Source organism: Gordonia sp. NPDC003429 (genome assembly GCF_053588575.1).
The window spans coordinates 1-46,561 of record NZ_JBSFQF010000022.1 but is presented as its reverse complement, the minus strand read 5'-3'; the positions used below and the strand labels follow the sequence as shown (position 1 = coordinate 46,561).

43 protein-coding genes and 3 pseudogenes are annotated in these 46,561 nt (G+C 65.0%); 23 read left to right on the top strand and 23 right to left on the bottom strand.

What is annotated here, in order from left to right; all coding sequences use genetic code 11:
- Positions 1-232: 232 nt before the first annotated feature.
- Genes ACWDSI_RS18950 through ACWDSI_RS18940 form a run of 3 tightly spaced genes read right to left on the bottom strand, consistent with a single transcriptional unit; the run spans position 233 to position 2,399 of the window.
- Positions 233-736 (bottom strand): flavin reductase family protein, encoded by a 504-nt coding sequence (locus ACWDSI_RS18950; protein WP_449748626.1) that lies wholly within the window; start codon positions 734-736, stop codon positions 233-235.
- Entirely contained in the window at positions 733-1,230 is a 498-nt protein-coding gene (locus tag ACWDSI_RS18945; protein WP_449757458.1) for an NADPH-dependent FMN reductase, read from the bottom strand. The genes ACWDSI_RS18950 and ACWDSI_RS18945 overlap by 4 nt, the downstream gene beginning before the upstream one ends.
- Positions 1,227-2,399: an LLM class flavin-dependent oxidoreductase gene (locus ACWDSI_RS18940; protein WP_449757457.1), complete on the bottom strand. Its 1,173-nt coding sequence runs from the start codon at positions 2,397-2,399 to the stop codon at positions 1,227-1,229. The genes ACWDSI_RS18945 and ACWDSI_RS18940 overlap by 4 nt, the downstream gene beginning before the upstream one ends.
- A 200-nt stretch (positions 2,400-2,599) precedes the next feature.
- Here ACWDSI_RS18940 and ACWDSI_RS18935 point away from each other — a divergent pair, with 200 nt between their 5' ends.
- A complete protein-coding gene (locus tag ACWDSI_RS18935) occupies positions 2,600-4,309 on the top strand; it encodes an AMP-binding protein (RefSeq protein ID WP_449757456.1) in 1,710 nt (569 codons plus the stop codon).
- A gap of 50 nt (positions 4,310-4,359) precedes the next feature.
- Here ACWDSI_RS18935 and ACWDSI_RS18930 read toward each other — a convergent pair whose 3' ends face one another.
- The 3 genes from ACWDSI_RS18930 to ACWDSI_RS18920 all read right to left on the bottom strand — a co-directional run bounded on the left by ACWDSI_RS18930 (position 4,360) and on the right by ACWDSI_RS18920 (position 7,497).
- Positions 4,360-5,427, bottom strand: a complete 1,068-nt coding sequence (locus tag ACWDSI_RS18930) for an LLM class flavin-dependent oxidoreductase (protein WP_449757455.1) — start codon at positions 5,425-5,427, stop codon at positions 4,360-4,362.
- Positions 5,428-5,528: 101 nt separating this feature from the next.
- Positions 5,529-6,557, bottom strand: coding sequence for a zinc-binding metallopeptidase family protein (locus tag ACWDSI_RS18925; protein WP_449748631.1), 1,029 nt, complete (start codon positions 6,555-6,557; stop codon positions 5,529-5,531).
- 103 nt (positions 6,558-6,660) lie between these two features.
- Entirely contained in the window at positions 6,661-7,497 is an 837-nt protein-coding gene (locus tag ACWDSI_RS18920) for a sulfurtransferase (protein ID WP_449757454.1), read from the bottom strand.
- A 141-nt stretch (positions 7,498-7,638) separates the two neighbouring features.
- On the opposite strand from ACWDSI_RS18920, the gene ACWDSI_RS18915 reads away from it, so the two are divergent.
- Positions 7,639-7,929 carry a hypothetical protein gene (locus tag ACWDSI_RS18915; protein ID WP_449748633.1) on the top strand — a complete coding sequence of 97 codons (291 nt, stop codon included), beginning with the start codon at positions 7,639-7,641 and terminating at the stop codon, positions 7,927-7,929.
- Here ACWDSI_RS18915 and ACWDSI_RS18910 read toward each other — a convergent pair.
- Entirely contained in the window at positions 7,920-8,501 is a 582-nt protein-coding gene (locus tag ACWDSI_RS18910) for a MarR family transcriptional regulator (protein ID WP_449757453.1), read from the bottom strand. The two genes, ACWDSI_RS18915 and ACWDSI_RS18910, sit on opposite strands and share 10 nt — an antisense overlap.
- Here ACWDSI_RS18910 and ACWDSI_RS18905 point away from each other — a divergent pair.
- The gene (locus ACWDSI_RS18905) at positions 8,441-9,124 is read left to right on the top strand and encodes a TetR family transcriptional regulator (RefSeq protein WP_449748953.1); all 684 of its coding nucleotides are present in this window, start codon (positions 8,441-8,443) and stop codon (positions 9,122-9,124) included. The genes ACWDSI_RS18910 and ACWDSI_RS18905 overlap by 61 nt on opposite strands.
- A gap of 85 nt (positions 9,125-9,209) precedes the next feature.
- On the opposite strand, the gene ACWDSI_RS18900 is transcribed toward ACWDSI_RS18905, so the two are convergent.
- Both ACWDSI_RS18900 and ACWDSI_RS18895 read right to left on the bottom strand, forming a co-directional pair.
- Positions 9,210-10,394 carry a thiolase family protein gene (locus tag ACWDSI_RS18900; protein ID WP_449757452.1) on the bottom strand — a complete coding sequence of 395 codons (1,185 nt, stop codon included), beginning with the start codon at positions 10,392-10,394 and terminating at the stop codon, positions 9,210-9,212.
- A 61-nt stretch (positions 10,395-10,455) separates the two neighbouring features.
- The gene (locus tag ACWDSI_RS18895; RefSeq protein WP_449757451.1) at positions 10,456-12,039 is read right to left on the bottom strand and encodes a class I adenylate-forming enzyme family protein; all 1,584 of its coding nucleotides are present in this window, start codon (positions 12,037-12,039) and stop codon (positions 10,456-10,458) included.
- A gap of 112 nt (positions 12,040-12,151) precedes the next feature.
- Here ACWDSI_RS18895 and ACWDSI_RS18890 point away from each other — a divergent pair, with 112 nt between their 5' ends.
- Positions 12,152-13,312, top strand: coding sequence for an acyl-CoA dehydrogenase family protein (locus ACWDSI_RS18890; protein ID WP_449757450.1), 1,161 nt, complete (start codon positions 12,152-12,154; stop codon positions 13,310-13,312).
- A gap of 5 nt (positions 13,313-13,317) precedes the next feature.
- Positions 13,318-14,355, top strand: a complete 1,038-nt coding sequence (locus ACWDSI_RS18885) for an acyl-CoA dehydrogenase family protein (protein WP_449757449.1) — start codon at positions 13,318-13,320, stop codon at positions 14,353-14,355.
- A 51-nt stretch (positions 14,356-14,406) separates the two neighbouring features.
- Here the strand turns inward: ACWDSI_RS18885 and ACWDSI_RS18880 are convergent, their stop codons facing one another.
- Positions 14,407-15,102 (bottom strand): FadR/GntR family transcriptional regulator, encoded by a 696-nt coding sequence (locus tag ACWDSI_RS18880; RefSeq protein WP_449748936.1) that lies wholly within the window; start codon positions 15,100-15,102, stop codon positions 14,407-14,409.
- 202 nt (positions 15,103-15,304) lie between these two features.
- Between ACWDSI_RS18880 and ACWDSI_RS18875 the strand changes: the two genes are divergently transcribed.
- Positions 15,305-16,453, top strand: a complete 1,149-nt coding sequence (locus tag ACWDSI_RS18875; protein WP_449748933.1) for an acyl-CoA dehydrogenase family protein — start codon at positions 15,305-15,307, stop codon at positions 16,451-16,453.
- Between the two features lie 82 nt (positions 16,454-16,535).
- Here the strand turns inward: ACWDSI_RS18875 and ACWDSI_RS18870 are convergent, their stop codons facing one another.
- From ACWDSI_RS18870 to ACWDSI_RS18855, 4 genes are all read right to left on the bottom strand, one after another.
- Entirely contained in the window at positions 16,536-17,336 is an 801-nt protein-coding gene (locus tag ACWDSI_RS18870) for an enoyl-CoA hydratase/isomerase family protein (protein WP_449748934.1), read from the bottom strand.
- The gene (locus tag ACWDSI_RS18865; protein ID WP_449757448.1) at positions 17,333-18,322 is read right to left on the bottom strand and encodes a hypothetical protein; all 990 of its coding nucleotides are present in this window, start codon (positions 18,320-18,322) and stop codon (positions 17,333-17,335) included. Before ACWDSI_RS18865 ends, ACWDSI_RS18870 begins: the two co-directional genes overlap by 4 nt.
- A 196-nt stretch (positions 18,323-18,518) precedes the next feature.
- A complete protein-coding gene (locus tag ACWDSI_RS18860; RefSeq protein ID WP_449748160.1) occupies positions 18,519-19,982 on the bottom strand; it encodes an aldehyde dehydrogenase family protein in 1,464 nt (487 codons plus the stop codon).
- A 63-nt stretch (positions 19,983-20,045) separates the two neighbouring features.
- Complete coding sequence (locus tag ACWDSI_RS18855; RefSeq protein ID WP_449757447.1) at positions 20,046-20,927, bottom strand: acyl-CoA thioesterase; 882 nt, start codon at positions 20,925-20,927, stop codon at positions 20,046-20,048.
- Positions 20,928-21,094: 167 nt separating this feature from the next.
- On the opposite strand from ACWDSI_RS18855, the gene ACWDSI_RS18850 reads away from it, so the two are divergent.
- From ACWDSI_RS18850 to ACWDSI_RS18840, 3 genes are read left to right on the top strand one after another with little or no spacing between them, the layout of a single operon-like run.
- Positions 21,095-21,655, top strand: a complete 561-nt coding sequence (locus ACWDSI_RS18850; protein WP_449757446.1) for a Rieske 2Fe-2S domain-containing protein — start codon at positions 21,095-21,097, stop codon at positions 21,653-21,655.
- A complete protein-coding gene (locus tag ACWDSI_RS18845) occupies positions 21,639-22,163 on the top strand; it encodes a hypothetical protein (RefSeq protein WP_449757445.1) in 525 nt (174 codons plus the stop codon). The genes ACWDSI_RS18850 and ACWDSI_RS18845 overlap by 17 nt, the downstream gene beginning before the upstream one ends.
- A gap of 42 nt (positions 22,164-22,205) precedes the next feature.
- Complete coding sequence (locus ACWDSI_RS18840) at positions 22,206-23,267, top strand: 2Fe-2S iron-sulfur cluster-binding protein (protein ID WP_449757444.1); 1,062 nt, start codon at positions 22,206-22,208, stop codon at positions 23,265-23,267.
- Positions 23,268-23,324: 57 nt separating this feature from the next.
- Here the strand turns inward: ACWDSI_RS18840 and ACWDSI_RS18835 are convergent, their stop codons facing one another.
- Positions 23,325-23,474: a hypothetical protein gene (locus tag ACWDSI_RS18835; RefSeq protein ID WP_449757443.1), complete on the bottom strand. Its 150-nt coding sequence runs from the start codon at positions 23,472-23,474 to the stop codon at positions 23,325-23,327.
- Between the two features lie 83 nt (positions 23,475-23,557).
- On the opposite strand from ACWDSI_RS18835, the pseudogene ACWDSI_RS18830 reads away from it, so the two are divergent.
- Positions 23,558-24,241: pseudogene (locus ACWDSI_RS18830) on the top strand (alpha/beta fold hydrolase); the annotation flags it as partial.
- Here the strand turns inward: ACWDSI_RS18830 and ACWDSI_RS18825 are convergent.
- The gene (locus tag ACWDSI_RS18825) at positions 24,230-25,000 is read right to left on the bottom strand and encodes a FadR/GntR family transcriptional regulator (protein ID WP_449757442.1); all 771 of its coding nucleotides are present in this window, start codon (positions 24,998-25,000) and stop codon (positions 24,230-24,232) included. The pseudogene ACWDSI_RS18830 and the gene ACWDSI_RS18825 sit on opposite strands and share 12 nt — an antisense overlap.
- 117 nt (positions 25,001-25,117) lie before the next feature.
- Here ACWDSI_RS18825 and ACWDSI_RS18820 point away from each other — a divergent pair, with 117 nt between their 5' ends.
- Both ACWDSI_RS18820 and ACWDSI_RS18815 read left to right on the top strand, forming a co-directional pair.
- A complete protein-coding gene (locus ACWDSI_RS18820; RefSeq protein WP_449757441.1) occupies positions 25,118-26,377 on the top strand; it encodes an acetyl-CoA C-acetyltransferase in 1,260 nt (419 codons plus the stop codon).
- Between the two features lie 39 nt (positions 26,378-26,416).
- Positions 26,417-28,087 carry an FAD-dependent oxidoreductase gene (locus tag ACWDSI_RS18815; RefSeq protein ID WP_449757440.1) on the top strand — a complete coding sequence of 557 codons (1,671 nt, stop codon included), beginning with the start codon at positions 26,417-26,419 and terminating at the stop codon, positions 28,085-28,087.
- Positions 28,088-28,136: 49 nt separating this feature from the next.
- On the opposite strand, the gene ACWDSI_RS18810 is transcribed toward ACWDSI_RS18815, so the two are convergent.
- A complete protein-coding gene (locus ACWDSI_RS18810; protein WP_449757439.1) occupies positions 28,137-29,732 on the bottom strand; it encodes a GMC family oxidoreductase in 1,596 nt (531 codons plus the stop codon).
- A 119-nt stretch (positions 29,733-29,851) separates the two neighbouring features.
- Between ACWDSI_RS18810 and ACWDSI_RS18805 the strand changes: the two genes are divergently transcribed.
- Positions 29,852-30,439 (top strand): TetR/AcrR family transcriptional regulator, encoded by a 588-nt coding sequence (locus ACWDSI_RS18805; protein WP_449757438.1) that lies wholly within the window; start codon positions 29,852-29,854, stop codon positions 30,437-30,439.
- 125 nt (positions 30,440-30,564) lie between these two features.
- Here ACWDSI_RS18805 and ACWDSI_RS18800 read toward each other — a convergent pair whose 3' ends face one another.
- The gene (locus ACWDSI_RS18800; protein WP_449757437.1) at positions 30,565-32,361 is read right to left on the bottom strand and encodes a TIM barrel protein; all 1,797 of its coding nucleotides are present in this window, start codon (positions 32,359-32,361) and stop codon (positions 30,565-30,567) included.
- 100 nt (positions 32,362-32,461) lie between these two features.
- Here ACWDSI_RS18800 and ACWDSI_RS18795 point away from each other — a divergent pair, with 100 nt between their 5' ends.
- The 7 genes from ACWDSI_RS18795 (at position 32,462) to pcaC (ending at position 38,661) form a co-directional block, all read left to right on the top strand.
- A complete protein-coding gene (locus ACWDSI_RS18795; RefSeq protein ID WP_449757436.1) occupies positions 32,462-33,106 on the top strand; it encodes a TetR/AcrR family transcriptional regulator in 645 nt (214 codons plus the stop codon).
- Between the two features lie 313 nt (positions 33,107-33,419).
- On the top strand, positions 33,420-34,292 hold the full coding sequence (locus ACWDSI_RS18790; RefSeq protein ID WP_449757435.1) for a shikimate dehydrogenase: 873 nt from the start codon (positions 33,420-33,422) through the stop codon (positions 34,290-34,292).
- 44 nt (positions 34,293-34,336) lie between these two features.
- Positions 34,337-35,680 carry an MFS transporter gene (locus tag ACWDSI_RS18785; RefSeq protein ID WP_449757434.1) on the top strand — a complete coding sequence of 448 codons (1,344 nt, stop codon included), beginning with the start codon at positions 34,337-34,339 and terminating at the stop codon, positions 35,678-35,680.
- Positions 35,681-35,740: 60 nt separating this feature from the next.
- A complete protein-coding gene (gene pcaH, locus ACWDSI_RS18780; RefSeq protein WP_449757433.1) occupies positions 35,741-36,520 on the top strand; it encodes a protocatechuate 3,4-dioxygenase subunit beta in 780 nt (259 codons plus the stop codon).
- A gap of 10 nt (positions 36,521-36,530) precedes the next feature.
- On the top strand, positions 36,531-37,085 hold the full coding sequence (gene pcaG, locus ACWDSI_RS18775) for a protocatechuate 3,4-dioxygenase subunit alpha (RefSeq protein ID WP_449757432.1): 555 nt from the start codon (positions 36,531-36,533) through the stop codon (positions 37,083-37,085).
- Positions 37,082-38,284, top strand: coding sequence for a 3-carboxy-cis,cis-muconate cycloisomerase (pcaB, locus tag ACWDSI_RS18770; protein ID WP_449757431.1), 1,203 nt, complete (start codon positions 37,082-37,084; stop codon positions 38,282-38,284). The genes pcaG and pcaB overlap by 4 nt, the downstream gene beginning before the upstream one ends.
- Positions 38,281-38,661, top strand: coding sequence for a 4-carboxymuconolactone decarboxylase (gene pcaC / locus ACWDSI_RS18765; RefSeq protein WP_449748178.1), 381 nt, complete (start codon positions 38,281-38,283; stop codon positions 38,659-38,661). The genes pcaB and pcaC overlap by 4 nt, the downstream gene beginning before the upstream one ends.
- 23 nt (positions 38,662-38,684) lie before the next feature.
- On the opposite strand, the gene ACWDSI_RS18760 is transcribed toward pcaC, so the two are convergent.
- Together ACWDSI_RS18760 and ACWDSI_RS18755 are read right to left on the bottom strand one after the other, a co-directional pair.
- Positions 38,685-38,945, bottom strand: coding sequence for a dienelactone hydrolase family protein (locus ACWDSI_RS18760; RefSeq protein ID WP_449748179.1), 261 nt, complete (start codon positions 38,943-38,945; stop codon positions 38,685-38,687).
- A gap of 303 nt (positions 38,946-39,248) precedes the next feature.
- Entirely contained in the window at positions 39,249-40,112 is an 864-nt protein-coding gene (locus ACWDSI_RS18755) for an LLM class F420-dependent oxidoreductase (RefSeq protein ID WP_449748180.1), read from the bottom strand.
- 431 nt (positions 40,113-40,543) lie between these two features.
- Here ACWDSI_RS18755 and ACWDSI_RS18750 point away from each other — a divergent pair.
- A pseudogene (locus ACWDSI_RS18750) lies at positions 40,544-40,684 on the top strand (RpiB/LacA/LacB family sugar-phosphate isomerase); the annotation flags it as partial.
- A gap of 87 nt (positions 40,685-40,771) precedes the next feature.
- Here ACWDSI_RS18750 and ACWDSI_RS18745 read toward each other — a convergent pair.
- Positions 40,772-41,032: a hypothetical protein gene (locus tag ACWDSI_RS18745; protein WP_449748181.1), complete on the bottom strand. Its 261-nt coding sequence runs from the start codon at positions 41,030-41,032 to the stop codon at positions 40,772-40,774.
- A 289-nt stretch (positions 41,033-41,321) separates the two neighbouring features.
- Between ACWDSI_RS18745 and ACWDSI_RS18740 the strand changes: the two are divergent.
- Both ACWDSI_RS18740 and ACWDSI_RS18735 read left to right on the top strand, forming a co-directional pair.
- Positions 41,322-41,948, top strand: a pseudogene (locus ACWDSI_RS18740) (TetR/AcrR family transcriptional regulator C-terminal domain-containing protein); the annotation flags it as partial.
- Between the two features lie 329 nt (positions 41,949-42,277).
- Complete coding sequence (locus ACWDSI_RS18735) at positions 42,278-43,960, top strand: acyl-CoA dehydrogenase family protein (protein WP_449757430.1); 1,683 nt, start codon at positions 42,278-42,280, stop codon at positions 43,958-43,960.
- Here the strand turns inward: ACWDSI_RS18735 and ACWDSI_RS18730 are convergent.
- Entirely contained in the window at positions 43,935-44,858 is a 924-nt protein-coding gene (locus ACWDSI_RS18730; protein ID WP_449748183.1) for a LysR family transcriptional regulator, read from the bottom strand. The two genes, ACWDSI_RS18735 and ACWDSI_RS18730, sit on opposite strands and share 26 nt — an antisense overlap.
- Positions 44,859-45,090: 232 nt before the next feature.
- Positions 45,091-46,458: an FAD-binding oxidoreductase gene (locus ACWDSI_RS18725; protein ID WP_449757429.1), complete on the bottom strand. Its 1,368-nt coding sequence runs from the start codon at positions 46,456-46,458 to the stop codon at positions 45,091-45,093.
- Positions 46,459-46,561: the final 103 nt, after the last annotated feature.

Genomic DNA, 46,561 nt, shown 5'->3' with positions numbered 1-46,561 from the left:
CATCACGCAGGCCAAGAGCCGGGGCCGCAGAATTCGCCATAGCCAATTCTCTCAAACCACGAACCATAAACTAATTAACGACACGCGACACTAGGTGTGCACTCCTCGCCCAGAAACAACAAGGGGAAAGGTCGAAAAGTGGGGGAAGGACATCGTTCCCCTACTTTCGTGCCAGTGCCGGTGCCGGTGCCCGCCGCCCCCGCCGGACCCGGCGCTGAGCGACGAACGAACGTCACACGGGCTCGACGAGCCTGCCGAATGTGCTGCGGTGGAAGATGAGTGGATCGCCGGTCTCGGGATGGTCGACGCCATGGAGTTCGAGTAGGACGATGATGTGGTCGCCGGCCTCCACCTCCCGGTAGATCGTGCAGTCGAAGTGCGCCAGGCCCTCGTCGAGCGTCACCGCGCCGTCGTCGGACGCCTTCACGCCGATCCCGTCGAAGCGACGGGCCACCGGCCCGGCGAGCTGCCGGCACGCGGCGCCCTGGTGGTCGGCGAGGATGGTGACCCCCAAATGCGCGGCGCGGCGCAGGTCGGGCCATGTCTTGGAGGCCGCGGCCACCGACACGGACACCAGCGGCGGGTCGAGGCTCACGCTGGTGAATGAGCTCGCGGCGAGCCCGGTGAGAGTGCCGTCGACCTCGGCGGCAACGGCCACGACGCCGGTCGGGAAGATGCCGAATGCCTTGCGCAGTCGTGTGGGGTCGAGATCCTGATTGGTACGCAGTGCGCTCATGAGCCCGCTTTCAGCAGTGTGGCGACGATCGGCCTGGTGGTCGCAAGAAACTCGGCGTAGGCCTGCGGATCGTCGTGCTGCGCGTCCACCACGAACAGCCCCCGGCTCGGCACGGTTCCGCCGATCTCGGTGAGCACCGGACGCAGGATGAGTTCCGGTGCCAGGGAATGCGCCGGACTGCCGCCCAGCATCAGTGGCACTGCGATACCGGAAAGCCCTGTACCACCGGCGAATCGGTCGAGGAACAGTTTCAGCAGCCCGGTATAGGCGCCCTTGTAGGTGGGGCTGGCGAACACCACCAGATCGGACTTGCCCACCTGGGCCACCAGGTCGGCGACGGTCTGATCGGACCAATCGAGCAGTGCGGCACCCAAGGTCGCCAGATCAACGGTGAGATCCGGTGCCGCACCGGTCAATTCGGTCGAAAGGTAGGTTGCCGCAGCCAACGTGCGGCTGGCGGGTTTGGGATTGCCGACGACGACGGCGGTGGTCACGACGCCGACACCCGCTTGAGTGGCGTCGAACCCTGCGCACCGAAGGGCACCGACGCCGTTGCCGTGACCGGTGCCGGGTGCGCCCAGAGCCCGCGGCGGGTCAATTCGGGGAGGACACCTTCACCGAACCAGTACGACTCCTCGAGGTGCGGGTAGCCCGACAGCACGAACTCCTCGATGCCCACCGCGTGGTACGCCTCGATGAGGTCGGCGATCTCGCTGTAGGACCCCACCATGGCCGTGCCTGCCCCGCCGCGCACCAATCCGACACCTGCCCACAGATTGGGATAGATCTCCAACTTGTCCTTGGTGCCCTTGTTGAGGGCGAGCATCCGTTGCTGCCCTTCGGATGCCGATCGCTTCAGACCGGACTGGATGCGTGCGATGTCGTCGTCGGAGATGTGGGCGAGCAGTCTGTCGGCCTCGGCCCACGCCGCCGCGGACGTGTCGCGTGCGATGGTGTGCAGGCGGATTCCGTATGTCAGTTCGCGGCCCGCCTCGGCGGCGGCGCGGCGCACCCGGGCGATCTTCTCGGCGACGGCCTCGGGCGGCTCGCCCCAGGTGAGGTACACGTCGGCATGCCGGGCCGCCACGGCGATCCCCTCGGGCGACGAACCGCCGAAATAGATCTTGGGCAGCGGATCGGGTATCTGATGCAGCACCGCGTCCTCGACGGCGAGGTAGTGCCCGTCGAAGGTCACGGGTTGACCGGTCCACAGCCGTCGCACGATTTCCAGGAACTCGTCGGCACGGGCGTAGCGCTCGGCCTTGTCGAGGAAGTCGCCGAACATGCGCTGTTCGGCGTCCTCACCGCCGGTGACGACGTTGAGCAGCAACCGCCCGCCGGACAGGTTCTGGAAGCTGCCCGCCATCTGCGCCGCGAGAAAGGGTGCGGTGACGCCGGGCCGAAAGGCCACCAGGAACTTCAGTCGCTCGGAGACGCTGCTGATCATCGACGTGGTGATCCACGCGTCCTCACACCACGCTCCGGTCGGGGTGAGCGCGGCCTCGAAACCGAGTTGTTCGGCGCTGCGCGCTATCTGTCCGAGGTACTGGACCGACGCCGGACGGCCGGCCGCTTCGGCGGCCACCCCGTGACCCCCGCCGACGACGTTGCGGCTGTCACCGCCGTTGGTGGGCAGGAACCAGTGGAACTTCAGAGAGCTCACGTTCACTTTCTCCTCAATCGACAACCTCGCCGTCGGCAACACAGGTGTGCGCGCGTGGCGCGTAACCATTCGATTGCAGTCGAGCCGTTCGGGGTTTCCAAGGGTTTCGGTCGCAGTGATCTGATGCAACGGTCGTTCGTCATCCCGCGGTCGGTTCCGCGGTGTATGTTCTCCGTGCCTTGGCTGCAGAAGGGACCCCCATGTTCGAGAACAAACCCTGGATTTCGCACTATGCACCCGGGGTCCCCGCCGACGTCGACATCCCCGATCGGACCGTGTCAGACCTTCTTGTCGACGCCGCCGTCCGGTGGCCGTCGCGCGACGCGGTCGACTTCTTCGGCGCGACCCTGACCTACGCCGACCTGGCCGACGAGGTGGCCCGCGGCGCAGCGGTTCTGCGCAGTCTCGGGGTGCAACCCGGTGATCGCGTCTCACTGGTCCTGCCCAACTGCACCACCCACGTGGTGGCGTTTCACGCCGTACTCCGCCTCGGCGCCATCGCCGTGGAACACAATCCCACCTACACCGTCGCCGAGCTACGCGAACAGTTTGCCCTCACCGGTTCGACCCATGCCATCGTGTGGCGCAATCGGGTGTCGGACGTGCGCGATGCCGCGGGCAGTGACCTGCGCACGGTGATCCGCGTGGACGTCGACCACGACCTGCCGAGGCTGGCGCGGCTGGCGCTGCGCCTGCCGGTGTCCTCGGCCCGCCGAACCCGCACCGCCCTCGCATCGGGTGACCCGGGTGACGCCCCGGTCTGGCACGAGTTGCTCGCCGATGCGGTGCCCGAAACCGCCCGGCCGGTTGCCCGCCCGGACGATACCGCCCTCCTACTGTTCACCGGCGGCACCACGGGCGTTCCCAAATGCGCCGAGATCACCCACCGCAACCTGGTCACCAACGCGACTCAAGGTGCGGCCTGGGCACAGTTCACACCCGGCGCCGAAACGGTGTTCGGCATGCTGCCGTTCTTCCACGCGTTCGGCATGATCTTCTGCCTGGTGCTGCCGCCGCTGATCGGGGCAACCACCGTGGCCTTCCCGAACTTCGACCCTGCCGCGGTGATGAAGGCGCAACGGCGGCGCCCGGCGACCTTCGTGCCCGGGGTGGCGCCAATGTTCCCGCGTCTCCTCGACGCCGCCGGGACGTCGACGTCGTTGACGACCATCCGGGTCGCATTCTCCGGGGCGATGCCGCTGGATCCGGAGGTCTCCCGCCGCTGGGAAACGGCCACCGGGGGCTTGCTCATCGAAGGTTATGGCATGAGCGAGTGCTCGCCCATCGCGCTGGGGAATCCGTGCACCGCCGACCGGCGGCCCGGCACCCTCGGCCTGCCGTTCCCCAACACCGACATCCGGCTCATCAACCCGGGGGACCCCACCGGACCCGGGCCGCTGCCGGACGAAAGTGGCACGGTGGAAGGCGAATTGCTGGTTCGGGGTCCGCAGGTGTTTCGCGGGTACTGGAACGATCCCACCGAGACCGCGCACGTGTTGCGTGACGGATGGCTGCGAACCGGCGACATCGTCCGGGTGGACGCCGTCGGCCACGCCACCATGGAGGACCGCGTCAAGGAGATGATCAACGTCGGCGGGTTCAAGGTGTTCCCCAGCCAGGTGGAGGCCCATCTCCGCGAGATGCCGGGGGTGGCCGACGTCGCGGTGGTCGGCATCCCGCGCGACTCGAACGCCGGCGGCGAATCGGTCGTTGCGGTGATTGTGCCCGACGGGTCGGACCCACCCGAACTCGAGCACGTGCGGGAGTTCGCAAGCCGCAAACTCCCGCCATATGCGATCCCCCGTCGCATCTTTGTGGTCGAAGCGCTGCCGGTGTCGATGATCGGAAAGATTCAGCGCCGAGTGGTGCGCGAGAACATCGTCGCAACCGACTCGTCTCATAGTGCTTGAGAGACAATCCAACTGATCGACGTGGAGCCGAGCCCGGCAGTGACCGGCGGCTATGGTCGCGGCACCCACCCCAGCGCCGGCGCGATCTCACGGGCGAAGAGTTCGAGCCGCCGGATGTCGAGGTCGGCGCCCGGTGTGCCGTCGCCGGCGGCGGGGTAGAGCCCGACGGTGGGTAGGAAGTGCGTCACTTGGCCGAGCAGCGCCGGATCCGCGCGCAGGTCCCCGATCACGTCGGTCACTGTTCCGTAGCGCGTCACCCGCCGCAGGTACTGCGGGGTGTCCAGCGGTGCGAGGTCGGGCTTGTAGGTGTCGGCAAACTCTCGGAACGTGGCCAGTTCGTCCTCGACCTGGCGTTCGATTCTCTCGCGACTGTCCCCGACGTAGGTGAAACGCATGGCGGCGATGCGGGGGCTGCGCGCCGAACCTGCTTGCGCGCGTGCCCATTCCGCGCGGTAGGCGTCGATCTTGGGACGTTGGTCGAACAGCGCGTGGTCCGAAAACGTCCCGAGCAGCAGTCCGTCGCCCGACGCCGCCGCGGCTGCGGCACGCTCGGGTGAACCGACCGACTGCCAGAGCCGCTCGCGCAGCCCCACCGCCGGTGGATACAGCCGGCGGGCGGCCTCGCCATCGCCGACCGATCCTCCGTCGAGGAGGGTGTGCAGAATCTCGACATGGGAGTCGAACAATGCTCGCCGGTCTTCGATGTCGTGGCCGAACGCCGCAAACGACTCGGCGTCCCCGCCACCGCTGCCGATGCCGAGATTGATTCGCCCACCAGAAATCTCGTAGAGCGTGGCGGCGTCTTCGGCGAGCCTCACCGGATCTTCGAGCGGCAGCACCACCACCGCGGTACCCAGTTCGATCCGCGAGGTCCGCTCGGCGAGCGCGGCCAACAGCACGAGGGGGGAGGCCAGCCGGTCCTTCCCGAAATGATGCTGGCCCACCCAGACGCTCTCGTAGCCGAGTTCCTCGGCCGCAACCACCGTGTCGATCAGTTCGGCGTACGTATCCCGCGCACTCTGCCCCGCTCGCCCGTGGACCTGGGTGAAGAATCCGAGCCGGAACGCCGACTCGGGCAGTGTCGCGGTGTCCTCATCCTGGGTGATGGTCTGGGTCATCGCATTTCACTCCACACTGTGCCGGCCGGTCGATTCCAGAGCACCGTATGTCCGCTAGTGCGATTGTCACAGACTTCGATTCATGCCGATCCTGAGGCGGTTCAGGCCGCGGCTCCCGCTTCCCGCTCCGCGGTGATCAGTTCGTGGATGAACTCCATCTTCTCGAGCACCTTGGGCGGTAGCACGAACGGGTAGAGGTCCTGGTGCCCCATCGACCGGTTGATCTGGTTCAACGCCCACGTGAGCGGCAGCCACCAGTCGATGATGCGATCGAACCCGACCTGGCCGGGCAGGTCCGCATCGAGGATGGCGCCGGCCGGTGCAACAGCGAATGCCGCTGCGGTGTCGAGGGTGTCGCGGATGTGGAGATAGTGCGCGAACGTCTCGGCCCAATCCTCCATCGGGTGCATCGTCGCGTACGAGGACACGTAGTCCTGTTCCCATCCTTCCGGCGGGCCCTGGTTGTAGTGGCGGTCGAGCGCGTCCTGGTAGCTCGTGTTGGGATCGCCGAAGAGTTCCTCGTAACGCGCGAGGCGGGGACCGTCGCCCACCAGCACCATCTGGTAGAAGTGTCCGATCTCGTGCCGGAAGTGACCGATCAGGGTGCGGTACGGCTCGTCCATCGACACCCGCAGTTCCTCGCGGTGCACGTCGTTGCCCTCGGCGAGGTCGAGGGTGATCACACCGTCCGCGTGCCCGGTGGTGACCGGCTCGTGCGCGCTGGAGAGCAAATCGAACGCAAGTCCGTTCTGCGGGTCAACATCCTTGCCGAAGATCGGCAGATTCAGATTGTCGAGTTCGAAAATCACTCTGCGCTTGGCCATTTCGGCCTCGGCGAAGTCCTGCATGGCTTGCGTCTCGGATTCGGGTGGCCGCGTACGGGTCAGCCGGCACGATTCACACAACGTGGGCAGTCCGCCACCCTGCTCCACCAGCCAGTTGCACGCGGCCGGAAGGTTGTTGGCGCAACGGATCACGGCGGTGCCGTCGACAGCCCCCACCTCGTTCTCGTCGAGGACCTGCATGGTGCGGCTGGGCAGGTGGAAGCCCAGCGATTTGCCGCAGTTGAGGCAGACGGTGTTCTCGAACGACAGTTGCTGACCGCAGTTGCGGCAATGAAAGTCACGCATGTTTTCACTCTTCTCTCTTCGGGTTGTGGACGGGTCGGAATGGAAGTCTTCGCGAAGTACTAGTCGGACCACGACGCTCAACGGCGCGCGACTGTGCGGCTTGTCACACCTCGCCGGTGTCGATGGGCCGTTGCGGGTCGGCGGACCACTGCGACCACGATCCCGGAAAGAGTGTGCCGCTGCGTCCGGCGATCTCGAGCGCCGCGATCTCGTGGGTCGCATTGACCCCGGACCCGCAGTAGGCGATCACCTCGGCCGCGTCATCGATGCCCGCGCGCGCGAAACGCTCGCGGAGTGCGGCAGCGGGAAGGAAATGGCCGTCGGCGTCGACGTTGGCCGCGGTGGGCACACTCACCGCCCCGGGTATGTGGCCGGCGCGCGGGTCCACCGGTTCCACTTCACCCCGGTAGCGTTCGACGGCCCGGGCGTCCACGAGCACTGTGGCCGGCGCGGGCACGGCCACTTCTTCGATGGTGGCGACCGGCAGGTGCCCGGGGCTCAGGGTGACGGTGCCCGCACGTGGCGTCACGTCTCCGGCGGATATTCGCAATCCGGCGGTACGCCACGCACCGAGTCCGCCGTCGAGCAGCCGAACGTCGCGGTGACCACCCCACCGCAGCAACCACCACGCGCGGGCGGCGGCGAGATTGCCGATGTCGTCGTAGACCACCACGGGCGAACGATCGTCGACGCCCCAGCGCCGTGCCGCCGTTTGGAGGTCGGCGAGGTCGGGAAGCGGATGGCGACCCCGCTCGGGTGACGCCGGTGCGGCCAGTTCGGCGTCGAGGTCGACGTAGATCGCGCCCAGAATGTGTCCGGCACGGTAGTGGTCGCGCCCGTGCGGGTCGCCGAGTTGCCAGCGCACGTCCAGGATCACCGGCGGATTGTCCGACACCATCGCCTCGGTGAGTTCGTCGACAGTGATCAGCACCTGCGACACGACACCTCCTCGGATCGCGCGACAGGGTCAGATGGGTGACTCCCGTCGCAGCCGCGCTGACACCATCGTGCCCTGTTTGCATCGGGCATGAAAATCACCACCACACACCGGGCATGTTCGCGGCTCCGTAGGATCGAACACATGAAGCAGGCAGACGGCGAGTACTACGTCACCGCGGACGAGCTCAAGGCGTTCTGGGATTCGGGCAAGAAGTACTGGTACATGCGTGAGGACGGGTCGACTGATCTGTACTCCGATGAGCTCGACATCACGCACGGCTGGCCGATCCACCTGATGAATCGCGATGAGCAGTGGTACGCGAAGTGGAACGGCGATCTCGAGAAGGCTGTCGAGACCGACCTCAACCCGCATCTGATCAAGAACTTCGAGGAGCTACTCCTGCAGGGCAACTGGCCGCACGATCAGGACTGACGCTTCCTACGCACGCCCCGAACGAGCCGCGCGGGCGTCGCGGAGGTCCCCCTCGCGGAAGGCCCTGTCGCGGAGGTTCCTGTCGCGGAGGTTCCTGCCGGCTCGTCGAGGCGGTCGTAGGCCTCGTTGAACGCATGCAGTTCCCGCAAGAGTGCCTCCGGCGTGCCCGGCGCCATGTCGGAGAGCACCCGCTCCAGCCGCCGCGCCCGCAGCAGACCATCGTGTTCGAATGCCTCGACCCCCCTCTGCGTGGGCCGGATACGTCTGCTCGTCGATCCGGCCACGTCGAAGCGTTCGAGGTAGCCGTGGGTGATGGCGGCATTGACCTGCCGGTTGATGGTTGATTGTTCGAGGTGGGTCAGCTCGCTGAGCTCACGAAGAGTGCGCGGTCGACCGTCCGTGAACCCGCCGACTTCTACACACGCGTCGAAGGCCCCGGTGAGGAGAATCGCAAGAAGTTCCTCCGTGACAACGGTCTTGATTTGATCAACGGGACGTAGATGGTCCCCGAGTGGAAGCGGGTCGCGTGGCGAAACAGACGGCGCGTAGCGGTCGCGTTGGTCGCCCGCCATCCAACTCCACTCGTGGCTCCACCAACCTCACACAAGATGAGATCGTCGATGCCGCGCTGAAGATCATTGCAGACGTCGGTGTCGACAAGCTGTCGATGCGGCGCCTATCGGAGGAACTGGGAGTTTCTCCGATGGCGTCGTATCACTATGTCTCGGGCAAAGATGCACTGCTCGACGTCGTCGCCCGCACAGCTCTCGCCGATGTCCGTATCCCGGACCGGTTCGAGGGGCGATGGTATGAGCGGTTGCGGATGATCGTCGATCAAGTCGAGACTCGACTTCATTCCTATCCGGGGATCGGCGAAGTCATCCTCGACCAGGTTCTTCGCGGTCAAACACGCATCGTTGACGGCGTCATGGCCACGCTCTATGAGGCCGGATTCGGTGACGCGGATGTGCTGGCCGGTTACTCGATGATCCACAGCTATCTGTTCGGACGTAACCGCGCCTCCCGGCAGGATCTGGAGGTCCCCCGCGAACGCGAGTTGCCTCCACGGATCTCCCGGGCGATCGAGGCTCTCGACAGCATGCGCGGGCACGACTTCTATGAGTTCGGAATCGACACGCTGATACTCGGCCTGCGCGCGCGGGCCGACGCCCTCGACCATCGGCCCGCCGACTGAACGGCGACCGTCATCGCGCCCGGATCGGACGAACGCACCGCGGAAAGGTGGCCAGGTCCGCGGAGCGTTCGCCGGGGTGATGCGGTCAGAGGATTTCGTAGATCGTTGCGTTCGCGGTACCGCCGCCTTCACACATCGTCTGCAGACCGTACCGTCCCCCGTTTCGACGGAGATGGTGAATCAACGTCACCGCAAGGCGTGCGCCGGAAGCTCCGAGCGGATGCCCCAGTGCGATCGCTCCGCCGACAGGATTGAGCTTCTCGTCGGACGCTCCGGTCTCGGCCTGCCAGGCAAGTGGAACGGGTGCGAATGCCTCGTTCACCTCGAAGGCGTCGATGTCGTCGATCGACAGGTTGGAGCGCTTGAGTGCCAGTTGTGTCGCCGGGATCGGACCGGTCAACATCTTCACCGGATCGTCGCCGGTCACCACTGCGGTGTGGACCCGTGCGAGCGGGGTCAGGCCGAGCCGTTCGGCCACCTCCGACGTGGTGATCAACACGCCGGCGGCGCCGTCGGAAATCTGCGAGGCGTTGCCCGCGGTGATGACCCCGTCCTCGAGAAACGGTGTCTTCAGCCCGGCGAGTTTTTCGACCGTGGACCCTCGCCGGATCCCCTCGTCGCTGGTGACGCTGCCATCGGCTGTGCTCACCGGCACGATCTCGTCAGCGAATGCACCGTCGTCCTGCGCCTTCGCGGCGCGTTCGTGTGAACGCACCGAGTACTCGTCCACCTGCGAACGGGAGAGTCCCCACTGACGTGCGATCAGCTCGGCGCCGGCACCCTGGTTGAAGCGTCCGTTGAAGCCAGGCGCAGTCAACTCCCGGTCGTAACGGCTCACCGCGGGTCCTCCCATCTCGCCCGCGCCTTCCACAGTCGCCGCCCCCATGGACACCGACGACATCATCTCGACCCCGCCGGCGACCACCGCATCGGCATAGCCCGCGATCACGGTGGCCGCAGCGGTGGAGATCGCCTGCTGCGACGAACCGCACTGCCGGTCGACGGTGAAGCCCGGAATCGTCTCGGGCCACCCCGCCCCGAGCACGGCCATGCGTCCGACGTTCCCCGACTGCATCCCGACACTGATGACGTTGCCCCAGTGGACGTCGTCGATCAATCCCGGGTCGATGCCGGACCGGTCTGCGAGCGCCCGAAGCACTTGCGCCGAGGCGTCGACCGCGTGCACGTGAGACAGACCGCCTCCGCGTTTGCCGATCGGTGTACGCGCTGTTGCAACTATTACTGCGTCTATTACTGCGTCCCTCGTCATGTGAGCTCCATTCGCCTGCCATATAGATAAATCAGTTAACTATAAACGCAGGGATCAACCCTCAGTCAACGCGCGGGAATCGCTCTGCGAGCACGATCTTCCTGATCTTGCCGGTATTCGTGCGCGGAAAGTCGTCGACGATGTGCCAGTACACCGGGCGGTGGGAACGTGGCAGGTTCTCGCCCGACCACGCGTCGAGCTTCTCGGCATCCACGTCATGGCTGTCGTCGAGCCTCACCGCCGCAACCGGGACCTCGCCGAGCCGTTCGTCGCGAACTCCGAACACGGCCGCTTCCACAACGCCGGGCATCGCCGTGATCACACTCTCCACGTGCGCCGGGTAGATGTTCTCGCCTCCCCGGATGATCACTTCGCGTTTACGTGCCCTGAAGTGCAGGAGTCCTGCCGCGTCGAGAACGCACACGTCACCGGTGGCCATCCATCCGTCGGCGTCGACGGGGGAATGGACCGAACCATCTGCCAGCAGATAGCCGCACATGATCAGGGGTCCACGAACATACAGCTCACCTTCCTCGCCGACCGACACCGCTGCGCCGTGCTGGTCACGAATGACATAGTCGCGACCACCGAGTGGCCTGCCCAGGGTCCTGGTGCGAGCGGTCGTCGAGTCACTCAGACCGCTCAGGGCCATACACGGCGCCTCACTCTGGCCGTATCCGACGAGAAAGCGGATTCCGGCGCGCTCCTCGATCTCGTCGATGACGCCCGGGTCGACCGCGGTGGCCCCGCCGACAACGGAGACCACTGACGTGAAGTCGTCGGGATCGACGTCATCTCGGTCGAGCATGTCGATGATCATCGTGGGCACGAGTCCCACCACGGTCGGGTGCAACCGCCTGATCACTTCCAGCGCCTCGTCGGGCGCGAACTTCTCGACGACGAGATACGTGCCGCCCACCGCGACGGCGGCCAGCACGCCCGCCACGGATCCGCCCACATGGTCGAGCGGAAGGGGGTTGAACAACACTCCGCCCTCGCCGGCTCCCGCCCCCAACGCATACATGTGCGCTGCGCCGAGAGCTGCGTGATGCGACAAGACCGCGGCCTTGGGTGTCCCCGTCGTGCCGGAGGTGAACTGAACGAGCAGTGGCGAGTCGGGACTGACATCGATGGACTCGTGAGCGGGCCGCTGCGGCACATCGGCGACCGCACATGCCCTCACGCGCCCCTGCGTATCGAAATCCCCCTGCGTGTCGAGTTCGCTGTCGCATATGACGAGGTCGAGTCCGATCAGTTCGGCGCGCGAGGCGATCATTGCCGGGGTGTAGCCCGCAGACAGCGGGACCGCCGTCAAACCACTCAACGCGCATGCGAGATACGTTGTGATCCACTCCACCCGATCCGCGTGGTGTATTCCGACCAGCCCACCGGCAGGTGCCAGCGTGCGGATGCCGTCGCCGCGGCGTGTTGCGCGCTCGACGACTTCATGCCACGAGAGTCCGTCTTCGCCGTCAGGGGTCAGCCACTTGAGCAGCGGCCGATCCGGGTGTTCGACGGCGCCTGCGCGAAGTCGCCGGGCAACGGAGATGATCGGCGGCCCTGCGTCTGCGAGATGGATCGCGGCTGTGATGGTGCCACCGGGCGATAATTTGTCCGCGTGGGTCGGTGCGTTGAGATCGGGCATGTCGGGGTACCTGTCGTTGCGGATCGACGCCTAGCCTATTAGGTATATGATTTAATTGAATGGCTGATTTCGGGTCGCCCGACAGAGTACTGCACGAGAGGACATCGCAGGCGTGATTGGTTTGGTTCCCGACATCGAGCCGCTCCCGGCAGAGACCGATGATCTACGACAGGCGGTGCGGGACTTCCTCGTTGCCGATCGCGCGGAGTACGGCTGGGAGCCCCGGGTGGACGCCTGGATCTCGTCGTGGGATCCCGCGTTCAGCAGCAGGCTGGCCGAGCGTGGCTGGGTGGGTATGACGATTCCGCGCGAGTACGGCGGCGCGGGACTGACGCACATCGAGCGCTTCGTCGTCACCGAAGAGGTCCTGGCCGCAGGCGCGCCGGTGGCGGCGCATTGGGTTGCCGACCGCCAGGTCGCTCCTGCCCTTCTCACACACGGGTCACCCGCACAGCGCGATGAATACCTCCCGCGAATTGCATCGGGCCGGTGCTTCTTCGCGATCGGCATGAGTGAACCGGAATCGGGTTCAGATCTTGCGAGTGTCCGAACACGAGGTATCAGGACCGACGGCGGCTGGCTGGTGAGCGGCACGAAGGTGTGGACTTCTGGCGCGCACCACAGCGAGGCGTTCTTTGTGCTGGCCCGAACCGACGAATTGGACCCGGCGCACCGGCATGCGGGTCTCAGCCAGTTCCTCGTTCCGCTCGATTCACCGGGAATCGAGATCAGACCGATCCGACTGTTGACCGGTCAGCACCATTTCAACGAGGTCGTCCTCCAGGACGTGTTCGTTCCCGACGAGATGGTGGTCGGCCAGATCGGTGCCGGATGGCAGCAGGTCACGTCCGAACTCGGTTTCGAACGCAGTGGCCCCGAGCGAATCCTGTCATCGCATCCACTCCTCGAGGAGTACGTGGACACTGCCCGACACCGGGCCCCGGACGCCCATCGCGAGGTTGCCGTGGGCGCGATGGTGGCAGATCTGATGACGCTACGCGGGCTGTCTGCTTCGATCGCACTCGCGCTGCGATCGGGGTTACCAGCCGATCTGTCCGCAGCCGTGGTCAAGGACCTGGGGACCGCGTACGAACAACGGGTCGTCACCACATGCGCTGACCTCTCCGCCGACGATCGTTCGGTCGATGAATCTTTCCCGGGTCTGAGCCGACTGGAAGCCGAAGGTCTGCTCCATGCGCCGGGATTCACGCTCCGTGGCGGCACAACGGAAATCCTTCGCGGTGTGATCGCACGGGGGTTGGGACTGAGATGACCTCTATGACAACGTCGTTGACGAAAGAAGAGAGCGCAGCGCTCCGTGAGCTCGCCGACGAACTCTTCGCATCCATCACGGCCCCCCACCTCAACATCCAGTCGCTGACCCTTCCGTTCGACTCGACGCAGTGGGAGCTGACCGCCCAGGCAGGGCTGACGTTACTGACAACCCCGGAAGACGCCGGCGGGAGCGGCGCGAGTCTCGCGGAGGCCGCGATCGTCGTCGAGGAGTCCGGATACCACGCGCTACCCGGGCCCTTGGCAGACAACGACGTCCTCGCCGCGTGGGTGCTCCGTGAGATCGGTGTGCAGATTGACGCCGGCCCCATGGCGGTTGCCTCGGCGACGCAGTTGAGTGGCGCCACGCTCTCGATCGATGCGGTTCCGTGGGCCGACAGCGTCGACAGACTTCTCATCGTCGGACCCGACGCGGTCGCTGTGGTACCACGCGGCGCCGTGGAGATGACGCCTGTTCACGAATTGGCGGGCGAGGGACGTAAACATGTGACGGTCACCCTTTCCGACGCGACCATCGTCCCGACCGCTGATGACATGCGACCGGAGTTTCGCATGAGAGGCGCGCTGGTACGTTCGTGGCAGATCTGCGGTGCAACCAGGCGATGCCTTGACCTTGCCATCGCGCATGTTGCAGACCGGGTGCAGTTCGGGCGTCCGCTGGCCAAATTCCAAGCCGTCCAGTTGCTTCTCGCGCAGTCGGCGGGAGCCGTCACCATGGCCTCGACTGCAGCGGCCATGGCGACGACCCACGCGGACAGTGACGGCTTCGACTGTCCGGCAACACAAATGTCGGTCGCGGCGGCAAAGATCCAGGCCTGCCGAACCGCCGAAACGGTGAGCAGGGCGACGCACCAAGCGCACGGGGCGATCGGCTTCACGCTCGACCATCAGCTTCGTCATTTCAGCGGGCGCGCCTTGGCGTGGAGTCGCGACTTCGGTACAGCGCGTGCATGGGAGCAGACCCTCGGGCGCATCGTGATGAGCTCACCGGACCCGCTGTGGAGCCAGATCACCAGGCTGTGAGCATCGGCCGGGCCTTCATCGAGCGGATTGCTCCTCGGAGGCGCCCTGACCTCAGGTGAGAACCTCCACGAGCGTTGCATCGGAGTCCCCCACCATGAAGCGCTCCACCGCGTCGAGGTGGCGCCGCCAGTGCGCCTCGGCCGCTTCGACATCGTTGCCGCGTAGCAGTGCCACCAGCTTCGCGTAGGCCTTCTGTGCCGCCTTGTTGGCCTGTTGCTCATAGCCCCGCGGGTGTGCCGCGATGAATATCGCGTTGTGCGCAGCGAGGATGCGATACAGCATGTCCGACAGCATCGCCAGCGTCGCATTGCCACAGTTGTCCACGACCGTGCGGTGGAATGCCACATCCAGCTCCGCGAACGCTTCCTCGTTGTCTACGAGCGCTTCGCCCTCTGCCGCCAGCGCCTCGAGCGGAGCCACCGCGCTCTTGCGGGGACGCGGCCCGTACAGACCGATGGCGGCAACCTCCAGTTCGGTTCGCGCCTGATAGACGTCGCGCAGCGGCGTGCCGTGGTACTGCAGAAGCAGACCTGTGTAGCGAGCAGCAACCGCTCCGTCCGGTTCCAGTACACGGGCGCCACCGCGAGCGCCACGTAACACTGTGATGATCGCCTCGGATTCCAGGATTCGGAACGCCTCACGTAGCGTGGGACGCGACACGCCGAATTCCTCCATGAGCTCGGATTCGCTCGGAAGCGGGTCGCCGGCCTTGAGTTCACCCTGCACGATTCGACGGCGGAGGTCCATGGCCACGAGTTCGCCCGCCTTGGGCACTTTGACTATCGACGACCGGACGCCTGACACCACGTCGCACCTCCCACCGGTTTGATCACATGGAGAATCGATTATCGCACACACTTCCTGCTTCTCACTCAATCATATAGTCTATTTAACTGATTGAGGTCGACGCAGCGGCGGCCTGGAAGTACCGACCAATGGAGTGAGTGCCATGCGACGCAGAATATTCGAGCCCGAGCACGAAGACTTCCGGGCGACGGCCCGATCGTTCTTCGAGACCGAATGCGTCCCGCACGCGCAAGAATGGGAAGAGCGCGGGTACGCGGACAGGTCCGCGTGGCTCGCGGCGGGGAAGCTGGGACTGATCGGGTGGGAGATGCCCGAGGAGTACGGCGGCGCGGATATCAAGGACTTTCGGTTCAACGCGATTCTCAACGAGGAGTATCACGCCACCGGAGCCGTCGGCATCGGACTCGGGGTCCAGAACGACATCTTGTCGAGCTACTTCCGCGATCTGACGACCGACGAGCAGAAGGCACGTTGGCTCCCGAAGTATGTTTCCGGCGAATACATCACAGCGATTGCGATGTCGGAGCCCGGTGCAGGATCAGATCTGGCGAATGTGAAGACCTCGGCTCGCCTCGACGGGGATCACTACGTGGTCAACGGTGCCAAGACCTTCATCTCCAATGGCCTTCTCGCCGACCTCGTCGTCGTGGTCTGCCGGACCAATCCGGATGCACCCAAACCGCATCAGGGCATCAGCCTTCTCGTGGTGGAGACCGGGATGGATGGTTTCGAACGCGGTCGAAAGCTCGACAAGATCGGTCAGCGGTCTGCCGACACGGCCGAGCTCTTCTTCGACAATGTCCGGGTGCCGAAGGAGAACCTGATCGGCGAAGAGAATCGCGGCTTCTATCACCTGATGCGAAATCTGCCGGCCGAGCGTCTCGGCATCGCGATCCATGCCGCGGCCCAAGGTCGCCGCGCAGTGGATCTGGCGACGTCGTATGCACATGAGCGCAAGGCCTTCGGCCAGGAGATCGGCTCGTTCCAGGTCAATCGTCATGCGCTCGCGCAGATGCGCGTCGAAGTCGATGTCATGCAGATCTACGTCGACGAGTGCATTGCCGCAGTCAACGCCGGAGAACTCACCGCCGAGGAAGCGGCGGGCGCGAAGTGGTGGGCCACCGAGACGCAGTGGCGCATCGTCGATCGCTGCCTGCAACTGCACGGTGGCTACGGGTACATGAATGAGTACGAGATCGCCCGACTATGGCGCGATGCGCGTGTCCAGCGCATCTACGGGGGGACGAACGAGATCATGCTCGATCTGATCGGCAGGAAACTCGGCTTCTGACAGCGCCGAAACGGCCGGAGACATGCACTCGTGGGCATGTCTCCGGCTCGGGATCTGGTTCACCATCACCACCCGGCGCCGGTCACGAGGAGCCGCGGGCGGCACTCGATGAACGGGCGACAAGATCTTCGACCCGGGAGGCGTGCTCGGTCGAGGTCAGACTCTGTCGTTCGGTCGCCAGAGCGAGTTCCAAGCACTGTCCCATGGCCTGCGCCGCGGGGTTGTTGAGGATTCGTCGCGTATCACGCAGGGCGCGCTGTGGTAATTCGGCGAGGCGCTCTGCGATCTCAAGCGCCGTATCGAGGACAGCATCGCGCGGCACGACGCGGTTGACCAGGCCGGCCTCCAGAGCTGTCTGAGCCGAAATCCGCTGTCCCAGAAGGACGTACTCCTTGGCTCGCGCCAATCCTGCACTGAGTGACCAGAGAAACGCCGCCCCATCGCCGGGTACCAATCCCACGGTCAGGTGCGGATCGGCAAGAAACGCCGACTCCGCCATGACCGAGAGGTCGCACAGCGCAACCAGACTGGCACCCAATCCGACTGCCGGCCCGTTGACGGCTGCGACGATGGGCTGTGGCAGCCCGATCATTCCGGTGACGGTCCTGCGGGCCTCATCGAATACTTCGTCCTGCACTCGTGGATCGCGCTGGGTCTCGACCATTCGCGGCAGATTTCCACCAGCGCTGAACGCTCTGCCGGCACCCGTCAATACGACGACGTGAGTGTCAGATCGCTCGGCCGTCTCCGCCCAGACCTCCGCGAGGCGACGATGTAGCACGGCGTCAGCCGCGTTCATCTCCTCGGGCCGGTTCATGGTGAGGATTCGAACGGGGCCTCTGTCCTCGATCAGCAGTACTTCATCGGTCGGCACCGCGGTCACCCGCGCCATCTGTCGGTGGGCGACAAGCCGTGTCCGGGAGCGATCTCACCCCAGGCAAACCACACGTCGGGCTCGCGTTCGTCGCCCTTACGTCTCCACCTGCCCTCGTTCTGAGGTGTCGGCAACCGCTTTGCGGCGTTGAGGAAGTCAGGCATCTTGCCTTTGGGGTCCGGAAGGAACTCCCATTCGACGCCGTCGATGAAAAGGCTGATGGCATCTGGAAAGTTCTGGTCCGAGCCGGGGGTCACCGAGCCGGTGATGTTCTGAGTGGCAGTCACCTCTTGACTGTCGTTGGTGAATATCGCGAATCCCCCGTGGTCGTTGGCGAGCATGAAGTGACCCGCCTCGAACGAGCCGTCGGTGTACCGCGTGGCCCACGTGTACCACGAATTGTGCAGTTGTTCGCCGACCAGGATGTCTTTTCGGACATACAGCATCCCGCCCTCGGGCATGTACGTGCGATCCAACCCGATCATGCCTCGGACCGGACGCCCCTGATAGTTCCCCGATACCTGGAACAGTTGGGACACGTAGTAGGTGCCCAGGTCGACACCGGCCTTGTACCACTGCAGCCCGGGCGGCAGCAGCTCACCGGTGAGCTCGAACAGCCCCTCTTCGACCCACGACATGGTGTCCTCGGTCATCGTCACGCGCCAGGGCGGACCGTCGACGCCCGGCGCCGATGTCCAGGACGCCTGCGTTCCGTCTTCACTCAGTTCGCGCACGACGCCGAGGCTGGTCGCCGCGGCGAAGCCGATCGGATCGATATGGAAAACCCCGTCGTCGTTGAGGGTGGACTGCACCACCAACCCGCTCATTCCGCGATCGTCTCGAGCCGGAATTCGACGGGTCACCTCGAACATCGCACCATCGTCGCCGTCGTCGGCGCGTAGGTTTCCGTAAAGGAAGGTGCCCTCAGGGACGAGTCCGAAGTAGCCACGGGTGTCGAGCATCGCCGCCGGACTGGGCTGATGTGGGCCCAACATCGTCCGCCATCCGAAGTGTCCCTGCGGTGGAAACCGCGTCGCGGTGGATTGTTCTTGCGAGACGGTCACTGACGTACTCTCCTCATGGTTGTCGGTGTGTCGCGGTTGTCGATGTGTCGCGGTTGACGATGTGTCGCGGTTGTTGATGTGTCGCGACCCCGCCCACGGCGTCGAGACTTCTTCAGGCTGAGCACGGTCAGCTCATGTCGATCCATACATTCTTCGGGCGGCTGAATTCCCGTATTCCCTCGATCCCACCGAGCCGTCCGATGCCCGAGCGCTTGTTGCCGCCGAAGGGCGCTGACGATGGAATGCCGAATCCGCCGTTGACCCAGATGTTTCCGGCGTCGAGGGCACTGGCTACGCGGTGAGCGCGTTTGAGGTCGTTCGTGTAGATGTAGCCGGCAAGTCCGTAGGTGGTCCCGTTCGCGATGTCGATCGCGTCGGCCTCGGTGTCGAACGGGATCAGCGATTGGACGGGTCCGAAGACCTCGTTCTGCGCGAGACTCGACGAGGGGTCGACGTCGGCGAAGATCGTCGGACGTATGTAGAAGCCGCCGTCGAGCTCGCTGCCGATTTCCTCGTCGCCTGCAACGAGTTTCGCCGACGACGCGTCGGCGTCCTCGATGATTCCCGTGATCCGGTCATATGCCCGCTGTGAGATGACCGGGCCCATCATGGTGAACGGCTCGACCGGGTCGCCGAGGGGCAGGCCTTTCGCCGCGGCGGCGATGGCCGAGACCGCGTCGTCGTACAGGGCTCGCTGAATGAGCATGCGTGTACCGAGGATGCATCCCTGACCTGACAAGCTCATACAGCCTGCGAGTGCGGCGCCCACCACGACATCCACCGGAGCGTCGTCGAACACGACCACGGCCGATTTGCCGCCGAGTTCGAGTCCGAGCGGTTTGGTGTGTTCAGCGGCATCACGCATGATGGTGGCCGCCGTCGCGGCGCTACCGGTGAAATGGATCTTGTCCACGTCCGGGTGGGTCACCAGCGCTGATCCCGCGTCCGCGCCACCGGGCACGATATTGACGACACCTGGCGGGATGCCTGCCTCGAGGAAGATCTGTCCCATGCGAAGTGCGCTGTACGGCGTGAGTTCCGGCGGCTTCACGACGACCGTGTTACCCGCGGCAAGCGCAGGCGCGACGGTTTGCCCCAGTGCGGTGACCGGACCATTCCACGGAATGATGACCCCCACCACGCCATACGGTTCGTTCAACGAATAGTCCAGAGCAGGTGCCGGCCAGGTCGCGATGACCTCTCCCTGCTGTTTGTCCGCCCAGCCCGCGTTGTACCGGAAGAAGTCGGCTGCGAAGCCCACTTGCGCATTGGCGATGAGCGAGGGCGTGCCGTTGTCGATGATGTTCAGGGTCGCGAGTTCTGCGCCGGCAGCGGTGATCGCGTCGGCAACAGCGAGAAGCCGGTCACGTCGCTGGTCTGCGGTCAGCGCCTTCCACCCGGGTAGCGCCGCGCGTGCCGAGGCCACAGCGCGGTCGATGTCACCGGGTCCGCCGAGAGGGACCTCGCCCGTTGTCTCGCCGGTCGCCGCGTAGACGTGGGCGACAGGGGCGCCGTCAGGACTCGTGTTCACCTCGCCATCCACCAGCACGCCGACTTCTGGCAACACGGACAGGTCAGGCAGTTGCGCCACGGCTGTACCTCCTCGATCGCGGACGCTTGGGTCAGCATCCATAGGTATCAATAATATAGCTATTTAGGCTTCGTGTTCGGGCAACGGGCGAATCAATCCCTCTTGCGCGACCGAGGCGACGTGTCGGCCATCCGCGTCATAGATGTTGCCCCGGCACAGTCCACGTCCATTGGTCGCGATCGGTGACTCCTGATCGAAGAGCAGCCAGTCGTCCACGCGAAGATCGCGGTGGAACCAGACAGCGTGATCGAGCGACGCCATCTGAACTCCTGGGTGCACGGCCGTAATTCCCTGAGGTGCAACGGATACCGCCAGGAGCGTGAGATCGGAGATGCACGCGAGCAACGCGTTGTGCACCTCCGGATCGTCGCTCTTGATCCGATTACGGGCGCGAAACCACACCTGGCTGCGTGCCGGGACTCCCGTGGTGGACGGCTTCTCGTCCGCCAGTAGCCCTCGCGGCACCGGCCTGACGTCGAGTGCGGGCCACTCGCTGTAGAACATCGGCCACTCGTCGGGCGTCGTTCGCGCGAGGGTGTCCACGCCGTGGAGATCGTGCGGGTCGGCGTAGGCGGTCGCGGGATGCTGATGCTCGAACCCGACCTCGTGTGCGTGGTAGGAGACCTGTGCGCTCAGGATCCGGACATCTCCTTGATAGGCGTCGACCGCGCGACCGGAGAACGCTCGCCCATCCCGACTGCTCTCGACGCGGTACTCGATCGGCTCGTCGGCCCGTCCGGCGCGCAGGAAGTGAGCGTGTACGGAATGCGACCGCTTGCCATCGGTGACGGTTGCGCCGGCAGCACGAACCGCCTGTCCAACGACCTGCCCACCGAACACCCGAGGCAACAAAAACCGTCGTGGGTGGCCGACGAACACCGAATCGCCGGTCTGCCTGAGTTCGATCACGTCCGTCAATTCGTCGACCCGGTCTGTCGTGGTCACACTCGTCCTCCGTCTGGGGTGAAGCTTCGCGCGTGGTAGGCCACCGCCGTAGAATCATCTACCTTATTTTACTTTATCTTCCGATGGGCGTTGCGTTGACGCCCGATGCCTTGGTAGGTTTCGTACGCCATAAGAAACAGTCCCTATCAGACTCGAGGTGACGGACGATGGCAAAGATGGCCCTCTCCATGAAACCCACCGGGTGGTTCCAGATCGGCTTCTCAGAAGAGGTCGCGCCCGGTCAGATCGTTCCGAAGCACTACTTCGGCAAGGATCTGAACATCTGGCGCACCCAGAGCGGTGAGCTACACGTGTTCAGCGCATACTGCGAACACCTCGGTGCCCACCTCGGATATGGCGGCCGCGTCGAAGGGGACCGCCTGATCTGCCACTTCCATGGTTGGGAGTGGGACACCAGCGGCCGCAACGTCTGCATCCCCTATCAGGACAAGCCCAACCGCGCGCGCAAGATTCCTTCGTACCCGGCCGTTGAGGTCAACGAGGGCATCTTCATGTGGCACGACGTCGAGGGCCGCGACCCGCTGTTCGACGTGCCTGACATCTTCACCGACCTGTATGACGACGATGTCACCGCCGACGACTACTACGTCGCGTACCCGAAAGCCACCATCCACGGAGAGAAGCTTGCGCTTCACCCCCAGTTCGTCATCGAGAACGGCGTCGACTTCGCGCACTTCCAGTTCGTCCATCGTGCGGCCAACCCCTGAGTTCGTCCGCCAGGAATATGACGACTACCACTTCTTCTCCGACTTCCTGATGGACTTCGGCGCCGGCAAGCAGGCAACCGTTCAGACGCCGGACGGCATGGTCAAGGGCGGTGTCAATTCGGTCAACGTCGGCATCTCGATCGGCACCTCACGTTTCTGGGGGCCTGACAACCAGCGCACCCGCGTATGTGTCACACCGGTCGACGACGACACATCGGACATCTTCCACATGGTGTGGCTGAACAAGGCCGAGGGCGACACATCGCGCGAGGTTCCCGAGAGCATGGACCGCCGCCTGCGGCTGGCGAACAACCAGTTCCTCGCGGACCTCGACATCTGGAAGTACCAGCGCTATACCGAACCTCCAGGGCTCGCCACCGCGGAGGGCAAGGGTTTCCGCACGCTACGGAAGTGGGCAACTCGCTTCTACCCCGACGACCAGGATGGAGCGATGCGAGCGGCAGAGATCTACTCGGACACCGGCCCGAGCGCCGCCGCCAGTCTCTGATTCTGCCGTCCCCACACCCACCGTCCACAGAATGCGTACTACATGACGACCCGTGCCCGTACTCGTGTACTCACCGTCACCGTCACCGACGTCATTCAAGAGACGGTGGATGCATCCTCGCTGGTCTTCGGCGGTCCGGCCGTCGATGACGGCGACTTCACCTATCGTGCAGGACAATTCGTCACTGTGCGTGTGCCGAGCGAACAGACGGGTTCGGTTGCCCGGTGTTACTCGCTCGCCAGCACCCCGCTGGCGAGCGAGCCACCGAAGGTAACAGTCAAGCGGACATCGACCGGTTACGCATCGAATTGGCTGTGTGACAACGTCGGTCCCGGCGACGAGCTCCAGGTTCTCGCCCCGGCCGGGTTGTTCACGCCACACGATCTTGATGCCGAACTACTCTTGCTTGCCGCAGGAAGTGGCATCACTCCGATGATGTCGATAGTCAAATCGGCATTGCTGTCGGGTGCCCCATCGGTCACGTTGGTGTATGCCAACCGCGATCCCGACTCCATCATCTTCCGCGCTGAACTCGACGCGTTGTCGAGGCAGCATCAGGGGCGCCTGCTCGTCCTTCATCTCTTGGAGTCCGTCCAAGGGTTGCCTGACGCACACAATCTGGCATCACTGATCGCGCCGTATCTCCACCGGCACGCGTTCATGTGTGGCCCCGCTCCGTTCATGGACGCCGTACGACGCGCATACGACATCGCCGGGGTCTCCCAGGATCTGTTACACGCAGAGGTGTTCCGATCCCTGTCCGGTGACCCGTTCGCGGAGCCTGACACCGAAACAGGTACCGCTGAGGAGATTTCGGAGCAGGAGTCGTCGCCGCCATCCCGACTCGCCGTGAACCTCGATGGCGAGGATCATGAGATTGCCTGGCCCCGCAACAAGACGCTCGTCGACGTCATGCTCGACCACGGTCTCGACGTTCCCTACTCATGCAGATCGGGCGAATGTGGTTCGTGCGCATGCACGGTCGTGTCGGGCAACGTCGAGATGCCTCCGTCTGACGTGCTCGATGACGACGATATCGCCGACGGTTACATTCTCGGCTGCCAGGCGCGGCCCACTTCTGACAGCGTATCCATCACGTTCTGACGGTGCGATCTCGCCGATCACAGGTGCGCACCAGCGGATAGCGCGCGCTCGTGCTGCTCACCCTGCGGTTCCGCGGGCCATCATGTCGTCGACCTCGTGCTCGGCGTAGCCGATTTCGAGAAGCACCTCCCTGGTGTGCTGCCCGAGTGCCGGGGCCGGGCGCGCGACATCGAAACCCTCGCCATCGACCATCGCGGGGGATCCCATGTATGTGAAGGGCCCGGCGTCGGGGTGGACTCCATTCGGGATATTTCGATGGGCAGACCACCAGCGACGTTTCGCTACTCGAACTCGGCCGCACACTCGGCCACACGGTGATAGCGGTCGACCGCCCCGGATACCGTGGCGGCGCGGACAAGGTCACCGACGAGCAGACAACCCTCGGCGGACAGTCCGCCCTCCTGTGGGAGTTTCTCGACGCGACAGTCGCCGAAACGTCACCTATCGCCCTGATGGGACATTCATTCGGATCGATGGTGGCCGTGACGATGGCCGCCGAGGCGTCTGGGCGTCCGCTGTGCGGCATCGAGATCAGCGGAGTGGGTTCCCACTATTCCGAGGCGCTGCAGACCGACCCTGATCGCGCCGCGTCACGCCGAACGCACTGGGGGCACGAGTACTTCTATCCCGAAGGCACATTTGACCCCGGAGTGCGTCCGCACGCCGTGATACCGGGAATCGAGACCGGCGAGGCTCTCGATTGGCCTAACCGGGTAGCACATACGGCGTCACGAGTGGTTGTCCCGGTGTCGATCACGGTCGCAGAACTCGAGGTGAACTGGTCGAACACACCCGAGCAGTTCGCCGGTCTGTTCACCGCCGCGCCGCGCGTTGTCGTGCAACAGCAGATCGACAGCGGTCACAACATGAGCCTCGGCTACACCGCGCGGCCATACCACCTGCGGAGTATCGCCTTCTTCGAGGAATGCGTACTGCACGAGCGGATGTCGGCAGCAGCGCGTTCAGCTCAATAGATCCAGTACCGAATCGCCGATACCGGACTCTTTGAGGTACGCACCTGTGGCGGCGACCTGTCGACGCCAGAGTGCCTCGGCTGCAGACGCGTCGCGTGCCTCGACGAGTTTGACCAACTTGGCGTGAGCGCGGATACCGCGGCGACCGGCTTCGGCGCGTGTGTCAGCGGAAAGAGCCGGCTCGACCAGGTGTTGGCGCGTCGCCACGTCGATGATGTCGCGCAACTGCCCTACCAGCACTCGTAGTGTCACGTTGTCCACGAATTCGAGTATCAACCGGTGAAATTCGAGTTGCCGGGTGATCAGTGCCGCCTCATCGTCAGCGGCGTCACGTTCAGCGCACACCGCGGCGTCGAGTGCGGCCACCTGATCGGGAGTGCGCGTTCTGGCGAGTATGGCTGCGCACGCGCCTTCCAATGCGCACGCCGCAGCGAAGACGTCATCGATGGTCGCTGCACGGTATTCGAGTGCCACCCCCAGGTACCGGGCAGCTGTCTCGACATTCGGCGTCGACACCAAGGCTCCCCCGCGCGATCCGCGTCGGACCTCGAGCAATGACTCCGAGTCCAGGACGCGGAGCGCCTCTCGCAGGGTCGGTCGAGACACACCGAACTCTTTGAGCAACTCGGCTTCGGGAGGTAACGGGAAGCCTTCGGCGATCTCGCCTGCCACGATCCGTCGGCGCAACTCGTGAGCAACTCTCTCGGACGCACGCGGTGACCGCGAGGTGTCTGATCCTGCAGAGGTTGGCTTGCCCATAACTGCACAACAGTACTTGCCGTCGCCGGCGCTCGGGGTGAAGTGCTCGGCGCACCTTGCTCGTCCCGGCGGCGCTGTGTCTATAGTGATATATGATTAAGCTATATAGGAGGCTCCATGCCTGAAGCTGTCATCGTGGCAGCCGCACGCACGCCGGTCGGACGGGCGTTCAAGGGTGCACTCACGACCGAGCGTGCCGACGACCTGTGTGTTGCGGCTATCACCGCGGCACATGCGCAGGTGCCGCAGATGTCGTCTGACGATGTGAACGACCTCATCGTGGGGTGCGGAGCTCCGGGAGGCGAACAGGGATTCAATCTCGCACGCGTCGTTTCCGTCCTTCTCGGCTGGGACAACACTCCCGGCACGACGGTCACTCGTTACTGCGCATCGAGTCTCCAAGCCGCCCGTATGGCCATGCACGCCATCCGGGCAGGCGAGGGTTCCGCGTTCGTCGTGGCCGGAGTGGAAACGGTGAGCCGGTCGCGGCGCGGCACCAGCGACAGTCCCCCGGTCAGTGCCGATGCCGACCCCCGCGACCGAACGGCGAACCCGTGGCTCAACCCCAGGTTTGCCGACGCGCAATCGCGGACCCGCACGCGGGCGACGGGCGTCGACGACGCGTGGGCGGACCCACGGGCATCCGGCGGACTTCCCGACGTCTACATCGCGATGGGGCAGACTGCCGAGAACGTCGCCGAGATGGCCGGAGTGTCTCGGCACGATCAGGATGTGTTCGCGCACCGTTCGCAGAACCGCTATGCGCTGGCCGCCGAGGCCGGTTTCTGGGCACGGGAGATCACCCCGATCGCAACAGCAGACGGCTCCAAGGTCGAGGTCGACGAGTGCCCGAGACCGGGCACCACCATGGACAAGTTGTCGCAGCTCAAACCTGTGTTTCGTCCCGATGGCACGGTGACGGCGGGTAACGCCTGCCCACTCAACGACGGTGCCGCGGCACTGATCATCATGAGCGACGTGCGTGCTCGTGAACTCGGAATAGCACCGCTGGCGCGAATCGTGTCCACCGGACTGACCGCGCTTTCCCCGGAAATCATGGGATTGGGCCCGGTCGAGGCCACCAACGAGGCACTCGAGAACGCCGGGATGAGCCTTGCCGACGTCGATCAGTTCGAGATCAACGAAGCATTCGCAGCGCAGGTCATCGCATCCTGCCGATACCTCGGAATCGACGAGGACCGCGTGAACCTCAATGGTGGGTCCATCGCCGTCGGACACCCCTTCGGTATGACCGGTGCGCGCATCGCCACGACTCTCATCAATTCACTCCGGTGGCACGATCACTCCATCGGCGTGGAAACGATGTGCGTGGGCGGGGGCCAGGGCATGGCGATGGTTCTCGAGCGCATGAACTGAGCGACTCACGGCGAGCGATTCCAGGAGTACGAAACAATCATGGCTCACGTCATAACCCGACCGTGCTGCAACGACGCGTCCTGTGTCAGCGTCTGCCCGGTGAACTGCATTCATCCAACGCCTTCTGAGCCGGACTTCGCTGTGGCCGAGATGCTCTACATCGATCCGCAGACCTGCATCGACTGCGGTGCCTGTATCGATGAGTGCCCCGTGGAGGCGATCGTTCCCGACGATGCGCTCGAGGCCGGGGACGAGGCGTATCTGGAGATCAACGCCGCCTACTACCGCGACCACCCCGTCGACTCGGGAATCATGGAACCGTCGAAGCCGCCGAAACTTCCCGACGAAGACTTCGAGGTCGCCATCGTCGGCGCCGGTCCATCCGGCTTCTACGTAGCCGAGCAACTCGTACGGCATCCGCGCGTACACGTCCACATGTTCGACCGACTTCCGACGCCCTACGGTCTGATCAGAGCGGGAGTCGCCCCCGACCATGCCGCAACGAAGAACGTCGAGCGCACGTTTGCAGCCGTTGCCGCCAAACGCAACTTCACTTATCACTTGGATGTCGAGGTCGGCACGCATATCACCCACGCGGAACTGACCGAGCGTTTCCATGCGGTTGTGTATACGACCGGGGCGTCGGGTGACCGTACTCTCGGAGTACCCGGAGAAGACCTCGAAGGCGTCGTCGCCGCAACCGATTTCGTTGCCTGGTACAACGGCCATCCCGATCATGTCGATGACCACTACGATCTGAGCGGTTCGCGGGCGGTGGTGATCGGTAATGGCAACGTGGCACTCGATGTGGCGAGGATCCTCACTCGAGACCCGGCGATACTGGCCACAACCGATATCGCGGACCATGCCCTCGAGGCGCTGCGTTCGTCGAAAATCGAAGACGTCGTCATTCTCGGTCGGCGCGGGATCGCGCAAGCCGCCTACACCAACAGCGAGTTCTTGGCGCTCACCAACCTCGACGACGTGGATGTGATCATCGACGCTGCGGAATTCTCACTGGATCCGGCGACAAAGCGCGCAGTCGAGGCGGGTTCCATCGATTCGACCATCGAGACCAAGATCCGGCTGGCCCATCAGGTTGCCGAACGCCCTGCCCGGGGAGCGCACCGTCGTATCACGTTCACGTTCCTGAGTTCACCTCGACGATTGCTGGGCGACCAACGCCTGGAAGCGATTGACGTCGGACGAAACGAGTACAGCGACAGCGGCGCCGGCGCTGTGGTTGCGTCTTCCGAGGAGGCCGTGGAACTCGATGCGTCGCTGGTCATCAGGGCCGTCGGCTACCGCAGCCACGGCATCGATACCGTGCCCTTCAGTACGACGACGAGCACGATTCCGAATGTTTCTGGCCGCGTGCATGATTCACAGGATCAAACTCTCGCAGGGGTCTACGTCGCGGGGTGGATCAAGCGTGGCGCCACCGGTGGCATAGGCCAAAATCGCCAATGCGCCACCGAGACCGCGCGCGCGATCCTCGATGACCTCGTCGCCGGGGTCCTCCCCGCGCCCACGCGCGACACCTCGGATCTCGACGACCTGCTCACGGCTGCCGGCACGCAACCGATTGGGCTCGACGGCTGGAAGCGGATCGATGCCCACGAGCGCGCCGCCGGAAAGCCGGCTCGGCGGCCGCGGCAGAAGGTCGTCGACTGGAAGATACTCCGAGCGATTGCCTGTGCAACCGAGTAGTCCGTGACGCGGAAGTGTCGGCCCGGTTCTCCCGGGCCGACAACGCAATTCAGCTCTGCGAGGCGATGATCTTGTCTGCGGCGATCCAGGCACCGGCCATGGTCGGCGCATTGTTGTTGCCTGCGGTCAGATGCGGGAAGACGGATGCGTCCACCACGCGAAGACCGTCGACACCCCGAACACGCAGCTCGGAATCGACCACGTCATCGTCGTCCGGGCCCATCGAGGCGGTACCCAATGTGTGGTAGCCAGAAGCACCGTAGGTCTTGCCGAATTCGACGATGGCTTCGTCGCTGTCGACCGTGGGTCCCGGGGCCACTTCGCGCAGCAGATGCGCACCGAGCGGCTCGGTGTGCAGGATCTCGCGAGCACGACGTACTCCATTGACAAGAGTCGTGCGATCGGCGTCAGCCTCCAGGAAGTTGGTCACGATCGTGGGCCGCACATCGGGGTCTGGGCTGGTGATGTGAACCGAGCCGCGACTCTGTGGGCGAACCGGGAACACGAGCATCATGAGTCCCGGAGTCTTTGCCGGCGTGGGCACTTCGGGCTTCGTCGGGTCGAGCGAGATCGGCGTGAACATCACGTAGACGTCCGGACGCTCCTGTGCGGGATCGCTCTTGAAGTACCCGAGTGCGTTGTATCCGCCGAAGGAGATCACGCCCTGCCGACTGAACAGATACTTGAAGCCCGTCCAGAGCTGCCGGACCGGGTTACTGAGTTCCTTGTTGTAGCTGGGGGTGTCGACCGTGTCGTACATCAACGACACGCCGCGGTGCTCGCTCAGGTTCTCGCCGACCTTCGGGCTGGCGACGACAACCTCGACGCCTGCTTCTTTCAGCACGTCGGGGTTGCCGATGCCCGAACGCTCGAGGATGGTCGGCGTGTCGAGAGCGCCGGCAGCCAGTAACACTTCGTTGCGCGCGCGCAACGTCTGAGACTGCCCCTTGGTCCGTGCGATGACTCCCACGGCCTTGGTGCCTTCGAGGAGCACACGGTCGACCTCGGTGTGCTTGAGCACGGTCAGATTCGGCCGTTTGAGAGCGGGCTTGAGGAACGCGGAATCGGCGCCGACACGTGCACCGTTACGGATGTTCGACGAGGTGTAGCCGACTCGTTCGATGTCGCTACCGTTGAGATCCTCGACCGTTGCCAGTCCGTGGGTGTTGGCTGCCTCGAACAGGCGCTCCGTTGTCAGGTCACCGGGATACGCGCGTGAGACATGCACCGGTCCACCGGCACCACGCACGGGCGACTCGCCGAGCTCGTGGTCTTCGATTTCTTTGAATGCCTTGACGAATGCGTCCCAGTTCCAGCCGGGATTGCCGGCGTCTTCGATGGCGTCGTAGTCCGGCGCCCAGCCGCGATTCCAGACCATGCCGTTGATCTCCGTCGATCCTCCGAGCATGCGTCCGCGTTCCCACGTCTCGTGATCAGTGGGAAATCGCTTGGTGAAGAACTTCGAAGTGCGCGGGTCATAGGCGGTGAAGAAGAACGCCTTGGGTACGGCGGTGATCGGCCGCGGGTTGTCGCCGCCTGCCTCGATCAGCAGCACACTCGTCGCCGGGTTCTCACTGAGCCGGTTCGCCAGAATGCTGCCTGCCGCACCTGCGCCCACGATGACGTAGTCGAATGTCGTGTCCACTATGGAGCCTCCTTGCCGGGAACCGGCGCCCTCTGCGCGAGCACGTCGCGCCCCTATACATTGCTTACCATCTATTAGTACACTCAGTGTAAGAAATAAATTCCCACACGGAGAAAGTGATGCCAGCCAAGCCAGGCCGACCGCCGAAGATCGCCCCCAACCACGTCGTTGCCATCGCGGCCAAGCTGTTCGCCGAGAAGGGTTTCGACTCGGTGACAATGGACGACGTCGCGTCCGCGGCAGGTATCTCGCGAAAGGGTTTGTTCCTCCACTTTCCTTCCAAAGGGGACCTGATCTGGCACCGGTCGGGACCGTTCGTCGATCGTCTACACGCGGCAATCTCCGCCGAGACCAGTGACTCCAAGACAGCAGTCGAGACCGCGATCATCGCCGGCTTCGCGGATGTGGATCTGGACTCCGACACGCTCCGACGACAGATCCTCTTGCACCAAGGTGACAGCAGTGTGCGTGAAATGGTCGAGAACCGTAGTCGCGAGTGGCGGGCGATCATCTCCCAGAGATTCCGCGACGACGGCGTCGATGACGTGATGGCCTCGATCATCGCCTACGGCTACTGGCGGGTCATGTGGTCTGCGATGGACGACTGGGCCGTCGAGGGTGGCGACATCGCCGACATGACGGCACGTCGACTTCGATGGTTCGTCCCCGTCGTCGACACGATGATCGCCCAAGGAAACCCCTTCTAACGCAACGTTTTTGTGCGTCTCAGCGCGGTTTTGCATTCCGTGGAAGGTGAACTGTTCACCCCAGCGCCAGGTTGAACTGCACCGACGTGCGGCATGGCGCTGTTCACGAGATCGGGATCTGCGTACTACCGACCACGCTGCGCGGTCAGCCGGACCGGCGCGTTGTCCACTCCGTACCCGTCGTAGTGGTCGAACCGCTGGAGGAACTCGAAGAACACCGAACCCACTGTGCGCGTGTAGAAGTGGATGAAGTATCCGCCCGCCGGACCGGGGCCGCGGTCATAGAGCAGGTCGAGCGCCTGCAGCTGGTCGACGACGGCATCGTCGAGGCCGAAACGTCCCCGCAGGTAGTCGTAGTAGTTGTCGGGCACGCCGAGGAACTCCAGTCCGGCGGCGTGCGCGGCGCGCGCCACCGCAATGACGTCGCGGCACCCGAACGCGACGTGGCGAGGCAACGCGGCGCGCCCCGACCCGGCATCCTCCAGCGCGTGCGGTGCGACGTTCAGCGGGAGGCGGATCGAGCCGTCGACGGTGCGTAGCACCTGCGAGCGCACCAGGCCGGTGGGGCCGGGCACCTCGGTGGGTGTGTCGGCGGTGAGGCCGAACACGCTGCTCAGGAACAGCGTGGTGTCCTGCGAGGACCGCCAGGACTGGGTGAGGTTCACATGGTCGATCGACACGATGTCGTCCGCCACGTGGGGCAGCCCGTCGCGGAACTCGTCGACCCATGACGGCGCACCGTCCCGGGGCTCGTCGACCCAGAAGAACTCGGTGCCGTCGGGGGCGAGCGCCGCTCCGAAACTCTGCTCGGAGGCGTAGGTGCGGCGGTAGGCGACCGGCGCCATGAGGTCGGCGGCCCGCTGCGACATCGCGTCCGCGTCGGGCACCAGCAGCCCCACCGCCGCCACATGGGGCACTTCGTCGCGCGCCTGCTGTTCATTGAGCACCACCCGCGCTTTCCCCGACGCCCACAGCGAAACCGGCTTGCTCCGGTGACGTCCGCGCGGGGTGAAGCCGAGTTGCCCAAGAAGGACCTCCACCTCGCTGGTGTCCTCGGCCTTGATCTCGACGAAGTCGAATCCGCTGGGCGGCTTGGCATCCGAGATCGGGATCAGATCGAGCGAATCCTGCAGCCAGAGCAGTGATCGCAGCGCATGCACGGCGGTGCGTGCCGGATCGGTTTGACGAAACGTGTCGTTGAAGACCTCCAGCGAAAGCGGGCCGTTGTATCCGGCGGCGAGTACGTGGCGGACGAAGCCGGCCAGATCGAAGGCGCCCTCACCTGGAAAGAGCCGATGGTGGCGGCTCCACGAAAGCACGTCCATCGACAGTGCCGGTGCGTCCGCCAACTGGAGAAAGAAGATCTTGTCGCCCGGGATCGACTCGATCGCCGCGGGATCGTGGCCGCGCGAGAGGACGTGGAAGCTGTCCAGACACAGACCGACATTCGGGTGATCGGCGAGGTCGACGATGCGCCAGCTCCGCCGGTAGTCGTCGACGAAGCGTCCCCAGGCGAGCGCCTCGAACGCGATGCGGATGCCGTATCCGGCCGCCAGATCGCCGATCCGGCGCAACTGCTGCGCCGACGTCTCGTCGGAGTCGATGGTCGCGGTGGCGACGTTGCTGCACACCAGGACGAGATCGATGCCCAGGCGCTGTGCGGTGGCAAAGGTCGCGGCCGTGCGACGCAGATTGTCAGCGAAGGTGTCCTCGTCGACGCCTTCGAGGTCTCGCAGCGGCTGATAGAGGTACAGCGAGAGGCCGAGCCGCGCGGCCAGAGCGCGGATCTCTTCGGGTGAGTGGTCGCTGGAGATCAGATCGGGCTCGAATATCTCCACACCGTCGAAACCCGCTGCGGCGCACGCGTGCAGTTTCTCGACGAGTGATCCGGATATCGATACGGTGGCGATCGAGGTCTGCATCACATCAATGTACCGAACGGTTCATTATTGGACAAGGGTTTTGCGGCGGCCGTGGACCGGTTGGAACGTACACGATCGTGCACGAAGTAAGCTGCCGATCGTGGTAGCCAAGCCGAAAGCAGAACTCCAGCGCGACGCCGAGCGCACACGTGCAGAACTGCTCGCGGTGGCCACCGAGGTGTTCGCCGAATCCGGCTACTCCGGGGCCCGGGTAGACGAGATCGCCGAACGCACCCGCACCACCAAGCGGATGATCTACTACTACTTCGGCGGAAAAGAAGGGCTCTACCTCGCGGTTCTGGAGAACGCCTACCGCGGTATCCGCCAGGCCGAGCAGAAGCTGACCGTCGACCACCGCGATCCCGTCGAAGCGATCCGCCGTCTCGCCGAGGTCACCTTCGATCACCACATCGCCCACGACGAGTTCATCCGGCTGGTGTCGATCGAGAACATCCACCGGGGTGAGTTCATCCGCAAGCTCGCCGACCTGCCCCAGTTGTCGACACCGGCGACATCGCTCCTCGACGAGATCCTCACCGACGGACGCGAGAGCGGCGTGTTCCGCGACGACGTCACCGCACTCGACGTGCACCTGGTGATCAGCTCCTACTGCGTGTTCCAGGTCGCCAATCGGTACACCTTCGGCTACCTGTTCAGCGTTGACCTCACCGAGGTCTCGCAGCGCGCTCACCTGCGCCGAATGATCGGCGACGTGGTGGTCGGCTGGCTCACCAGCGCGACCTGATCCGACGAATTCGGCGGCGACGATCCGGACCTGCGGGACCGCCGCCGACCTCCCCATCCGAAACCAGGGGACGAATTCCTTCCCCGAGGTTCAGAGTCCTCCCCGTGAAACTTCCCGGGGAGGACTCCAAGAGTAGGGGAAGGATCTTCTTCCCCTACTTTTTGCGAGCCGTGAGTAGCACCTCGCCGACACGGCGCGGGAAGCCGTACTCCAGCGCCTGAGCGATACCGATCACATGAAAGTCTTGACGCGACGAGGGTCACAGTGCTCTACTCATTTGCGAACGTACTAGTTCGTACATTACGGAGGCACCATGACAACGAGCACCGGTAGCTATCTCGTCGGCCTCATCGGCACCGGAGTAGGCCCGTCGCTGACCCCCTCGATGCATATGGCAGAGGGCCGGGCGCAGGGGATGGACTACGTCTACCGCACCATCGACCTCGACACCCTCGGCATCGCACCTGCCCGCGTCGGAGAGGTGCTGCGCTGGGCTCGTTCGCTCGGCTTCGACGCCGTCAACGTCACCCACCCGTGCAAACGACTGGTGCTCGATCACCTCGACGCGGTGGACCCGGTGGCCGCAACCCTCGGCGCGGTGAACACGGTTCGGTTCACCGACCACGGAACCATCGGATACAACACCGACACAACAGGTTTCGCGCACGGTTTCGCCGAGGGCCTGCCCGGCGCGGCGCTCGACGACGTCGTGCTGGTGGGTGCCGGCGGAGCGGGAACCGCGGTAGCCGACGCAATGGCGCGGTTGGGCAGCACACACCTCACCGTGGTCGACATGGACGTGGATCGCGCCACCGCGCTGGCCACCGAACTCGCCGCGCGATACCCGCTCGTCCGCATCGACGCATCGGCATTCGACAAGTTGTCGATGCTGCTGCCCGAGGCAACCGGCGTCGTGCACGCCACCCCCACCGGGATGGCCGAACACCCCGGAATGGCGTTTCACGCCGGGCTGCTGCATCCCGCGCTCTGGGTCGCCGACATCGTCTACCGCCCCCTCGACACCGCACTTCTCCAGGCAGCCCGCAGGGCCGGTTGCCGCACCCTCGACGGTGGCCACATGGCCGTTCACCAGGCCGTCGACGCATTCGCCCTGATCACCGGGACAGTCCCGGACGCCCACCGCATGTCCCGCCACTTTCGCGCACTCGTCGCAAACCCGTCCTGAACACACCTCATCCAGAGCACAATCACCGTCAAGGAGTCCACGCCATGACCACCATCGACAACCCGAGCACGGAAGACATTCCGGTGCGCACCCCGAAACGAGCTGCGCTGGCCAGCTTCATGGGCAGCGCCGTGGAGTACTACGACTTCTTCCTGTTCGGGTCGGCGGCCGCACTGATCTTCCCGCACATCTTCTTTCCCGACGATGACGGCGCCGCCCTGGTCATGTCGTTCATGACGTTCGGGTTCGCCTACATCGCCCGGCCGATCGGCGCCCTGGTGCTCGGCCACTTCGGCGACCGTATCGGACGCCAGCGGGTGTTGATGTTCACGCTCGTCCTGATGGGATTGTCGACGTTCCTCATCGGATGCCTGCCGACCTTCGGCCAGATCGGCTGGTTCGCGCCGGCACTGCTGGTGATCTGCCGACTCATGCAGGGCTTCTCGGCCGCCGGCGAGCAGGCCGGGGCGAGTTCGCTGACGCTCGAACACTCCCCCGATCATCAGCGCGCCTTCTACACCTCGTGGACGCTCACCGGTACGCAGGGCGGTCTCATCCTGGCGTCGCTGATCCTCATCCCGTTCATGTCGCTGCCCGACGACGCCAAGTACTCGTGGGGCTGGCGCGTCCCGTTCTGGCTGTCCGCAGTCGTGGTGCTCATCGCCTATTTCATCCGCCGAGAATTGCACGAGACCCCGCAGTTCGCCGAGGCCAAGGAGGCCGGCACCATCGCGCGCATGCCGCTCGTCCCGTTGCTGCGCAACCATTGGCGTGACGTGCTGCGCGTGATCTTCTGCGCCTTCATCGCCGCGGTGTCCACGGTGTTCGCCAATCTCGCCCTCGCCTACGGCAAGAAGGTGGGCCTCGAGGCCGACCTCACCCTGTGGCTCGTCGTCGTCGCCAACATCGGCGCGCTGATCACCCAGCCGATGTTCGGCAAACTCGCCGACCGGATCGGCCGCAAGCCGGTGTTCATCTACGGCGCAGTCGCGTCGGCGGTGCTGATGCCCTTCTACATGCTCTCGATGAGCCAGGACAATCACCTGATCACCTTCGCACTGGCAATCGCGACATTCTCCTTCGGTTACGCCGCCGCCAACGCCGTCTGGCCGTCGTTCTACGGGGAGATGTTCTCCACCGAGGTCCGCTTCTCGGGCATGGCCATCGGCACCCAGCTCGGCTTCCTGATGGCCGGTTTCGCACCGTCGATCGTCGCGGCCATGGGCGGCGTGCGCGTAGGCGGATGGACAGTGATCAGCCTGTTCACCGCGGTCGTCTGTGCGATCGCGGCGGCCGCGGCGCTCACCGCACGCGAGACCAAGGACATCCCCACCGACCAGCTCGGACACGCCGATGCCGAACCGGTCAAAGAGCTTGTCCATCAGTGACTTCCGCCCACCACCGTTTTCAGGTCGGCCCGGTCGACCACTCACTTTCCGAGGTACGTCATGACCACGATCATCAACACCGATCCCGACAGCGCATCGGCCACCCAGGCCCAGATCAACACCGAGATCGCCGCCATCGAGACCGCCTATCAGCACACGGGGGTGGAGGAGACCCAGCCGCGGCTGGACTATCCGCCCTACCGCAGCAGCCTGCTGCGTCATCCCACCAAAGACCTGCATCACGCCGATCCCGAGGACATCGAACTGTGGACTCCGGCGTTCGGTACTCGTGATGTGCATGCACTCGAATCGGATCTGACAATCCAGCACAACGGCGATCCGATCGGTGAGCGGCTCATCGTCACCGGCCGCGTCCTCGACGGTGACGGTCGACCGGTTCGCCGGCAGCTCGTCGAGGTGTGGCAGGCCAACGCCGCCGGACGCTACGTCCACAAACGCGACCAGCACCACGCGCCCATCGACCCCAACTTCACCGGTGTCGGCCGATGCCTGACCGACGACGACGGCTGGTACAAGTTCACCACGATCAAACCCGGACCCTACCCCTGGAAGAACCACCACAACGCGTGGCGTCCGGCGCACATCCACTTCTCGCTGTTCGGAACCGAATTCACCCAACGCATGATCACCCAGATGTACTTCCCCGGCGATCCGCTGTTCACACTCGATCCGATCTATCAGTCGATCACCGATCAGAAGGCGCGCGACCGTCTGGTGGCCACCTACGACCACGACGTGGCCACCCATGAGTGGTGCACCGGATATCGTTGGGACATAGTACTTTCCGGTACCAATCGCATCGCGTTCGAAGAAGAGTGAGGACCATACGATGAGTGCACTGCTAGCCGCGACCCCCGGCCAGACGATCGGCCCCTTCTACGGATTCGCGCTACCTTACGACCGCGGCGACGAACTGGTTCCGCCGCGGACACCCGGCGCGATCCGGTTTCACGGCACCGTCACCGACGGTGACGGAAAGCCTGTGCCCGATGTGATGCTCGAGATCTGGCAGGCCGACGCCGACGGCGCCATTCCCGGCGTACCCGGGTCGCTGCGGCGCGACGGCTGGACGTTCACCGGGTGGGGACGTGGACCGACCGACGACGCAGGCGACTTCTCCTTCACCACAGTCGAACCCGGCGCAGTGAAACCCGGTCATGCGTCGTTCATCATGGTCACCGTCTTCGGCCGCGGGTTGCTCAACCGCCTGTTCACCCGAGCCTACGTGCCGGGACCGGCACTCGAGACCGACCGACTGCTCCAGTCCGTGCCCGTGGATCGACGTCACACTCTCATCGCCGAGCGCGACGAGAACGGCCTCCGCTTCGACATCCGACTCCAGGGCGACGACGAGACCGTCTTCCTGGCCTACCCGGGAATATGACCGACCTGTTCTGGCCCGGGGATCACCGCGCGGGCGACCTGATGTCGGATGCGGCGTTCGTGAATGCTCTTGTCACCATTGAGAATGTGTGGCTACGCTGCCTGGTCGACGGCGGCGTCGCACCCGCCGATGCTGCCGTCGACCTGACGCGCTTGCTCTGCGCCGACGACGTCGAGCAACTCGCTGCCGGTGCGGAGCGCGACGGGAATCCGGTGACCGGACTGGTCGCATTGCTCCGAGATCGCGCGCAAGGCATTGCCGCACAGTGGATTCACCGGGGACTCACCAGCCAGGACGTCGTCGACACCGCACTGATGCTGTGCCTGCGGGATGCCGTCGCCCAGGTCCGCAGAGATGTGAACGAGCAGATTCGCGTCCTGTCCGGGCTCGTCGAGAAGTATCGCGATGCGCCGATGCTCGCCCGCACACTCACCCAGCCCGCGCTCCCGAGTACCGTCGGGAAGAAGTTCGCGGTGTGGTTGTCGGGCGTGCTCGATGCCGTGTCGACACTGGATTCCGTGCCGCGGTTCGCCGTGCAGATGGGTGGTGCGGCAGGCACGTTGGCTGCGACCACCGAGCTGACCGGCTCCCCGGACGCGGCGGTCGCGCTGTCTGACGCTCTCGCCGATCGGCTCGGTCTGGCACGCTCGCTGCCGTGGCACACCACGCGTGCGCCGATCACCCGGGTCGGCGATGCCCTGGTCGGCTGCACCGACGCCTGGGGCCACATCGCCGACGATGTCCTCGTCGGGAATCGTAGTGGGATAGGTGAATTGGCCGAGGGTGCGGGCGGCGGATCGTCGACCATGCCACACAAGAGCAATCCCATGCTCTCCGTACTCATCCGCCGCGCCGCACTTGCCGCGCCCGCCCTGGGCGCGACACTGCACCTCGCGTCGGCGAGCAGCATCGATGAGCGCACCGACGGTGGCTGGCACGTGGAGTGGTCCACCTTGCGTACCGTGGCCCGACGCACCGTCGTCGCGGCGGGACAATCAACAGACCTGCTCAGTGGGCTGCGCGTCGACGCCGACCGCGCTCGCGCCACTCTCGAAGCAGCACAGGGCATTCTCACAGAGCAGACAACGATGGCCGACCTCGCCGGCCACGCACCTGCGGGAACCTACCTCGGCGCCGTCGACATTCAGATCGACACCATCCTCGACCGTGCCCGCCACCACCTGAAGGAGTCGTCGTGACCAGAGCCGAATCGACCTACGACGCCGGCATGTCGGTGCGCCGCGAGGTGCTCGGCAATGAGCACGTGGATCGTGCCGTCGCAGCCACCACCGGGTTCACCGAGGACTTCCAGGATCTCATCACCCGGTACGCGTGGGGCGAGATCTGGACCCGCCCCGGGCTGGATCGAAAAGCGCGGTCGATGATCACACTGACCGCCCTCATCGCCCGTGGTCATCACGAAGAGTTCGCGATGCACGTGCGCGCCGCCCTGCGCAACGGGCTGACCCCCGACGAGATCAAAGAAGTGATCCTGCAGAGCGCGATCTACTGCGGCGTCCCGGATGCGAACACGGCCTTCCGGATCGCGTCGGGTGTCCTCGCGGAGGAGGGGTGAGGAGGCCAGATGCTCCAGCGCTGTCACCGAACGGTCTCCGCGAACCGGGCGGCCAGAAATGCGAAGACACGCAACCAGGCATCCGCCGACGCTTCGGCGTCGTAGGACATTCCGACAATACGCACCAACGCGGGCGGCACCTGGTCGTCGAGATGGTTCGCGAAGCTGTGCCCTATTCCCGGGTACGTCTTCGTGTCGTGCTCGATCCCGTACTTGTCCAGCTTCCGGTTGAGACGCCGCTCCCCCTGCGGCACAAAGACATCGCGGGAACCGAACGACGCCACGACCGGGCTCCACGATGATCACTGCTCGGCAGTCCCCGGAGGTCGGATGAGTTGTCAAGGTGCGGTATCGCAAGGCCAGGGAAGGGAAGTAGCCGCGCGGTGCTCCGGCGGTGCGTATTTCGTGTGATTCCCTGGGTCCTCGCCTTGTCCGGACCCGATCGTCTGATTGCGACATCCGACGTCAGGTCGTGTCGGGCGTGTCTCAATCGTAGGCGAACCGACTGGTCTGGCATTGTCATCGCAGCGCCCCATCGACGCTGTCGCACTGATCCGAGCAGGGAATTCTGAAACGCGATCGCGTGCTCAGCGCTCTATCCACCGTTGCGCCAGCGTCGCTGTCCATTCTTCGACGGCGTCGACCGCACCGGGTGGCGAATCGACGATGACGAGCTCGCTGACACCGAGATCCTCGAGCGCACCGAGATCAGCGTGCGACGGCGACCGGAGTGCGACGGCGACGTGAAGGTCGTCAGCCGAGCGGTCGCGCTCGGCGCAGTGCGCTCGCAGCGTCGCCACACGGTCGGCCACCTCATCGAGTCCGTCGACGTTGAAGCCGTACCACCCGTCGGCCCATTCGGCGACGCGCGTCAACGCACGATCACTGTTGCCGCCGAGGATGATCGGCAGGTGACGTTGCGTTGGCTTCGGGTTGACGCGCACACCCCGGAAGGACACGAACTCCGATTCGACGGAAGCGATCTCGTCGGTCCACAGTGCGCGCATCGCCGCGACATACGCCGCCGTCCGTTGTCCCCGACGTTCGAACGGAACACCCAGCGCGTCGAATTCTTCGCGGGACCAACCGATCCCCACACCGAGTGTGAACCGTCCGCCGCTGAGCCGATCCAGCGACGCCACCTGCTTGGCCATGATCACCGGATTGTGTTCCGGCAACAGCAGGACGCCCGTGGCCAACCGGATCGTCGACGAATGGGCAGCGGCAAACATGAGGCATGCCATGGGATCGAGCCAGTCGGCCTCGGCAGGCACCGCAATCCGTCCGTCAGGAGTGTACGGATACCGCGACACCGGATCGTCGACCATGACCACGTGCTCACCACACCACAGCGTCGCAAACCCCAGGGCCTCCGCGTGACGGGCGGTGGCCGCGATGATGGCGGGGTCCGCACCGGTACCGATTCCCAGTGCGTGCAGTCCTATTCGCATGGCGTCAACCCTAGCGATCAGTGACCGCGAGGACGATGATGCGGTCCGCACGGCGACGACCGGCCGATTCGCTTTGAGATAGTTCCCGCGGGGCGGTACTCCTACGACTGCGGGTGTCTGAGCGTAGAAGGACAACTCCTTGTCGTTGGTGTGTTGCCCGTCCGACAGGGCCATGTCGAATCCCAATTGCTTCGCACGTTGGTAGGCCCTGGTCATGTCGTCGAGCGAGGCGACCTGGATGTTGAGGTGTCGGCGGGAACCGCAGAATCGGATTCCAACTGTCTGGCAGCATGCTCGTGCCGACGGTCGGCACGACGACGAGCACGGCAGCCAGGACCCCGATACTGGCTGCGGCACTTCGCAGAGCGCGCGCTGAACCAATCGGTGCTCCAACTGACGGGTTCACGGCTCAGGAGGCCTCCTCAGCCTGAGCCGTCCTGTCCAACGACGCCCAGATTCCCTGCTTCGGACAGCGAGTCATCGGGATCGAACTCGCTCGCAAGCTCGCCAAGGAATGGCTCGACTACCGATTTGATCCCGCCTGCCCATCTGCCGAGAAGGTCGGCCAGCTGGGTCGCAACCGGAAACCAGCCCCACACACCGAGTGGTGCCGATCCGAAGTCCACCACTCCAGGGGACTTATCCGGTTGTCGCCGGAATCAGGGGATGACGTTGTGCGGGACCAGATCTCCGATGTTCGTCGGTGGGAGTGCGCGAACAACTGCCATGATCGCCTCGCACACCGGTGCTGTTGGCACACCAGTCTCGCAGACGTAATTGCCCAGTTTGTCCCAGTTCTCACAGTGGCCGACGAAACAGTAGGTCAACCCGTCGGCACTGCGACTCCACGGTGGCGTCGGCGGCTTTGGCACATTGACGTGATCGGCTGACGCCACCGGTGCGCCGATCGCCGCCATCACGGCCACACCTGCGGTCCCGATCAACACCCGTAGTTTCATGGATTTCACGCGCTCCTCCTCGGCGTATGTCCAGCCATCCGATCAGCCCACAAACCCCACGGGAAAGACCAGTTTGGCCTAGGGGTATCGGCGCAGACTATACGGGCAGCTCAGGGCCCCAGCGTCAGCGCGCGCTTCTCGTTTCTCACAGTCGTCGTCGTTACGGATCAACTCAACTAGACGCGGATCTCACCCTTCTCCGTTATTGTCTGTCGTACAAACTTGTTTGCCGTACAAACACGGAGTCGGAGTGCCCCAGGACCAGGCGTCGCGTCGTGCCAGCCGCAGCACCGGCAGGCAGACCCGTAAGACGTTGCTGCGGGCCGCCGACGAGGTGTTCCGCGAACACGGCGAGACGGCACCGGTCGCGCAGATCTGCGCGCGGGCCAACACCTTTCCCAACCAGGTGACGTACTACTTCGGCTCCAAGGAGCACTTGTTCGTCGAGGTGGCGTGTGCCGCGGTGCTCCGCGCCGGCAGGCATGCCGAGGAGTCGGCGGCCGCGGCGATCACCGTGCGCGCCTACGCCGAGACACTCGTGACCACGCTCCTCGGCCCGGAAGCCAGAGCGGTCGAGATGTTCACCACGGCGATGCTCTTGGGCGCGCAACGACCCCAGTCGAAGGCGCTCATCGCGGACACGCTGCGATTGCTGCACGAACGCGGCGAACAGGCCCTGATGAACACGCTGGTGCGCACCGGATGGCAGTTGCGCGCCTCGATCGGTGTCGAGGCCAAGGCGTTCTGGTCGGCGATCTTCGGTCTGGTGATCCAGAAGCCGGTCACCGACGACGCACTCGACCACACCCTCGCCGATGCGGTGACCGTGATCTTCACCAACCTCGGAATCTCGGAGGACGTGCTGAGCGCTCGGCTCGGTGGTCTCGACAAGCTCGACCAGCGGGAGGCACCCGACCAGCGAGGGGCACCCGACCAGCGGGGGGCACCCGACCAGCGGGGGGAACTCGACCCGTGGGAGGCACCCGACCCGTGGGAGGCACCCGACCCGTGGGGGGAACTCGACCAGCAGGGGGAATCCGACCAGCGGGGGGAACTCGACCAGCGGGAGACACCCGACCAGCGAGAGGAACCCGACCAGCGAGAGGAACCCGACCAACGGGAGGCACCCGACCAGCGGGAGGCACCCGACCAGCGGGAGGCACCCGACCAGCGAGGGGAACCCGACCACCACCGAAAGGCAACTCGATGACCTCCACCGCCCCCACCACGCACCCGCAGCCGCATGTGACGCACACGGTGTTCAACCAGTCGGCCCCACGTGTCGACGTCAACGAGTACGAGCTCGATCATGTTCTGCAGGAATCGATCCGGCGCCACGATGCCGGCTGGGCCGAAGCGGAGCTACGCGAGGTGGGCGCCCTCGTCGGCAGTGCCGAGTTCCAGCACGACGCACAGCTGGCGAACGCGATCACACCGGTGCTGCACACCTTCGACCGGTGGGGCAACCGGATCGACGAGGTGGAATATCACCCCAGCTATCACCGCATCATCTCCGCAGCCGTTGCCCACGGCGCACACACCCGGTGCTGGGCCGATCCACAACCCGGCTCGCACGTCGCCCGCGCGGGAGTGTTCATGCTCTTCGGGCAGATCGAACCCGGACACGCCTGCCCCGTCTCGATGACGCACGCCGTGATCCCCTCGCTCGAACTGCAGCCCGAAGTGGCCGCACAGTGGGTGCCGAAGGCGTTGTCGCGCAGCTATTCCCCCGACCTCGGCGCCGACAAGGCGTCGGCGATCTTCGGTATGTCGATGACCGAGAAGCAGGGCGGGTCCGACGTGCGGGCCAACACCACCGTCGCCCGCCCGGTCGGCGTGGGCGGGCCCGGCGCGGAGTATCTGCTCACCGGACACAAGTGGTTCTGCTCGGCCCCGATGTCGGATGCGTTTCTCGTCCTCGCGCAGGCCGAAGGACCGGGCGGACAAGGGCTGTCGTGTTTCCTGCTACCTCGCGTACTGCCCGACGGCACCCGCAACGTGTTCCGCATCCAGCGACTCAAGAACAAGCTCGGCAACAAGTCGAACGCGTCGAGCGAGATCGAACTCGACGGCACCGTGGCGCTGATGGTCGGCGAACCGGGACGCGGGGTGCGCACCATCATCGAGATGGTCGCCCAGACCCGCCTCGACTGCGTGCTGGGCAGCGCCGCAGGCATGCGGCAGGCCGTCGCGGAGGCCACCTGGCACGCACGGCACCGCGCCGCCTTCGGCGCCACCCTCGCCGACCAGCCCGCGATGGCCGCGGTACTCGCAGATCTCGCCCTGGAATCCGAGGCGGCCACCACCACCGCCATCCGACTCGCCCGGGCCCACGACGAGGACGCCGATGACCAGGAGCGGGCATTCCGGCGCCTCGGCACCGCGGTGGCCAAGTACTGGATCTGCAAGCGCGGCCCGCACCATGCCTACGAGGCACTGGAATGCTTGGGGGGCAACGGATACACCGAAGACTTCCCGCTCGCGATGCGGTATCGCGAGCAGCCGGTGATGGCCGTGTGGGAGGGGTCGGGCAACGTGATCGCCCTCGACGTGCTGCGCGCGATGAGCCGTGAACCGGAAACGGTGGCGGCCTTCGTCGCCGAGGTCGACCTGGCCCGCGGCAGCAACACAGTCCTCGACATCCACCTCGACACGATGCAACGTCAACTACACGCACTGGCCGGCGCCGCCCCGGCCGATGCCCAACGGCGTGCCCGCGCCGTCATCGAGAGTATGGCGTTGGCGTTGGAAGCGTCACTGCTGGTGCGGTTTTCGCCTCACTCGGTGTCCGATGCCTTCATCGACGCCCGCCTGGGAGCCGATCGTCGACTCGAGTACGGCGCATTGTCGTCCGACGCCGACGTCACGTCGATTCTGGCCCGGCACTGATACCCCCGGCACCGATACTCACCGAGTCGAGGATGCGGTTACGCATCGTCGGCGCGGTGTTGGGCAGCCACATCGCCATCACCGGAGTGAACGGCGGGTCGTCGAAGGAGATCACCCTGATCTGCCTTTCGTAGAGCCATCCGGGCTGGTTGGTCACGAACGCCACCGCCTGTGGATGGGCGATGACCGACGTGTGCGGGGGCGTCCCGCGCAGCTTCGACACGATGGTCTCCGGTTCGAAACCCGCACGGCGACAATAGGACACCAGCATGTCGGTGTATTCGGGCTCGAGTTCGGAGATCACGATCTGACAGGAGGCCAGATCATTCATGCTGCACGTCTCGTTGACCGCGAGCGGGTGACGAGCGTTGACGGCCAGACGCAATTCATGTCGGGTGGCGATGGCTCCGGCCAGATCCGGCGGCGACTGCACCGACCGCGCCAGCGCCAGGTCGATCCGGCCGGCGAGGAGTTCGTCGCGGATCACGTCGGCCGACACCGGGCGCACCGTGATGGGCATCGACGCATCCTGCAACACCGCGCCCTCGATCACCTGGAACACCTCCGACGGCGCGAGTCCCGGCGTGTATCCGACGGTATAGGGATCGGGGTTGTGCGCATCGATCAGACGCACCTCCGAGGCGAGATGCGCACTGCCCGCGAGCAGCGGTACCGCCCCCTCGTAGAGGGCGGTACCCGCGGGCGTCGGAGTGAGCGAGCGGCGCGACCGGGAGAACAATTCGACCCCGAGTTGGCGTTCGAGATCCCGGATCGCCGACGACACCGCCTGCTGCGAGATGAACAGCCGCTCGGCGGCCACCCTCAGCGACGGCGACTCCACCACCTCGACGAACATCCGCAGCCGCCGCAGATCGATTTCTCGCCCATCACCCGTCACCACTCCATTATCAATCAAGCATTGACAAATGTCGCGGAATCGGTGATCGATGGTTGAGATATTTCGTTCTACAGTAATTTCTGCGCCGCGCGAACTCCAGCGCTTCGCCTCGAGGAGGCGAAACCGGACAAGCGATTCACCGGTTCGCATGTCGCAGCACAGAGGGGGCGCTACGACATGCGAACCGGGGCTCACCCTCCGGTCGATCCGGACATCACAGGCGCCACGCCATTCACAGCAGCACTCCCGGATTCAGTAATCCCCGGGGATCGAGCGCGTGTTTGATGAGCGTCGTCAGATCCATCACGTCGGGGCCGAGCTGATCGGGCAGCCACGCCTTCTTCAGTCGGCCTACGCCATGCTCCCCGGTGATCGTGCCACCCAACGAGATCGCCAGATCCATGATCTGGCCGAAGGCGTGTTGCGCGCGCTGCGATTGCGCCTCGTCGGACGGGTCGAAGACGATCAGCGGGTGCGTGTTGCCGTCGCCCGCGTGGGCGATCACCGAGATCATCACGTCGTTCTCCCGGGCGATCCCGGCCACACCGTCGATCAACGCCGGCAACGCGGGCAGCGGTACCCCCACGTCCTCGAGCAGCAACGATCCCAGCTTCTCCACCGCCGGGATCGCCGCGCGCCGAGCGGCGGTGAAGGCGTCGCCCTCGATCGGATCGTCGGTCGAGAACACCTCACTGGCTCCGTTGTCGCGAAACGCCTCCTCGATGATCGCCACCTCGGCAGCGCCGGCCGGCCCGGGGGCGTCGGATTGGGCCACCAACAGCGCCCCCGCATCCCGGTCGAGGCCCATCCGCAGCATGTCCTCCACCGCGTTGATCGACACCGCATCCATGAACTCGAGCATCGCCGGGCGGATCTTCGCGGTGATCGCCAGCACCGCCTCGCTCGCGTCATGCACCGACGCGAAGGTGCCGACCACCGTGCACGCGGCGGCTTGCGGCGGCAGCAACCGCAGGGTGACCTCCGTGACGATGCCGAGTAAACCCTCGCTGCCGACGAACAGTTTGGTCAGCGAGAGGCCCGCCGAATCCTTGAGTTGTTTGCCGCCGAGCCGGATCGCGCGCCCGTCGGCCAGCACCACTTCCAGACCCAGCACGTAATCGGTGGTGACGCCGTACTTCACACAGCACAGACCGCCGGCGTTGGTCGCCACGTTGCCCCCGATCGAGCAGATCTCGAACGACGACGGGTCCGGCGGGTACCACAGGCCGTGCGCCGCGGCCGCGGCCTTGACCTCCGCATTGAACAGCCCCGGTTGCACCACGGCCGTGCGGGTGGCGGTGTCGATGTGCAGATTCCGCATCTTCTCGGTCGAGATCATGATCGCGCCGTCGACAGCGGTGGAACCGCCCGACAAGCTGGTGCCGGCACCCCGGGTGATCAGGGGAATTCCGTGGGTGCCACACCAGCCGACGGTGGCCTGCACATCGGCGGTGGTGACCGGACGAACCAGCGCCAGCGGAGTGCCGGCCGCCGGATCCTGCGCACGATCCTGCCGGTAACCGGCCAGCACGTCGGGATCGGTGCCCACCATCTGCGGCTCGAGCGCGCTGATCAACGCGTCCAATACGGCACTGCTCATAGGGTCACCCTAGTGTCGCGTGTCGTTAATTAGTTTATGGTTCGTGGTTTGAGAGAATTGGCTATGGCGAATTCTGCGGCCCCGGCTCTTGGCCTGCGTGATG

Bases quoted from the DNA above. Each gene is read 5' to 3' on its own strand.
- ACWDSI_RS18950 (WP_449748626.1), bottom strand. From the start codon at position 736: ATGAGCGCACTGCGTACCAATCAGGATCTCGACCCCACACGACTGCGC.
- ACWDSI_RS18935 (WP_449757456.1), top strand. From the start codon at position 2,600: ATGTTCGAGAACAAACCCTGGATTTCGCACTATGCACCCGGGGTCCCC.
- ACWDSI_RS18930 (WP_449757455.1), bottom strand. From the start codon at position 5,427: ATGACCCAGACCATCACCCAGGATGAGGACACCGCGACACTGCCCGAG.
- ACWDSI_RS18925 (WP_449748631.1), bottom strand. From the start codon at position 6,557: ATGCGTGACTTTCATTGCCGCAACTGCGGTCAGCAACTGTCGTTCGAG.
- ACWDSI_RS18915 (WP_449748633.1), top strand. From the start codon at position 7,639: ATGAAGCAGGCAGACGGCGAGTACTACGTCACCGCGGACGAGCTCAAG.
- ACWDSI_RS18910 (WP_449757453.1), bottom strand. From the start codon at position 8,501: ATGGCGGGCGACCAACGCGACCGCTACGCGCCGTCTGTTTCGCCACGC.
- ACWDSI_RS18900 (WP_449757452.1), bottom strand. From the start codon at position 10,394: ATGACGAGGGACGCAGTAATAGACGCAGTAATAGTTGCAACAGCGCGT.
- ACWDSI_RS18895 (WP_449757451.1), bottom strand. From the start codon at position 12,039: ATGCCCGATCTCAACGCACCGACCCACGCGGACAAATTATCGCCCGGT.
- ACWDSI_RS18885 (WP_449757449.1), top strand. From the start codon at position 13,318: ATGACAACGTCGTTGACGAAAGAAGAGAGCGCAGCGCTCCGTGAGCTC.
- ACWDSI_RS18880 (WP_449748936.1), bottom strand. From the start codon at position 15,102: ATGGACCTCCGCCGTCGAATCGTGCAGGGTGAACTCAAGGCCGGCGAC.
- ACWDSI_RS18875 (WP_449748933.1), top strand. From the start codon at position 15,305: ATGCGACGCAGAATATTCGAGCCCGAGCACGAAGACTTCCGGGCGACG.
- ACWDSI_RS18865 (WP_449757448.1), bottom strand. From the start codon at position 18,322: ATGTTGGGCCCACATCAGCCCAGTCCGGCGGCGATGCTCGACACCCGT.
- ACWDSI_RS18850 (WP_449757446.1), top strand. From the start codon at position 21,095: ATGGCAAAGATGGCCCTCTCCATGAAACCCACCGGGTGGTTCCAGATC.
- ACWDSI_RS18840 (WP_449757444.1), top strand. From the start codon at position 22,206: ATGACGACCCGTGCCCGTACTCGTGTACTCACCGTCACCGTCACCGAC.
- ACWDSI_RS18835 (WP_449757443.1), bottom strand. From the start codon at position 23,474: ATGGGATCCCCCGCGATGGTCGATGGCGAGGGTTTCGATGTCGCGCGC.
- ACWDSI_RS18825 (WP_449757442.1), bottom strand. From the start codon at position 25,000: ATGGGCAAGCCAACCTCTGCAGGATCAGACACCTCGCGGTCACCGCGT.
- ACWDSI_RS18820 (WP_449757441.1), top strand. From the start codon at position 25,118: ATGCCTGAAGCTGTCATCGTGGCAGCCGCACGCACGCCGGTCGGACGG.
- ACWDSI_RS18815 (WP_449757440.1), top strand. From the start codon at position 26,417: ATGGCTCACGTCATAACCCGACCGTGCTGCAACGACGCGTCCTGTGTC.
- ACWDSI_RS18805 (WP_449757438.1), top strand. From the start codon at position 29,852: ATGCCAGCCAAGCCAGGCCGACCGCCGAAGATCGCCCCCAACCACGTC.
- ACWDSI_RS18800 (WP_449757437.1), bottom strand. From the start codon at position 32,361: ATGCAGACCTCGATCGCCACCGTATCGATATCCGGATCACTCGTCGAG.
- ACWDSI_RS18790 (WP_449757435.1), top strand. From the start codon at position 33,420: ATGACAACGAGCACCGGTAGCTATCTCGTCGGCCTCATCGGCACCGGA.
- ACWDSI_RS18785 (WP_449757434.1), top strand. From the start codon at position 34,337: ATGACCACCATCGACAACCCGAGCACGGAAGACATTCCGGTGCGCACC.
- pcaH (WP_449757433.1), top strand. From the start codon at position 35,741: ATGACCACGATCATCAACACCGATCCCGACAGCGCATCGGCCACCCAG.
- pcaG (WP_449757432.1), top strand. From the start codon at position 36,531: ATGAGTGCACTGCTAGCCGCGACCCCCGGCCAGACGATCGGCCCCTTC.
- pcaB (WP_449757431.1), top strand. From the start codon at position 37,082: ATGACCGACCTGTTCTGGCCCGGGGATCACCGCGCGGGCGACCTGATG.
- ACWDSI_RS18755 (WP_449748180.1), bottom strand. From the start codon at position 40,112: ATGCGAATAGGACTGCACGCACTGGGAATCGGTACCGGTGCGGACCCC.
- ACWDSI_RS18735 (WP_449757430.1), top strand. From the start codon at position 42,278: ATGACCTCCACCGCCCCCACCACGCACCCGCAGCCGCATGTGACGCAC.
- ACWDSI_RS18725 (WP_449757429.1), bottom strand. From the start codon at position 46,458: ATGAGCAGTGCCGTATTGGACGCGTTGATCAGCGCGCTCGAGCCGCAG.